Annotated in this window: 57 protein-coding genes and 2 tRNA genes (2 of these 59 running past the window's edge); 34 read left to right on the top strand and 25 right to left on the bottom strand. The window is 66.3% G+C overall.

The genetic code is table 11. From position 1 onward, the window contains the following. Together CVO77_RS05030 and CVO77_RS05025 are read right to left on the bottom strand one after the other, a co-directional pair. Positions 1-413, bottom strand: the start of a protein-coding gene (locus CVO77_RS05030) for a glycosyltransferase (protein ID WP_106000651.1). It extends 757 nt beyond the left edge of the window; only the first 413 of its 1170 coding nucleotides appear in the window; it begins with the start codon at positions 411-413; the stop codon falls past the left edge of the window. A 167-nt stretch (positions 414-580) separates the two neighbouring features. Continuing rightward, positions 581-1141, bottom strand: coding sequence for a helix-turn-helix domain-containing protein (locus CVO77_RS05025; protein WP_105998168.1), 561 nt, complete (start codon positions 1139-1141; stop codon positions 581-583). 83 nt (positions 1142-1224) lie between these two features. Between CVO77_RS05025 and CVO77_RS05020 the strand changes: the two genes are divergently transcribed. Continuing rightward, positions 1225-1707 (top strand): DUF6456 domain-containing protein, encoded by a 483-nt coding sequence (locus CVO77_RS05020; protein ID WP_192878867.1) that lies wholly within the window; start codon positions 1225-1227, stop codon positions 1705-1707. Positions 1708-1735: 28 nt separating this feature from the next. Here the strand turns inward: CVO77_RS05020 and CVO77_RS05015 are convergent, their stop codons facing one another. Together CVO77_RS05015 and CVO77_RS05010 are read right to left on the bottom strand one after the other, a co-directional pair. Then, positions 1736-2377, bottom strand: coding sequence for an energy transducer TonB (locus tag CVO77_RS05015; protein ID WP_105998167.1), 642 nt, complete (start codon positions 2375-2377; stop codon positions 1736-1738). 81 nt (positions 2378-2458) lie between these two features. Continuing rightward, on the bottom strand, positions 2459-4240 hold the full coding sequence (locus CVO77_RS05010) for an ABC-F family ATP-binding cassette domain-containing protein (RefSeq protein ID WP_106000649.1): 1782 nt from the start codon (positions 4238-4240) through the stop codon (positions 2459-2461). 108 nt (positions 4241-4348) lie between these two features. On the opposite strand from CVO77_RS05010, the gene CVO77_RS05005 reads away from it, so the two are divergent. Further along, positions 4349-5095 carry an SIMPL domain-containing protein gene (locus CVO77_RS05005; RefSeq protein ID WP_105998166.1) on the top strand — a complete coding sequence of 249 codons (747 nt, stop codon included), beginning with the start codon at positions 4349-4351 and terminating at the stop codon, positions 5093-5095. 232 nt (positions 5096-5327) lie between these two features. Here CVO77_RS05005 and CVO77_RS05000 read toward each other — a convergent pair whose 3' ends face one another. Further along, entirely contained in the window at positions 5328-6008 is a 681-nt protein-coding gene (locus tag CVO77_RS05000; RefSeq protein WP_242446102.1) for a prolyl hydroxylase family protein, read from the bottom strand. Between the two features lie 102 nt (positions 6009-6110). Here CVO77_RS05000 and CVO77_RS04995 point away from each other — a divergent pair. The 13 genes from CVO77_RS04995 (at position 6111) to CVO77_RS21215 (ending at position 16579) form a co-directional block, all read left to right on the top strand. Beyond that, positions 6111-6187 (top strand) — tRNA-His (locus CVO77_RS04995). A gap of 102 nt (positions 6188-6289) precedes the next feature. Further along, positions 6290-7339 (top strand): Glu/Leu/Phe/Val family dehydrogenase, encoded by a 1050-nt coding sequence (locus CVO77_RS04990; RefSeq protein ID WP_105998165.1) that lies wholly within the window; start codon positions 6290-6292, stop codon positions 7337-7339. Positions 7340-7479: 140 nt separating this feature from the next. Further along, on the top strand, positions 7480-7833 hold the full coding sequence (locus tag CVO77_RS04985; protein ID WP_105998164.1) for a YbaN family protein: 354 nt from the start codon (positions 7480-7482) through the stop codon (positions 7831-7833). Positions 7834-7973: 140 nt separating this feature from the next. Further along, positions 7974-8708 (top strand): heme ABC transporter permease CcmC, encoded by a 735-nt coding sequence (ccmC, locus tag CVO77_RS04980; protein ID WP_105998163.1) that lies wholly within the window; start codon positions 7974-7976, stop codon positions 8706-8708. Positions 8709-8711: 3 nt separating this feature from the next. Continuing rightward, positions 8712-8882 (top strand): heme exporter protein CcmD, encoded by a 171-nt coding sequence (locus CVO77_RS04975; protein ID WP_105998162.1) that lies wholly within the window; start codon positions 8712-8714, stop codon positions 8880-8882. Then, positions 8879-9316, top strand: a complete 438-nt coding sequence (gene ccmE / locus CVO77_RS04970) for a cytochrome c maturation protein CcmE (protein WP_105998161.1) — start codon at positions 8879-8881, stop codon at positions 9314-9316. The genes CVO77_RS04975 and ccmE overlap by 4 nt, the downstream gene beginning before the upstream one ends. A gap of 132 nt (positions 9317-9448) precedes the next feature. After that, entirely contained in the window at positions 9449-11416 is a 1968-nt protein-coding gene (locus tag CVO77_RS04965; protein WP_105998160.1) for a heme lyase CcmF/NrfE family subunit, read from the top strand. Beyond that, the gene (locus CVO77_RS04960; protein WP_105998159.1) at positions 11413-11943 is read left to right on the top strand and encodes a DsbE family thiol:disulfide interchange protein; all 531 of its coding nucleotides are present in this window, start codon (positions 11413-11415) and stop codon (positions 11941-11943) included. Before CVO77_RS04965 ends, CVO77_RS04960 begins: the two co-directional genes overlap by 4 nt. Positions 11944-12047: 104 nt before the next feature. Beyond that, positions 12048-12506, top strand: coding sequence for a cytochrome c-type biogenesis protein (locus CVO77_RS04955; RefSeq protein ID WP_105998158.1), 459 nt, complete (start codon positions 12048-12050; stop codon positions 12504-12506). Then, positions 12503-13153 (top strand): tetratricopeptide repeat protein, encoded by a 651-nt coding sequence (locus tag CVO77_RS04950; protein WP_105998157.1) that lies wholly within the window; start codon positions 12503-12505, stop codon positions 13151-13153. Before CVO77_RS04955 ends, CVO77_RS04950 begins: the two co-directional genes overlap by 4 nt. Before the next feature lie 57 nt (positions 13154-13210). After that, positions 13211-15169, top strand: a complete 1959-nt coding sequence (locus CVO77_RS04945; RefSeq protein ID WP_105998156.1) for a potassium transporter Kup — start codon at positions 13211-13213, stop codon at positions 15167-15169. A gap of 100 nt (positions 15170-15269) precedes the next feature. Continuing rightward, positions 15270-16088, top strand: a complete 819-nt coding sequence (locus CVO77_RS21220) for a hypothetical protein (protein WP_158258004.1) — start codon at positions 15270-15272, stop codon at positions 16086-16088. Next, positions 16010-16579, top strand: a complete 570-nt coding sequence (locus CVO77_RS21215; RefSeq protein ID WP_338061532.1) for an AHH domain-containing protein — start codon at positions 16010-16012, stop codon at positions 16577-16579. The genes CVO77_RS21220 and CVO77_RS21215 overlap by 79 nt, the downstream gene beginning before the upstream one ends. Before the next feature lie 140 nt (positions 16580-16719). Here CVO77_RS21215 and CVO77_RS04935 read toward each other — a convergent pair whose 3' ends face one another. The 7 genes from CVO77_RS04935 to CVO77_RS04910 form a co-directional block, all read right to left on the bottom strand. Next, positions 16720-17691, bottom strand: a complete 972-nt coding sequence (locus CVO77_RS04935; protein ID WP_105998155.1) for an NAD(P)H-dependent flavin oxidoreductase — start codon at positions 17689-17691, stop codon at positions 16720-16722. Positions 17692-17825: 134 nt separating this feature from the next. Next, entirely contained in the window at positions 17826-18023 is a 198-nt protein-coding gene (locus CVO77_RS04930) for a hypothetical protein (protein WP_105998154.1), read from the bottom strand. Positions 18024-18048: 25 nt separating this feature from the next. Continuing rightward, positions 18049-18174, bottom strand: coding sequence for a hypothetical protein (locus CVO77_RS21790; protein WP_275541965.1), 126 nt, complete (start codon positions 18172-18174; stop codon positions 18049-18051). 124 nt (positions 18175-18298) lie between these two features. Next, complete coding sequence (gene infA, locus CVO77_RS04925) at positions 18299-18556, bottom strand: translation initiation factor IF-1 (RefSeq protein ID WP_105998153.1); 258 nt, start codon at positions 18554-18556, stop codon at positions 18299-18301. A gap of 3 nt (positions 18557-18559) precedes the next feature. Further along, on the bottom strand, positions 18560-18766 hold the full coding sequence (locus CVO77_RS04920) for a cold-shock protein (RefSeq protein WP_105998152.1): 207 nt from the start codon (positions 18764-18766) through the stop codon (positions 18560-18562). 224 nt (positions 18767-18990) lie between these two features. After that, positions 18991-19653, bottom strand: a complete 663-nt coding sequence (locus tag CVO77_RS04915) for a glutathione S-transferase family protein (protein WP_105998151.1) — start codon at positions 19651-19653, stop codon at positions 18991-18993. After that, entirely contained in the window at positions 19650-20588 is a 939-nt protein-coding gene (locus tag CVO77_RS04910; RefSeq protein WP_105998150.1) for a DMT family transporter, read from the bottom strand. Before CVO77_RS04910 ends, CVO77_RS04915 begins: the two co-directional genes overlap by 4 nt. Positions 20589-20701: 113 nt before the next feature. On the opposite strand from CVO77_RS04910, the gene CVO77_RS04905 reads away from it, so the two are divergent. The 7 genes from CVO77_RS04905 to rplA all read left to right on the top strand — a co-directional run bounded on the left by CVO77_RS04905 (position 20702) and on the right by rplA (position 24809). Continuing rightward, positions 20702-20777: transfer RNA gene (locus tag CVO77_RS04905), tRNA-Trp, on the top strand. A gap of 315 nt (positions 20778-21092) precedes the next feature. Next, positions 21093-21413 carry a DMT family transporter gene (locus CVO77_RS04900; protein WP_105998149.1) on the top strand — a complete coding sequence of 107 codons (321 nt, stop codon included), beginning with the start codon at positions 21093-21095 and terminating at the stop codon, positions 21411-21413. 299 nt (positions 21414-21712) lie between these two features. Then, the gene (secE, locus tag CVO77_RS04895; RefSeq protein ID WP_105998148.1) at positions 21713-21910 is read left to right on the top strand and encodes a preprotein translocase subunit SecE; all 198 of its coding nucleotides are present in this window, start codon (positions 21713-21715) and stop codon (positions 21908-21910) included. A 34-nt stretch (positions 21911-21944) separates the two neighbouring features. After that, entirely contained in the window at positions 21945-22481 is a 537-nt protein-coding gene (gene nusG / locus CVO77_RS04890) for a transcription termination/antitermination protein NusG (RefSeq protein ID WP_105998147.1), read from the top strand. A gap of 100 nt (positions 22482-22581) precedes the next feature. After that, the gene (locus CVO77_RS04885) at positions 22582-23514 is read left to right on the top strand and encodes an acyl-CoA thioesterase (RefSeq protein WP_106000646.1); all 933 of its coding nucleotides are present in this window, start codon (positions 22582-22584) and stop codon (positions 23512-23514) included. A 160-nt stretch (positions 23515-23674) separates the two neighbouring features. Further along, positions 23675-24106: a 50S ribosomal protein L11 gene (gene rplK / locus CVO77_RS04880; protein WP_105998146.1), complete on the top strand. Its 432-nt coding sequence runs from the start codon at positions 23675-23677 to the stop codon at positions 24104-24106. Between the two features lie 4 nt (positions 24107-24110). Continuing rightward, entirely contained in the window at positions 24111-24809 is a 699-nt protein-coding gene (gene rplA / locus CVO77_RS04875) for a 50S ribosomal protein L1 (RefSeq protein WP_105998145.1), read from the top strand. Positions 24810-25203: 394 nt separating this feature from the next. On the opposite strand, the gene CVO77_RS04870 is transcribed toward rplA, so the two are convergent. The 3 genes from CVO77_RS04870 to CVO77_RS04860 all read right to left on the bottom strand — a co-directional run bounded on the left by CVO77_RS04870 (position 25204) and on the right by CVO77_RS04860 (position 27006). Then, a complete protein-coding gene (locus tag CVO77_RS04870; RefSeq protein WP_105998144.1) occupies positions 25204-25851 on the bottom strand; it encodes a heme exporter protein CcmB in 648 nt (215 codons plus the stop codon). Positions 25852-25966: 115 nt separating this feature from the next. Then, entirely contained in the window at positions 25967-26551 is a 585-nt protein-coding gene (gene ccmA, locus CVO77_RS04865; RefSeq protein WP_106000645.1) for a heme ABC exporter ATP-binding protein CcmA, read from the bottom strand. 23 nt (positions 26552-26574) lie between these two features. Continuing rightward, positions 26575-27006: a metallopeptidase family protein gene (locus CVO77_RS04860; RefSeq protein WP_105998143.1), complete on the bottom strand. Its 432-nt coding sequence runs from the start codon at positions 27004-27006 to the stop codon at positions 26575-26577. A gap of 51 nt (positions 27007-27057) precedes the next feature. Here CVO77_RS04860 and CVO77_RS04855 point away from each other — a divergent pair, with 51 nt between their 5' ends. The 3 genes from CVO77_RS04855 to CVO77_RS04845 all read left to right on the top strand — a co-directional run bounded on the left by CVO77_RS04855 (position 27058) and on the right by CVO77_RS04845 (position 31790). Next, positions 27058-27345 (top strand): 4a-hydroxytetrahydrobiopterin dehydratase, encoded by a 288-nt coding sequence (locus CVO77_RS04855; protein WP_105998142.1) that lies wholly within the window; start codon positions 27058-27060, stop codon positions 27343-27345. A gap of 156 nt (positions 27346-27501) precedes the next feature. Then, the gene (locus CVO77_RS04850) at positions 27502-28899 is read left to right on the top strand and encodes an amino acid permease (protein WP_105998141.1); all 1398 of its coding nucleotides are present in this window, start codon (positions 27502-27504) and stop codon (positions 28897-28899) included. A 92-nt stretch (positions 28900-28991) separates the two neighbouring features. Continuing rightward, on the top strand, positions 28992-31790 hold the full coding sequence (locus tag CVO77_RS04845) for a DUF3857 domain-containing protein (RefSeq protein WP_242446101.1): 2799 nt from the start codon (positions 28992-28994) through the stop codon (positions 31788-31790). Positions 31791-31988: 198 nt separating this feature from the next. On the opposite strand, the gene CVO77_RS04840 is transcribed toward CVO77_RS04845, so the two are convergent. Together CVO77_RS04840 and CVO77_RS04835 are read right to left on the bottom strand one after the other, a co-directional pair. Then, complete coding sequence (locus CVO77_RS04840) at positions 31989-32306, bottom strand: DUF2218 domain-containing protein (RefSeq protein WP_105998140.1); 318 nt, start codon at positions 32304-32306, stop codon at positions 31989-31991. After that, positions 32306-32860 carry a PadR family transcriptional regulator gene (locus CVO77_RS04835; protein WP_106000643.1) on the bottom strand — a complete coding sequence of 185 codons (555 nt, stop codon included), beginning with the start codon at positions 32858-32860 and terminating at the stop codon, positions 32306-32308. The genes CVO77_RS04840 and CVO77_RS04835 overlap by 1 nt, the downstream gene beginning before the upstream one ends. Before the next feature lie 481 nt (positions 32861-33341). Here CVO77_RS04835 and rplJ point away from each other — a divergent pair, with 481 nt between their 5' ends. Together rplJ and rplL are read left to right on the top strand one after the other, a co-directional pair. Continuing rightward, complete coding sequence (gene rplJ / locus CVO77_RS04830; RefSeq protein ID WP_105998139.1) at positions 33342-33857, top strand: 50S ribosomal protein L10; 516 nt, start codon at positions 33342-33344, stop codon at positions 33855-33857. Between the two features lie 58 nt (positions 33858-33915). After that, positions 33916-34287, top strand: a complete 372-nt coding sequence (rplL, locus tag CVO77_RS04825; RefSeq protein ID WP_106000642.1) for a 50S ribosomal protein L7/L12 — start codon at positions 33916-33918, stop codon at positions 34285-34287. 98 nt (positions 34288-34385) lie between these two features. Here the strand turns inward: rplL and CVO77_RS04820 are convergent, their stop codons facing one another. Continuing rightward, complete coding sequence (locus CVO77_RS04820) at positions 34386-35354, bottom strand: LPXTG cell wall anchor domain-containing protein (protein WP_105998138.1); 969 nt, start codon at positions 35352-35354, stop codon at positions 34386-34388. A 158-nt stretch (positions 35355-35512) separates the two neighbouring features. After that, positions 35513-36958 carry an 8'-apo-carotenoid 13,14-cleaving dioxygenase gene (locus CVO77_RS04815; RefSeq protein WP_105998137.1) on the bottom strand — a complete coding sequence of 482 codons (1446 nt, stop codon included), beginning with the start codon at positions 36956-36958 and terminating at the stop codon, positions 35513-35515. Between the two features lie 85 nt (positions 36959-37043). Between CVO77_RS04815 and CVO77_RS04810 the strand changes: the two genes are divergently transcribed. The 3 genes from CVO77_RS04810 (at position 37044) to CVO77_RS04800 (ending at position 40564) form a co-directional block, all read left to right on the top strand. After that, complete coding sequence (locus CVO77_RS04810; protein ID WP_105998136.1) at positions 37044-37655, top strand: TetR/AcrR family transcriptional regulator; 612 nt, start codon at positions 37044-37046, stop codon at positions 37653-37655. A 100-nt stretch (positions 37656-37755) separates the two neighbouring features. Further along, complete coding sequence (locus CVO77_RS04805; RefSeq protein WP_105998135.1) at positions 37756-39567, top strand: sensor domain-containing diguanylate cyclase; 1812 nt, start codon at positions 37756-37758, stop codon at positions 39565-39567. A 328-nt stretch (positions 39568-39895) separates the two neighbouring features. Then, entirely contained in the window at positions 39896-40564 is a 669-nt protein-coding gene (locus CVO77_RS04800) for a DUF4197 domain-containing protein (protein ID WP_242446100.1), read from the top strand. Positions 40565-40773: 209 nt separating this feature from the next. Here the strand turns inward: CVO77_RS04800 and CVO77_RS04795 are convergent, their stop codons facing one another. Continuing rightward, a complete protein-coding gene (locus tag CVO77_RS04795) occupies positions 40774-41397 on the bottom strand; it encodes a hypothetical protein (protein ID WP_105998134.1) in 624 nt (207 codons plus the stop codon). Positions 41398-41800: 403 nt separating this feature from the next. Here CVO77_RS04795 and rpoB point away from each other — a divergent pair, with 403 nt between their 5' ends. Together rpoB and rpoC are read left to right on the top strand one after the other, a co-directional pair. Beyond that, a complete protein-coding gene (gene rpoB, locus CVO77_RS04790; RefSeq protein ID WP_105998133.1) occupies positions 41801-45979 on the top strand; it encodes a DNA-directed RNA polymerase subunit beta in 4179 nt (1392 codons plus the stop codon). A gap of 123 nt (positions 45980-46102) precedes the next feature. Continuing rightward, positions 46103-50383 carry a DNA-directed RNA polymerase subunit beta' gene (gene rpoC, locus CVO77_RS04785; protein ID WP_105998132.1) on the top strand — a complete coding sequence of 1427 codons (4281 nt, stop codon included), beginning with the start codon at positions 46103-46105 and terminating at the stop codon, positions 50381-50383. 421 nt (positions 50384-50804) lie between these two features. On the opposite strand, the gene CVO77_RS04780 is transcribed toward rpoC, so the two are convergent. Both CVO77_RS04780 and CVO77_RS21785 read right to left on the bottom strand, forming a co-directional pair. Further along, entirely contained in the window at positions 50805-50984 is a 180-nt protein-coding gene (locus tag CVO77_RS04780) for a PspC domain-containing protein (protein WP_105998131.1), read from the bottom strand. Positions 50985-51040: 56 nt separating this feature from the next. Next, complete coding sequence (locus CVO77_RS21785) at positions 51041-51169, bottom strand: hypothetical protein (RefSeq protein ID WP_275541964.1); 129 nt, start codon at positions 51167-51169, stop codon at positions 51041-51043. Between the two features lie 384 nt (positions 51170-51553). Between CVO77_RS21785 and CVO77_RS04775 the strand changes: the two genes are divergently transcribed. Further along, complete coding sequence (locus CVO77_RS04775) at positions 51554-52540, top strand: AAA family ATPase (protein WP_420822529.1); 987 nt, start codon at positions 51554-51556, stop codon at positions 52538-52540. A 99-nt stretch (positions 52541-52639) separates the two neighbouring features. Here the strand turns inward: CVO77_RS04775 and CVO77_RS04770 are convergent, their stop codons facing one another. The 3 genes from CVO77_RS04770 to pdxH all read right to left on the bottom strand — a co-directional run bounded on the left by CVO77_RS04770 (position 52640) and on the right by pdxH (position 54319). Continuing rightward, a complete protein-coding gene (locus tag CVO77_RS04770; RefSeq protein ID WP_105998130.1) occupies positions 52640-52846 on the bottom strand; it encodes a hypothetical protein in 207 nt (68 codons plus the stop codon). 79 nt (positions 52847-52925) lie between these two features. Further along, positions 52926-53744 carry a PhzF family phenazine biosynthesis protein gene (locus tag CVO77_RS04765; protein WP_105998129.1) on the bottom strand — a complete coding sequence of 273 codons (819 nt, stop codon included), beginning with the start codon at positions 53742-53744 and terminating at the stop codon, positions 52926-52928. Beyond that, positions 53741-54319, bottom strand: coding sequence for a pyridoxamine 5'-phosphate oxidase (pdxH, locus tag CVO77_RS04760; RefSeq protein ID WP_242446099.1), 579 nt, complete (start codon positions 54317-54319; stop codon positions 53741-53743). The genes CVO77_RS04765 and pdxH overlap by 4 nt, the downstream gene beginning before the upstream one ends. Positions 54320-54499: 180 nt before the next feature. Here pdxH and CVO77_RS04755 point away from each other — a divergent pair, with 180 nt between their 5' ends. Next, positions 54500-55121 carry the 5' portion of a DnaJ C-terminal domain-containing protein gene (locus CVO77_RS04755; protein WP_105998128.1) on the top strand. Its footprint extends 308 nt past the window's final position, so 622 of the gene's 930 nt are visible here — the first part of the coding sequence; the start codon lies at positions 54500-54502; the stop codon falls past the right edge of the window.

Here is a 55121-nt window from a genome sequence, read left to right as displayed (position 1 = left end):
ACCGAAAAGGGCAGGCCGAGCGCATCGGCGACGCGCATCGCGGCGGGGCCGTCGGGGTAGAAGAATTCGGCATCGACGACATCGAATGTCTGCCCGCGCACCGCCGACAGCACGGCGCGCGCGACTTGCCCCGGATTGAAGCGCGCGCCGTAGCGCGGCACCAGCGCGAAGCGCGGGCGGTGGACGGTGAGGCCGTCCCACGACTCGGTTTCCGGCAGGGCGCGGAGCGCGCGGTAGCGAGGGTGCAGCGAGAGCGGAAAGGGCGGCACCCCGACCGGCGCGACGATGGTGAGATTGATGCCCGGCTGCGCGGCCAGCGCGCGCAGGCTCTTTTCGACGAACAGGCCAAAGGTCGGCCGCACCGCGTCGGGGAACAGGGTGGCGATGGATAGGATGCGGAGCGGCGAATTCATATTGGCCCCTTGGAACATCGAGTCATGAATCCGTATCGCCTCCCCGAGCGAAGACGATGGGTTCGTTCGAGCGCAGCGGAAGCCGCGTCGTGACGGCCTCGACTTCGCTCGGCAGAGCCCCTCGTCTTCGCTCGGGGAGGCGGGGATTTGGATTGCACGCGATTTGTCTAGAGCGTTCGGATCAGCCGCACCGCGACCGCTGCCCAGGGCGGATTGCTCACGACCTGCTGGCGCTGGCCGGTGCCGAGCGGGAGCAAGTGGAGCTTTTCGCCATCGACGTTGAGCAGCCGCGCGAAGAAGAAGCGGCCGGCGGGGCGCGGGACGAGCAGGTCGCGGTTGAGCGCGCTGGCCCAATCGCCGGCGATGCGGCGGCACCAGATTTCGTCGCCCGCGCGATAATCGCCGATCGACGAGGTGACGCGCACTGCGGCCATATCCTCGCCCGGACGCGCGGTGAGCGCCTGTTCGACGCGGGTCGGTGCTTGCGCGCCTTCGGCGCCGAGCAGCGCGGTGATCGTGAGTTGCGTATCCTGCGGAAGCTGGACCAGTTCGGCGGCCTCGACCCCGAGCGCCTTGGCGATGCGGTTCATCCAGCCGAGCGACAGCGTCCGCGTGCCGGTTTCGAGGCGGCCGATCGTCTGCGCGGTGGTCGGCGGGTCGCAGCGCTGCCCCACCTCTTCGAGCGTCAGGCCCTTGGCGCGGCGGACGGCGCGGATGCTGTTGATCATGGCGGACCTCCGATAACCAAATCGGTTTCTTCTTTCCTACAATATCATCCAATGTCAAGCGGTCGTGCCTGAAGGAGATTCGCATGACCGCACGCCGCTTCGAAACTCGCCTCCACCCCGACGACCGGCTCGATCCCGGCAAGGCGGGGCCGCAGGTCATGCGGCATGTCACGGTCAATGTCGCCGAAAGTCCGATCGCGTGGCTCGCGGCGCGCGGGATGCTGACCGCGGCGCAGCTTGCGGCGGGCGAGCGGCTGCGCGCCGATTATGAACGCGCGGGCCTGTCGGCGCGCCTGACGATGCGCTGGGACGCCGCACCCCCGGCCAAGAGCCGCGGCGGCGCGCGCGCGGCCGACGCCTGGCTGGCGCGCATCGACGCGCACCGGCGCTTTCATGCCGCGATCGATCACGCCGGGCCGGGGCTCGCCGACATCTGCTGGCGCGTGATCTGCGCGGGCGAGGGGATCGGCGGCGCCGAGAAGGCGCTGGGCTGGCCCGCGCGATCGGGCAAGCTGGTGCTGGGGCTGGCGCTCGACCGGCTGGCGCGTTTTTACGGGACGGGGTGAGGCGCGTTTGCGATCCGGCCGGCCCCACCTATCGGCTCGCTTTATCGGCCCCATCCACCGTGAGGACAGCCGTGATGGTTCGGACGGCGACCGGCTCGACCCCGTCTGATCCACTCTTGGGTGGATCGACGATCAACTGCTGATCTAAATAGTCGCAGGCGGCGCGGTCCGCGGCGCCGCTGCCGCTTGTCGTCTTGACGTTGCAGGCTGTGACGTGGCCGGTCGCGCCGAAAAGAAGTTCTAGTTCAACAGGCTGCTTATAGCTGGCTGGCAGTTGAGATACTTGCAATGGAAAAGTTGCGCGGGCGTGCGGTTGATCGTCACCAACTCCCCATGTTGCAACCGTTCGATAGGAGCCTGCTATGGGCGCACCGGCAGCGTCCGTGGCCGGAGTGAAGCGTGCTCGGGCCTTGTGCGCGCGGCATGTCGCAGCGTCGAGCAGGGGAAAGCCGCTACTCTCGGTGACATCGCACGAGGAGACTCGCCCTTCGGGAGAGACGTGCAAAAGAATAGATACGATTCCCGTCTGGCTTTTTTGCAGCGCCGGGCCGGGATAGTCAGTGTTGGACAGAACGGTTTTGGGGTTGAGTAGTTGCGGCGCGTGTGGCGATGTGACGGCAGTGGATCCCGCTTCGGCCTGCAGCGCTGCGAGGAATAAGAATGCGATCATTCAAGAACTCCATCGACTGCCGAGGGCGCACGATGGCGCGGAGGTTCGACAATGGCAACTGGCGGTGCACCGCACCACGGATCATCCCAGCGCTTCCACCTCTTCGGCCAATGCCAGCCAGCGATCCTCAGCCGCCGCCTTTTCCGCGCGCAGCGTGTCGAGCTTGGCCGTCAGCGCATTGAACCGCGCATTGTCGCGCGTGAACAGGCCGCCGTCGGACAGTTCGGTTTCGATCCCCGCCATCTCGGTCTCGATCGCCTCGATCCGCGCGGGGAGAAGGTCGTAGTCGCGCTGGTCCTTGTAGCTGAGTTTCTTGCGCGCCTGCGGCGGCGGGGGTGAGGCGGTTCCGGTCGGCGTGGCCTTTGTCTTTGCGGTCGCCGGCCTGACCCGCTTCGCTTCCCAGTCGGCATAGCCGCCGGCGACGATGTCGACCTTGCCCGACCCGTCGAGGCCCAGCGTCACCGTCACCGTGCGGTCGAGGAAGTCGCGGTCGTGGCTGACGAGCAGCACCGTGCCTTCATAATCGGCGATGACTTCCTGGAGCAGGTCGAGCGTTTCGAGGTCGAGGTCGTTGGTCGGCTCGTCGAGGACGAGCAGGTTCGATTCGCGGGCGAACTCGCGCGCGAGCAGCAGGCGCGAACGCTCGCCGCCCGACAGCGCGCCGACGCTGGCCTCGACGACGCCGGGATCGAAAAGGAATTCCTTCAAATAGCCCTGGATATGTTTTTTGACGCCGCGCACCTCGACCCAGTCGCCGCCGTCGGCGAGGATGTCGCGCACGGTTTTTTCGGGCGAGAGGAGGCTGCGCTGCTGGTCGATGACGATGCCGTCGAGCGTCGGGGCGAGGGTGATCTTGCCTTCGTCGGGCTGGATTTCGCCGGTGAGCAGCTTGAGCAGAGTCGACTTGCCCGCGCCATTGGCGCCGACGATGCCGATGCGGTCGCCGCGCTGGACGCGGAAGGTGAAATCCTTGATGATCGGGCGGCCGCCAAAGCTCTTGGAGATATTTTCGGCGACGATCACCGATTTCGAGCGGACGTCGTCGTTGGCGAGGCCAAGCTTGGCGACGCCGGGGCCGCCGATCATCGCGGCGCGGGTGGCGCGCATTTCCTTCAATTTTTCGAGCCGGCCCTGGTTGCGCTTGCGCCGCGCGGTGACCCCGCGTTCGAGCCAATGGGCCTCGAGCCGGAGCTTGGAATCGAGCCGCTGCGCGGCGCGCGCCTCCTCGGCGAACACCGCCTCGGTCCATTCGTCGAAGCCGCCGAAGCCGATTTCCTTGCGGCGGATGCTGCCGCGGTCGAGCCATAAGGTCTGCCGCGTCAGGCGGGTCAGAAAGGTGCGGTCGTGGCTGATGACGACAAAGGCGCCGGTATAGCGCGCCAGCCAGTTTTCGAGCCAGTCGATCGCCGCGAGATCGAGGTGGTTGGTCGGCTCGTCGAGCAGCAGCACGTCGGGGTTCTGCGCTAGCGCGCGGGCGATCGCGGCGCGGCGGCGCTCGCCGCCCGAGGCGCTGGCGGCGGTCCGCGCCATGTCGATGCCGAGCTGGTCGGCGATCGCGGCGACGTCATGCTCGGCCGGGGCGTCGGCGCCCGCCGTGGCAAAGTCCATCAGCGTGTCGAACGCCGACAGGTCGGGTTCCTGTTCGAGCATGACGACATGGGTGCCGGGGACGATGGTGCGCTTGCCCTTGTCGGCGTCGATGCGGTTCGCGAGCAGTTTCAGCAGCGTCGTCTTGCCCGCGCCGTTGCGGCCGATCAGCGCCAGCCGGTCGCGCGCGCCGACATAGATGTCGAGATCGGCGAACAGCCAGCCGCTGCCCTGAACCAGGCCGAGGCCTTCATAAGATAAGATCGGTGCTGCCATGATGAACGCCCCGCTACCGATGCGTTCAGCCTGATGCAAGCGGCCTCCATGCAAAGGCCGGAACGGGTTCGCTCCGTCAGCGTTACGGAGCGACGATAGGAGAATGACATGACGAAGCCAATGTTCACCGCCATGGCGGCCGGTATCGCGCTGATGGCCGCGATGCCCGCCATCGCCCAGCAAGGAGGATCGACGGTGACGACAGCGACGACAGCGGGGCCGATCCTGAGCTTTTCGGTCAGCCAGGAAGTGCGCTCGCGCCCCGACCAGGCGACCGTGGGCGCCGGAGTGACGACGACCGCGCCGACCGCGGTCGAGGCGATGCGCGCCAACGCCGCCGCGATGGACAAGCTGATCGCCGCGGCAAAGGCACGCGGGATCAAGGCCGAGGATATTCAGACGAGCGGCATCAACCTGTCGCCGCAATATGATTACAGCAATCGCAGCGACGGCCAGCCGCCGCGCTTTCTGGGCTATCAGGTGTCGAACAGCGTGCGCGCGACGACTCCGAAGATCGACGATATCGGGCCGCTGCTCGACGCGCTGGTCGCGGCGGGCGGCACCAATGTCGACGGGCCGTGGTTCGGGATGAAGGATCCCGACGCGCAGCTTGTCGGCGCGCGCGGCGCGGCGATCAAGGAAGCCGAAGCAAAGGCCGCCGACTATGCGCGCCTCGCGGGCTTTCGCGGCGCCGAACTGGTGGCGATCGGCGAAGGCAGCTTCGGCGGACCGCAGCCGCCGATGCCGATGGTCCGCATGCAGGCAATGGATGCCGCGGCCAAGGCGACTCCGGTCGAACCGGGGCAGGTCGCGAACACGCTGACCTTGAGCTTTCAGTATCGACTGGTGCGCTAAGTCGAGCGCGATCATCGCAGAATGAAGCCTTCAAACAAGGCTGTGTATCCCCGCGCAGGAGCATCGGGTCGGATCGTCCCCCGGACGATCCTTGACCATGCGGGGCATGGTCAACCCGATACTGATCCGTCTCCGGCCGGTTCAAAATAGCACCGACCGGAGATGGGCCCCCGCCTGCGCGGGGGCACACGGCGTTTTCAACATAGGATGATCGCCGTCGCCGGGGGAATGGCTAACCCAGCTCTCCCTCCGCCCACGGCCACGGCCGTTCGCGGAACCATTTGGTGATGATATATTTGCGCCCCTTGCGCACCTTCATCCCGTGGTGGAGCGTTTCGGGATTGGGGGTGCCGTCGGGACGGACATTGTTCCACGCGAGCAGCTTGCCGGTTTCGGGCTGGTGCAGCTTCCCCGTCGAGAGGAAGCGCGTTGCGCCGCCCGCGCCGGGCTGGTTGAGATAGATCATCAGCGTCCAGCTCCGCTGGCCGGGGATCGCGCAATAGGTGTCCCAGTCCGCACCGTCGGGGTCGAAATAATCGGTGTGCGCCTTGAACTCCTCGCCGACGTCGTAACGCTGGCCTTGCAGCGGTTCGCCATATTCGCGCGGGATGCCGGTGAGCGCGTGGAGCCGGTCGTTCACCGCGACGACCACCGGGTGACGATGGTCGAGGTCGCAGGTTGAACTGGTGCGAAAGGCGTCGTCGCCATTGGGGTCGGCGATCGTCGACGGGCGCGCGTTGGCGTCGATCATCGCCACCAGCGCGGCGCAGGTGTCGGGGTCGAGGAAGCGTGCGAGCATATATTGCTCGAGCTTCGGGGTCGGCGCACGCCTGATGCCGGGCGCCGCCGCGAGCCGCGCGGCGGTGCGGTCGGCGCCCGAGGTCTTCATATCGACATGATCATTGCCAGCCATGCCGCGCTTTTAGGGGGGCCGACCCGCGCGAACAATGCTTGACGAAGGGGTAGGGCGCGCCTATCGCCGCGCGCTGTCGCTGGCGGTTTCGCCGGGCATGTGGCGACCATAGCTCAGTTGGTTAGAGCGCCGGTTTGTGGTACCGGAGGTCGCGGGTTCGAGCCCCGTTGGTCGCCCCATTTCTTTACCCGATCAGGCGAGAACGCAGGAAACGGCGTGACTCGCGACCCCTGTTCCTTTATTACGTTCATACGTAATTTTTGAACGCGAGGATCGAGTCCATGTCCGCTGTCTGGGATTTCGCCGATTTCGACGATCATGAGCATGTCCACATGTTCCGCGATCGCGCCAGCGGGCTGACGGCGGTCATCGCGGTCCACTCGACCCACCTTGGTCCCGGCGCGGGCGGCGTGCGATACTGGCATTATCCGCAGCGCGCCGCGGCGATCACCGACGCGCTGCGCCTGTCGCGCGGGATGAGCTACAAGAATGCGATGGCGGGCCTGCCGATGGGCGGCGGCAAGGGCGTGATCCTGGCCGACGAACAGGGCGCCAAGACCCCCGAACTGCTCGCGGCGTTCGGCCGTGCGGTCGAGTCGCTCGGCGGCGCCTATGTGACCGCCGAGGATGTCGGCATGTCGGTGGCCGACATGGTCGAGATCGCCCGCACGACGCGCCATGTCAGCGGCCTGCCGGCGGCGGGCGACGCGGTGGGCGGCAATCCCAGCCCGCTGACCGCGCTCGGCGTCTATCTGGGGATCAAGGCCGCGATCCGCGAGAAACTGAACACCGACAGCGCGCAGGGAGTGCGCGTCGCGGTGCAGGGCGTCGGCAGCGTCGGCGAAGCCGTCGCGCGGCGACTGGCGGCCGAGGGCGCGAAGCTGACCCTTGCCGATGTCGACCTGGCGCGGGCGAAGGCGCTTGCCGAGGAATTGGGAGCGGACCTCGCCGATTCGGCGGCGATCATGGAGGTCGAGGCCGATGTGCTCAGCCCCAATGCGCTCGGTGCGACCCTGACCGAGGCGAGCATCGAGCGCCTGAAGGTGTCGATCGTCGCGGGCGCCGCGAACAACCAGCTCGCCACCGACGCCGACGGGCAGCGCATCCACGATCGCGGCATCGTCTATGCCCCCGATTATGTGATCAATGCGGGCGGCATCATCAACGTCGCGCTCGAATATCTGGGCCAGGGCAGCCGCGAGGAAGTCGAAAGCCGCATCCAGCTGATCCCCGGCCGCCTCGCCGAAATCTGGGCCGAGAGCAGGGCGAGCGGCACCCCCGCGTCGGTGGTGGCCGACCGGATGGCGCAGACGCTGATCGGGCGGGGATAGGCCGCCATCCCAATCGTCATCCCGGCGAAGGCCGGGATCTCACCGCAGCTTTACAACGCGAGGTCGAGATCCCAGCCTTCGCCGGGATGACGATATTGGTGGATGGTGCGGACGTTGATTTCCGCTAAGCCTCGCCATCGATGAAACGGCATTTCTATCTGGTCGCAGGCTGGGCGTCGCTGGGCCTTGGCGCGATTGGCGCCTTCCTGCCGCTGCTGCCGACGGTGCCGTTCGTCATTCTCGCCGCCTTCTGCTTCGCGCGCTCGTCGCCGCGGCTCGAGGCATGGCTGCTGACGCATCCGCATTTCGGCCATCATATCGCCGCGTGGCGCGAGAAGGGCGCGATCAGCCGCAAGGGCAAGATGGCCGCGACCGCCGCCTTCGCTTTCAGCATCCTGTTGGCGGCGATCTTCTCGCCCTGGCCGTGGGTGATGGCGCCGGTGATCGCGGCGGCAGTGACCGGAAGCTGGATATGGACGCGGCCGGAGGAATGAGGGGTTTTTGCGGATGGACTCCGCAGGACGGCGCACAGGCTTGACGCGCCCCGCCCGACGGGCAAGAGAAGCCTCGCCGGGTCGCGCCGGGCAATTCACTGGACCGGCAAACCGGCCTCACCTAAAGACGACGCGAACCGATGCACGCTTACGCCAACCCCACCCGCTTTCTTGCGATCGCCAAGCCGCTGACGCCGTGGCTGCTCGGCGTCGGGCTGCTGCTTTTGCTCGGCGGGGCTTTCGCCGGGCTGGCGATGGTGCCGGGCGAAGCGAAGCAGGGCGAAACCGCGCGAATCCTTTATGTTCATGTCCCTTCGGCTTGGCTCGGCATGGGCGGCTGGACCTCGCTCGCGATCGCGGGACTGGTCCAGCTCGTCTGGCGCCACCCCTTGTCGGGGATCGCGGCGCGCGCGATCGCGGTGCCGGGGATGCTGTTCACCGCGCTGTGCCTTGCCACCGGGTCGATCTGGGGCAAGCCGACCTGGGGCACCTGGTGGGAATGGGACGGCCGGATGACCTCGATGCTTATCCTCCTCTTTCTCTATGCCGGCTTCATCGCGCTGACGACGGGCGACGAAGGCCAGCGGCAGGGCGGGTCGCTGTCGCGCGGGGCGGCGATCTATGCGCTGGTCGGCGCGATCAACATTCCGATCATCAACCGCAGCGTCGTGTGGTGGAACAGCCTGCATCAGGGGCCGAGCATCACGCTGGGCGGATCGAGCATCGACGGTTCGCTGCTGTGGCCGCTGGGCCTGACCGTGCTGGGCTTTTCGCTGCTGTTCGGCGCGATCGTGTTGATGCGGATGCGGCGGATCATCGCCGACAATCGCGTCGCGGCGCGGCTGCGGCGGCTCGCCGACGATGAGGGAAGTTGACGTATGACGGGGGTGATCAGCGGGAACGGGCAATGGGCCTATGTGGTCGCGGCCTATGCGCTGACGGCGCTGCTCACCGGCGGCGTATTGTGGCATAGCTGGCGCGCGATGGCGAAGGCAGAGAAGCGCAGCGACGCGCTGCGCGCCAAGCAAGGGCGCGGGGACCGCAAATGAAGGCGAAGCATCAACGATTGATATTGGCGCTGGTCGCGCTGGGCGGCGTTGCGGGCGCGGGCGTGCTGGCGGCGAGCGCGCTGCGCGACGAGGCCGCCTATTTCCGCACCCCCGCCGAGGTAAAGGCCGGCAAGGCCGAAGTCGGCGAGGCGATGCGGCTGGGCGCCATGGTCGCCGCGGGCAGCATCAAGCGGCAGAGCGACGGGTTGACGATCGATTTCGTCGCGACCGACGGCAAGGCGTCGATCCCGGTCCAGTTCACCGGCATCGTCCCCGACCTGTTCGCCGAGAATTCGGGCATGGTCGCCGACGGCCGGATGCGCGCCGACGGGGTTTTCGTCGCCGACCGCATCCTCGCCAAGCATGACGAGCGCTATATGCCGCCGCAAATGGGCGAAATGCCGAAGAATATGAAACTGGTGCCGGGGGAATGAACGCCATCGAATTTCCGTCGTTGCGAGCGAAGCGAAGCCATCTCCAGCTTGCGGCCTGTGGTGACGATGGCTGGGGATTGCTTCGTCGCTACGCCCCCCGCAATGACAAAAACCTGTTTTACGGTGTAACACATGATCGCTGAACTCGGCCTTGCGCTGCTCTGGATCGCGGCGGCGCTGGCCTGCCTGTCGCTCGTCGCGGGCGTCCTTTATATCCGCACCGGCAAGGACGATCTCGCGGCGCTGGTCCGCCCGGCGAGCGTCGCGCAGGGGGTGCTGACCGCAGCGGCCTTTCTGCTGCTCATCACTCTGTTCGTGCGGTCGGACATGTCGGTCGAACTGGTCGTGCGCAACAGCCACAGCCTGAAACCGATGCTGTTCAAGGTCGCGGGGGCGTGGGGCAATCACGAAGGGTCGATGCTGCTCTGGCTGACGATCCTCGGCCTGTCGGGCGCGCTTGTCGCGATCTTCGAAAAACGGCTGCGCAACGATACGCTGATCGCGACGCTCGCGGCGCAGGCGGCGCTCAGCCTTGGTTTCTTCGCCTTCCTGATCTTTTCGTCGAACCCGTTCAAGCGGCTGCCGATCGCACCGCCCGACGGGCAGGGATTGAACCCGCTGCTCCAGGACCCGGGCCTCGCCTTTCATCCGCCGACGCTTTACATCGGCTATGTCGGCATCTCGGTCGCCTTCAGCTTCGCGGTCGGCGCGCTGGTGACGCGCGAGATCGGGCCCGCCTTCGCCCGCGCGATGCGGCCGTGGGTGCTGGGCAGCTGGATCTTCCTGACCCTTGGCATCACCGCGGGCAGTTACTGGGCCTATTATGAACTCGGCTGGGGCGGCTGGTGGTTCTGGGATCCGGTCGAGAACGTCTCGCTGATCCCGTGGCTCGCGGGCGCGGCCTTGCTCCATTCGGTCAGCGTCACCGCGACGCGCAACGCGCTGCGCGCCTGGACGGTGATGCTGGCGGTCATCGCTTTCTCGATGTCGATGGTCGGCACCTTCATCGTCCGGTCGGGCCTGCTGACCAGCGTCCACAGCTTTGCGGTCGATCCCGAGCGCGGCACCTTCCTGCTGGCGCTGATGTTCATCTATATCGGCGGCGCACTGACCCTGTTCGCCTTTCGCGCGGGAGCGGTGGCCGAGGGCAAGAAATTCGCGCTGCTCAGCCGCGAGGGTTCGCTGGTCATCAACAATCTGCTGCTGACGACGATCCTCGCGCTCGTGCTGCTCGGCACCCTCTATCCGATCGTCGCCGAGGCGATGGGCGAAAAGATTTCGGTCGGGCCGCCCTATTACAACAAGGTCGCCGGGCCGCTGGCGCTGATCCTCTGTCTCGTCATGGTCACGGGGCCGCTGCTGAGCTGGCGCAAGGACGACGGCAAGAAGCTCTGGTCGCGGCTGCCGGTCGCGGTGTTCGCCGCCGCGCTGGTGCTGTTCGGGCTGATCCTGTTCGGCGGCAAGGTCGGCGTGCTGCCGCTGCTCGGCATGACGGTCGCGGGACTGGTCGGGGTGGCGAGCCTGGCGCCCTTGTGGGGCCGCAATCTTCGCCGCACGCCGCTGCCGACCTGGGGCATGGTGATGGCGCATTTCGGAGTCGCGGTCGCGCTCGCCGGGATGGGCGCCGAAAGCGCCTTCATCAAGGAACGCCTCGTCGCCGCGGCGCCGGGCGAGACGGTGACGGTCGCCGATTTCTCGGTGAAGTTCGCGGGCGTGAAGCCGATCGCCGGGCCGAATTATACCGCGATCGAAGGCACGCTGGTCGCGACCACACCCTCGGGCGCATCCTTCACCTTGCACCCCGCGGCGCGAACCTTTCCGGGGCTGATGGGCGGGCCGCCGACAGAAACCAATGAGGCGGCGCTGCTGACGCGGCCGGGCGGGCAGCTTTATGTGGTGCTGGGGCAGGCGGTGACCGCACCCGACGGCAGCATCGACCGCTATCAGCTTCGCCTGTGGTGGAAGCCGCTGGTGTGGTGGATCTGGCTCGGCGGCGCATTGATCGCGATCGGGGCGACGCTGTCGCTGCTCGGCCGCGCGCAGTTGCTCGAAATCTGGCGCGCGCGGCGGGCGCGGAAATCACGGGAGCGTTTCGCATGAGGAGCCGCTGGGTTCTGTTCGTGCCGCTGGCGATCATGGGATTGCTGTTCGGCGCCTTCATCTATCGCCTGACGGTGCCGAACGACACGTTGATCCAGTCGCAATGGATCAACAAGCCGATGCCGTTGTTCGACCTGCCGCCCGCGACCACGGGGGTCGAGGGGCTGAAGAGCAGCCAGCTTGCCGACGGGCGGCCGCGGCTGGTCAATGTCTTCGCAAGCTGGTGCATCCCGTGCCGCGCCGAGGCGCCGCAACTCGAAGCGTTGAAAGCGGCGGGCGTCCCGATCGACGGCATCGCGATCCGCGACCGGCCCGAGGATGTCGCGCAGTTCCTGGCCGAGAACGGCAATCCCTTCGAGCGCATCGGGTCGGACCAGCAGAGCAGCGTCCAGATCGCGCTCGGTTCGTCGGGGGTGCCCGAAACCTTCCTGATCGACGGCAAGGGGATTATTCGCGAACAGATCCAGGGCGTGATCCTGGCTGACCAGGTGCCCGAGATCGTCGCCAAGCTGGAGGCGATGAAGTGAGCGCGCGCGCGTTTCAAACCCATCGTACCCCTGCGCAGGCAGGGGCCCATCTCCGAGAGGCGCGTCAACGAACTGCCGACCGCATCGGAACGCGGCGGCAGGAGATGGGCTCCTGCCTGCACAGGGGCACGTGGGCGTTTTTACTCGCGGTTTTGTCTCTCGGTCTGACGTCGCCCGCCACCGCGCAGGATCGCCTGCCGCCGGCGCCCTATGCCTATCAGCAGCTTCGCGATCCGGCGCAGGAAGCGAAGGCCAAGGCGCTGATGGAGACGCTGCGCTGCCTCGTCTGTCAGGGGCAGTCGATCGCCGACAGCGACGCGCCGCTCGCGGGCGACATGCGGCACGAGGTGCGCACCAAGATCGCGGCGGGCGAAAGCCCCGGCGCGATCCGCCAATGGCTCGTCGCGCGCTATGGCAATTGGGTGAGCTATGACCCGCCGTTCGACGCGGCGACCGCGCTGCTGTGGCTTGGGCCGCTCTTGTTCCTCGCCTTGGGCGGCTGGCTGGCCTTCGGGCGTTTTCGCCGCGGCGGCCGTGACGATGAAGCGGAGAGCGAGGCATGATCTGGTTGCTCATCCTGATCGCGGCGGCGCTGACCGTCGGCGGTATTTTCTGGCTCGGCCGGCTGCCCGCCGCGTCGCGGCCGCTCGCCGGCGCGGCGGTCATGCTGGGGCTGGCGGGCTATGCCTTGCAGGGCAGCCCCGCGCTGCCCGGCCATCCGGTCGCGAAGGCAGCGGAGCCCGAGGGTTTCGGCGAAGCGATCACCGACCGCCAGCAGGGGATGGCCGATCGCTTTGGCCCGACGGCGAAATGGATCGGCATGGCGGACGGTTTCATGCGCACCGGCAAGACCGAGCTTGCGGCGCAGACGCTCGAAAAGGGACTCGATCGCTATCCCGACAGCGTCGATTTGTGGGTCGGGCTGGGCAATGCGCTCGTCGCGCATGGCGGCGGGGTGATGTCGCCCGCGGCGGCGCTTGCGTTCGACGAGGCGGCGAAGCGCGATCCCAGCCATCCCGCGCCGCCCTTCTTCGCGGGGCTGGCGATGGCGCAGAGCGGTGACCTGAAGGGCGCCGAGGCGGTGTGGACCCAGCTTTTGACGCGATCACCCGCCGATGCGCCGTGGCGGCCGGACCTGGAGATGCGGCTGGCGCAGCTTCGCGAGGCGATGGGGCCGCAGTTGCCGCCCGAGTCGCCCGCGGGTCCCTGAAGCGCGTCCCGATTTGGAACCTATTATCCTTGCGCTGGCTCGTCTAAAGCGCGCGCCATGACTGCTGAGTCGCAACGGGCGGACGGCGGCGCGGGAAGCGCGGCGACGACTGCCGAAACGGCCCATTACGGCCACGGGCACCATAAGGATGGGAAGCTGAAGCTTGCCGTCGGCGCGGTCGGCGTGGTGTTCGGCGACATCGGGACGAGCCCGCTCTACGCTTTTCGCGAAACCTTTGCCGGCCATCATTCGATCGAGGCCGACCGGCTGCACATCTATGGCGTGCTGAGCCTCGTCTTCTGGTCGATGATGCTCGTCGTGACCTTCAAATATGTGCTGACGATCATGAAGGCCGATAACAAGGGCGAAGGCGGCAGTCTCGCGTTGCTCGCGCTGATCAGCCGCTCGTCGGAGGGCAAGCGCTGGACGTGGCCGATCGTGCTGCTCGGCGTCTTTGCGACCGCGCTCTTCTACGGCGACTCGATGATCACCCCCGCGATGTCGGTGCTGTCGGCGACCGAAGGCCTGCAATATGTGAGCCGCGGGTTCGAACCCTATATCGTGCCGATCGCGCTGACGATCCTGATCGGCCTGTTCGCGATCCAGGCGCGCGGGACGGCGAAGGTCGGCATGCTCTTTGGCCCGATCATGCTCTGTTATTTTCTGATGCTCGCGGTCCTGGGGGTGACGCACATCGTCGATCATCCGTCGATCGTGATGCACACGCTCAATCCGATCAACGCGCTGCGCTTCTTCTGGCTCGACGGCTTCACCGCCTTCGTCGCCCTGGGCGCGGTGGTGCTCGCGGTGACGGGGGCCGAAGCGCTCTATGCCGACATGGGGCATTTCGGGCGCGCGCCGATCGGGCTGAGCTGGCTCTGCTTCGTGCTGCCCGCGCTGATGCTCAATTATATGGGACAGGGCGCGATGGTCCTTGCGGCGGAGGTCGCGCCGACGGCGCAACTGGTCCAGGACCCCTTCTTCCTGATGATGCCCGAGGCGTGGAAGGTGCCGGTGGTGCTGCTTGCGATGCTCGCGACGATCATCGCCAGCCAGGCGGTCATCTCGGGCGCTTTCTCGCTGACCCAGCAGGCGATTCAGCTCGGCTTCATGCCGCGCCTGCGCGTCGATCACACGAGCGCATCGGCGCAGGGACAAATCTATATCCCGGTGGTCAACTGGGGCCTGATGGTGATGGTCATCCTCCTCGTCCTCTTCTTCGGATCGTCGAGCAACCTCGCCGCCGCCTATGGCATCGCGGTGACCGGCGCGATGTTCATCGACACCTGTCTGATGAGCGTTGTGCTGTTCATGCTCTGGCGCTGGCCGGCGTGGAAGGCGATCCCGGTCCTCGCCGTCTTCTTCATCGTCGATATCGCCTATCTCGGCGCCAATCTGATCAAGGTTCCCGACGGCGGCTGGGTGCCGCTGGCGATCGGCCTGACCATCTTCACCATGCTGACGACCTGGTCGCGCGGACGCAAGCTGATGCAGCAGGAAATGGCCGAGGGCGCGATGCCGATCCCGGTGTTCGTCAAGTCCGCCGCCAACAGCGCGACGCGGGTTCCCGGCACCGCGGTGTTCATGACGTCGTCGTCGGACGGCGTGCCGCACGCGCTGCTCCACAATCTCAAGCACAACAAGGTGCTGCACGAACGTATCATCCTGCTGACGATCAAGATCGCCGACGTGCCGTTCGTGCAGGAAGAGCGATTGTGCCAGCTCGACGATCTGGGGCAGGGGTTCCACCGGCTGATCCTGAATTATGGTTTCATGCAGCCGGTCGACGTCCCCGAGGCGCTGAAGCGCGTCACCGGCTGCGGCGGCGAGTTCAAGATGCTCGAGACCAGCTTTTTCCTGTCGCGCCAGACGCTGATCGCCGCGAGCAAGCCCGGCATGCCGATCTGGCGCGAGAAATTGTTCGCGTGGATGCTGCGCAATTCGGAAAGCGCGATGGAATATTTCCGCCTGCCGACGAATCGCGTGGTCGAGCTGGGGAGCCAGGTCGCGATTTGATTGTCGCGGGTTAACTTACCGCAATGTCCGAATAAGCGTTTGAACATTGCGGCAAGTCTTGCGATGCAGGATCGATCCCTCGGGCAGGGCGACCAGCGACATGCGGACGGAAAGCAGCAACAGGCCGATCATGCCGGTGGCGCCGGAACCCCTTGCGTTGATCGTCGGGAGGGCGGACGACGGCGGCGAAGCCGGACTCGCGGCGGCGCTGCGCCGCATGGGCCTTCGCCCCGAACCCCTGGACCCGAACGATCCGCGCGCCGAAGCGCCGATGTTCCGCCTGCGGTTCGGATCGGCCTCGGCGCTGATCGGCCGCGCGTCGGCCGCTACGCTCGACCTCGCCGATCCGCGGCATCCCGCGACCAGCCAGCTTGCGGCGCGGCTGTGCGAAACATGGCGCGGCGCAGGGCGGGTGTGGGTGTTGATTCCCGAAGCGGGGGGAGGCCGCGATACGCCGGGAAATCTGGCGATGCGGCTGCGCGAATTCTTCAAGACGATGGTGTTGCTGGTCGACCTGTTCGACGCGAGCCATATTTTCTGGGGCCCGGCACGGCTGTGGACCGACGCGCCCCAATTCCGCGAGGCCATTGCCGAGATGCTGGCGAGCGGCATGCCGCCGGTGCTGCATCTGATCGCCTTTCGCCGCAGCGAAGCAGCGGGCGGCGCGGTCGTCCGGACCCGGGGACTCGCGCTGTTCGGCGAGCAGGAGATCGAGGGCCGGATTCCCGCGAGCTGGACGGTCGCCGAAATGGTCCGGCGGCTGGCGCGGCTGGCGCTCGATATCATCTTGAACGGCCCGGTCACCGACGCCCGGCGCTTGCGGGGCCTCGACCCCGGCGAATGGGTGTCGATGGTCCCGACCGTTGGCGAGGCGGGCGGGCGGACGATCGTTCGCGTGGAATTCGGCAGCGACCTTTGACGGCGATGCGGCGGTGGCAAGGAGCGCCCCCGCCGCAGCCCGGTTTCCAGCGCCACCATCTGATTCCGGTCGCGCTGCTGCGGCGACCGCAAATGGCAGCGATGTTCCGCCAACTGGAAATCGACGGCTTCGCGCTTCACCGGTTCGACCGCAACGGCCTGATCCTGCCGGGATGTGAAAGCGCGGCCCTGTCGTCGGGCCACGCGCTCCACCGCGGGCCGCCCCGCGACTATAATGACGTCCTCGCGGCGCGCGTCGAGCAGGTGCGGGTCCACTTCGCGCTGCACGCTCCCGCCGATCTGCGGAGCGCCCGGCGCACCGCGACGATGCGGCTGCGCCTGTTGCAGGATGTGATGCGGCGGGCGCTGACTGACCGGCACGGCGGCGCCTTCTGGCTCAATCGGCGCGATCCGATGCGGCTGTTCGCCGATCGCCCCTATCTCGACGATGCGATCGGGCGGCTGTTCGGAGGTTATACCAAGGTGCGGTGACGCTGACCCATGAGGATTGCCAGTCCCGTTTGCTGGCGAAGAGGAGCGGAAGCGGCGATGGGTTCATCGCCACGTCGCAGCCTCCTTGCCGAGAACCGCCAGAAGCCGTCCTCATGGGTCAGGATCGCCGCACCTTGGTATTAGAGCCGCACCTTTGCTTCGAGTTCGCGGCGCGCGGCCAAATATTGCGCTTCGAGTTCGGCGACGAATTCGGCGACCGGGCGGACCGCGGTGACGGGGCCGATGCCCTGGCCCGATCCCCAGATGTCCTTCCACGCCTTGACCTTGGTATTGCCGCCCGAACCGAAGTTCATCGTCTTGAGGTCGCCTTCGGGCAGGCTGTCGGGGTCCATCCCCGCCGCGACGATCGATTGGCGGAGGTAGTTGCCGTGGACCCCGGTGAAGAGGTTGGAATAGACGATGTCGTCGGCGCGGCCCTCGACGATGCCATTCTTGTAGCCGTCCTCGGCATTGGCTTCGGCGGTCGCGATGAAGGCGCTGCCGATATAGGCGAGGTCGGCGCCGCAGGCCTGCGCGGCGAGGATCGAGCGGCCGTGGCCGATCGCTCCCGACAGCGCGACGGGGCCGTCGAACCATTCGCGGATTTCCTGCACCAGCGCAAAGGGCGACTGGCGCCCGGCATGGCCGCCCGCACCCGCCGCGACCGGGATCAGGCCGTCGGCGCCCTTTTCGACCGCCTTGCGGGCAAAGCGATCGTCGATGACGTCGTGCAGGGTTATGCCGCCCCAGCCATGCACCGCCTGGTTGAGTTCGGCGCGGGCGCCGAGCGAGGTGATGGTGATCGGCACCTTCCACTTCTCGCAGGTCGCGATGTCGGCTTCGAGGCGGTCGTTCGATTTGTGGACGATCTGGTTGACCGCGAAGGGCGCCGACAGGCGATCGGGATGGGCGCGGTCCCACGCCGCCAGCTCCTCGGTGATCTGGTGCAGCCATTCGTCGAGCAGCGGCTGCGGCCGCGCGTTGAGCGCTGGAAAGCTGCCGACCACCCCGGCCTTGCACTGGGCGATGACGAGTTCGGGGCCCGAAACGATGAACAAAGGCGATCCGATGACGGGCAGGCGCAGACGGTCGAAGATCGGAGGAAGGGCCATGAATCACTCACTCTCGGTTGCAGTTTGAGGCTTACCTTAACGTAAAGGGAAGGCCGCGCAAGAGAGGATGCGTTCGTGACGGGAAGAGGCCCGAAGGGCGGTATGGCCAGCGCCGAAGGACGGCGCCGAAGCGATCAGCCTTTCGCCGCGGCGGCGGCGAGCTGCTCCTTTTCGGCGCGCAGTCTTTCGGAGTGGAGCAGCTTGTCGGCCATCGCCTGCCACGCCGCGGCGGCGCGCAAATTGCGATCGCGAACCTGGTTCAGCGGCGAGGTCTCGGCCTCCGCCGTGCATTTTTCGGCCTGGGTGAGATAGAAATCGATGGTGGCCGACACGGTGGTGGCTCCTTCAGGGTTCGGGTCAATCGACCATGTCGGCGATCAGTCGCCGGAGTTCGCGGCGCGACAGCGTCGGGCGGCGGCGCGGCGTTATGGCCGTCTGTGCCTTGCCGGCCAGCGACAGCGCGGGCAGAGCGGGGTAGATCATAGGGTTAGGAAATATTGTCATCATCTTTATCTTTGATTCTATGTAATAATATTGGAGACCGGCGCGAAGGGCGCCGATCTCATCGGTAAAGGTCAGCGCGTGCCGCGCCGACGTCCTTGGTGGGTCAGCGCCGTTTGCGCTGGCCGGCAACGGCCGGCCCGCCCCCGCGTTCGCGGTAGACGAGGCGACCCTTGGTCAGGTCATAGGGCGTCATTTCGACGCGGACGGCATCGCCGACGACCGACCGGATGCGGAAACGCCGCATCCGGCCAGCCGTATAGACGATGACCCGGTGACCATTTTCGAGCACGACGCCGAAGCGTCCGTCGGGCAGGATCTCATCGATCTGCCCCTCGAAGGTCATCAGTTCCTCTTTGGCCAATTATCAGGCCGACTGGAGGTTGATCGCCGAGGTCTTGCCGTTCCGGCCGGTTTCGAGTTCGTAGGAAACGCGCTGATCCTTGTTCAGCGTCGTCATCCCGGCGCTCTGGACGGCGGTGATGTGGACGAAATTGTCGCCCGAGCCGTCTTCGTTCTCGATGAAGCCATAACCCTTGTCCTGGCTGAAAAATTTGACGATACCGGTAGCCATGAGTGTTTTTCCTTTCACGGAAATAGAAAATCCCCCGGCAAAATGCACCGGCGGAGCTGGTAGCGTGTGAAGGGAAGATAGTGCCGGAAAGGCCGTAAATTTCCGTCGCAGGCGACGTTAGCCCGGACTATATGGGCGATTATTCCCCAAAAGTCAAGGTCGCGTGCCAGGAGCCGCGAAACCGCGGCGGCGAGGCCTTGTGACTTCGCCGTGATCCGGCGCGATCAACCGATCGTCTGCCGCCGCCGGGCTGCCTTGAACCCATCGCGCGCCATGCAGCGCGCCAGCCAATGCCGCGTTGCCTCGCCCAGCCCATCGTCCGCCCCCAGCGTCGTCGCCAGGAACGCCGCATAGCCGATGACGATGTCGACGACGGTGAAGCGTCCCGCCACCAGCCAGTCGCGGCCGTCCGCCAGCGCCGCCTCGATGCTTTTGGCGCGGCCGCCGAAGAAGGCCTTATAGTCCGCGACCGCCTGCGCGAGGCGGCGGTGCTCGGGCTCGACGCGGGTGTAGCGGATCATGATCGCGAGCGGGAAGGTCAGCGTCGCGTCGCTGCGGTGGAGCCAGTTGCGCGCGTCCCAATAATCGGCTTCGTCGCGGCGCACCTCGAGCGGCGTCCCTTCGGCGATGCGCTCGCAGATCGCGGCCGATTCGGTCATCAGCCGTCCCCTTCGACTGCCTTGCAGGCGCTCAGGGCAGGCTTCGACCCAGCCGGGAACGGTCATCAGCGGGTTTACCGCGCGATAGTCGGGCTCGAAAGCGCGCGGCGGGAATTTGAGGACGCGCAGGTCGACGTCGATCCCGGCTTCCTCGACCGCCCACAGGCAGCGGAGCGAGCGGGCGTCGGGGCAATGATAGAGGATGGGCCGGGCGTTCGGCGTCGTCATGCGGCGACCTCCTTGGGGCGTTCGATATGGCGGCGCTGTTCGCGCCAGGCGATGAACAGGCCGCTCGCGACGATCAGCGGCGCACCGGCCCAGGTGGTATCGGCGGGAAGCGTGCCGAAGAACCACCAGCCGCAGGCGATCGACCACAGCAGGCTCGAATAATCCATCGGGGTCACCACCGACACCGGCGCGAGGCGCAGCGCGCCGGTCAGCGAAAGCTGCGCCACCCCGCCGAGCAGGCCGAGGCCGATCAGCAGGCCCCATTCCGCCGCGCCGTGCGGCGTGATGACGAAGGGCAGGGCGAGACCGAGCGGGACCAGCGAGATCAGGCTGAACCAGAAGACGATCGTCAGCGCGCTTTCGGTGCGGCCGAGGTCGCGGACCTGGATGGTGATCAGCGCGGTCATCCCCGCGCCGCCGAGCGCGATCAGCGTGCCGAGGCCGTGGTCGCCCGCGAACCCCTGGGTCAGCAGCGTCGTCGGGTTGAGGACGATCAGCACGCCGACGAAGCCGACGAACACCGCGCTCCAGCGCGCGGGGCCGACGCGCTCGCCGAGCAGGGCGGCGGCGAGAAAAACGCAGATGATCGGCACCGACAGGTTGATCGTCGTCGCCTCGGCCATCGGCAGATAGATCATGCCGCCGAAATTGAGCGCCATCCCGGTCAGTCCCATCGCGGCGCGGCGGGCGTGGGTGCCGATCCGCCGGGTGCGGAAGATGCCGAGGCCGCCGTGGGTCAGCGCCCACAGGACGAGCATCGGCAACACCATTGCTTGCCGCCAGAACAGGCTTTCGACGATGTGGATGCCGTCCGCGGCGATATATTTGACCAGCACGAACATGAACGACAGGCTCGCCATCGCGAGCAGCCGCAGCGCGATGCCGCCGAGATAATGTTGCGGTGCGGCGGAGGAGGGGAACGCGGCGTCGGTCATGAGCCTTCGCGCATATCAGGCGAGTTGCCATATGCAACCCGTCATCCCGTTCCCGGGCCGACCGATCCCCCTTGCCCGCGCGCCGCAATCGGGCTAGGGGCGCACTCCGGCCTAGGGGTATAGCTCAGCTGGTAGAGCATCGGTCTCCAAAACCGAGGGTCGCGGGTTCGAATCCTGCTGCCCCTGCCATCGTTTCGATGGCTCGCCGGACTCCCGCGCGATCGAGCGCCCGTCGCTCTCGTGAGGCGGGGTAAAACCCCGCCGCGCTTGCGGCGCGACGGGGCTACCCACATCCCTGGGTCGCATGGAGAGATGCAAGGCAGGGCCGATCTACCGAACGCCGCTTGCGCTGTCCTGAAGGCGATCTAAAGGATTTATGAAGGTTCGCGGATCGCCGCCGGATCGGAAAACAATGGGGCCACGTCCCCACCTGCCGCGTCGGTTTCGCCGGTTTCGGGGCAGGTATCAGGTCCGGGACGGCCCGGCAGCCAAGAGGAGGCTGTCATGCCGTGGATCTATCTTGCCGTCGCCGGTCTGTTCGAGATCGTCTGGGCCTTTTCGATGAAGCAGTCGGAGGGTTTCACGCGGCCGGGGCCGACCGTCGTCACCATCGCCGCGATGATCGCGAGCTTTGCCTTGTTGTCGCTGGCGATGAAATCGCTGCCGCTCGGCACCGCCTACACGATCTGGACCGGCATCGGCGCGGTCGGGGCGTTTCTGGTCGGCATCGCGATCTTGGGCGAGGCTGCGAGCGCGATGCGGATCGTCGCCGCGCTGCTGATCGTGGCGGGGCTGGTGCTGATGAAGCTGTCGGCGCCCGCCTGAATCGCAATCGCTTGCCAAGGCCGCGGCGCGCAAGTAAAGGCCGCTCCATTCGGACAGTTGCGCCGTTTCCCTCCGCCTTTCGCCGGCCTCGCCGGGGAGGGTGGGCGGACACTTGCCCAAAGCGCGCTTGACGCGGGAGGGGCGGCAACCCATCTGCCCGGAACCCCAAAGCGTTTTCCGGCCGGGTGGACTCACCCGGTGAATCGGAAAGCGCGGAAAAACAAAGGCCTGAAAGTGCCGGTTTTGATGTCGTCAAAGCCGGGCGCGCTTCGGGACGCTTGAAGGACAGGACGATCGATATGGCGAGGCCCAAGTTTGGCGAATTCGTCAACCAGGTGAAAACCGAAGCCACCAAGATCGTGTGGCCGTCGAACCGCGAGACGGTGCAGACGACGATCATGGTGCTGATCATGACGACGCTCCTCGCGCTCTTCTTCTTCGGCGTCGATTCGGTTTTCAAATTCATCGTCAGCTGGCTGACGTCGCTCGCGCGCTAAGCGCGGCAGCAGGGTTTAATAAGGGACACGCATCATGGCGCGCTGGTACATCATTCACGCCTATTCGGGCTTCGAGAACAAGGTTCGCGATTCGGTGCTCGCCGAGGCCGAGCGCATGGGGCTGTCGCAGCTCGTCGAAGCGGTCGAGGTGCCGGTCGAGACCGTCACCGAAGTGAAGCGCGGCAAGAAGGTGCAGGCCGAACGGAAATTCTTTCCCGGCTACGTGCTCGCCAAGCTGACGATGACCGACGACGTCTATCACCTCGTCAAGAACACGCCGAAGGTCACCGGCTTCCTGGGATCGATGGGCAAGCCGCAGGCGATCAGCGAGGCCGAGGCCGCGCGCATCCTGAACAGCAAGGAAGAGGCCGCGGCGCGCCCCAAGACCGAGATTCGCGTCGATTACGAGATCGGCGACCAGGTCAAGGTGCTCGAAGGCCCGTTCGCGAGCTTCAACGGCATCGTCGAGGAACTCGATTTCGACAAGGCGCGGGTCAAGGTCAGCGTGTCGATCTTTGGCCGCGCGACCCCCGTCGAGCTCGATTTCGAGCAGGTCGAACGGATGAAATAAGCGTCACCCCCGCGAAGGCGGGGGCCGCGGTTCGGTGCAGCGCAAGCTTGCCAGCGGCCCCCGCCTTCGCGGGGGCGACGAAAATGGGGCGGGCTTCGTTGTGACGACATTTTCTTCAGAGCAGATACAGGCGCGCATCGACCGCGCGCGCGCGGTCAACGCCAGCGTGTCCGCCGCCATGGTCGTCGCCGATGTCGCGCGGCTGTTCGATCTCGATCCGGTCCCCGGTGTCGAGGATGAATTCACCTTTCCCGCGCTGGCGACCACGGCGCGCGACCGCATCTTCGGCGGACAGGTGATCGCACAGGCGATGATCGCCGCGGCGCGCACCGTCGATCCCGGCAAGCAGGTCCATTCGCTCCACGCCTATTTCCTGCGCGGCGGCGACGAGACCAAGCCGCTGCATTTCCGCATCCACCGCGATTTCGACGGGCGCAGCTTCTCGAACCGCCGCGTCGTCGTGCGCCAGGACGGCAAGGTGATCTTCAACCTCACCGCCTCGTTCCAGGTGCCCGCGGCGGGTCTGGCGCACCAGGTGCCGATGCCCGAATTGCGACCCCCCGAAGACTGCTGGGACTTTGCCGATTTCGTCGCCGCCGACCCTCATATTTCCGACGAGCATCTGGCCCACATGGCGCGGCGCCGGCCGTTCGAGGTGCGCAGCTATCGCCCCCCCGCATCGGCGGGCGCGACGCAGCATTATCAATGGTTCCGCGCCGCGGCGCCGGTCGGCGACGATCCGCTGATCCACCGCGGCTTTCTGGCCTTTGCCTCCGACATGGGGCTGCTTTCCTCCGCAATGCTGCCGCACGGGGTGAATTTCTGGTCGCCGGGACTGGTTTCGACCAGCCTCGACCATGCGATGTGGTTCCACGGCGATATCCGCGTCGACGACTGGTTCGTTTTCGTGATGGACAGCCCGTGGACCGGCGGTGATCGCGGGCTGTGTCGCGGCTCCATCTATCGCCAGGACGGCACGCTGATCGCCACCGTCGTCCAGGAAGGGCTCGTGCGGTATCGGCCGCCGGCTTAGCTTCGTCATTGCATTTCCGGCCCGTTCCGTCTAACGGCGCCGCTTCGCATCAGACACGGTTGCGATTCCGCGCGGGAGGAAGGGGTGATGCCCTTCTGCTTGACCGCTTATTTTGAGCCCCGGACCAGGTCCGGGGCGACAGAAAGACAGGAGGCCATTCATGGCTAAGAAGATCAGCGGCTATATCAAGCTGCAAGTTCCGGCGGGGACCGCAAACCCCTCGCCGCCGCTCGGGCCGGCGCTGGGTCAGCGCGGCGTCAACATCATGGAATTCTGCAAGGCGTTCAACGCCGCGACCGGCGACATGGAAAAGGGTCAGCCGACCCCGACCATCATCACCGTTTTCGCCGACAAGAGCTTCACCTTCATCACCAAATCGCCCCCGGCGACCTATTTGATCAAGAAGGCCGCGAACCTGAAGACGGGTTCGAAGGAGCCGGGCAAGATCAGCGCGGGCACGATCGCGCGTTCGAAGCTCAGCGAAATCGCCGAGATCAAGATGAAGGATCTCAACGCCAACGACATCGAACAGGCGACGAAGATCATCGAAGGCAGCGCCCGCTCGATGGGCCTCGAAGTGACGGAGGGCTGAAGCGATGACCAAGCTGACCAAGAAGCAGAAAGCCCTTGAGGGCAAGGTCGACGCGCTGAAGCTGCACGGCGTCGATGAAGCGATCAAGACCATTCGCGACCTCGCCTCGGCGAAGTTCGACGAAACGCTCGAAATCGCGATGAACCTCGGCGTCGATCCGCGCCACGCCGACCAGATGGTCCGCGGCGTCGTGACGCTCCCCGCCGGGACCGGCAAGGACGTCAAGGTCGCGGTCTTCGCGCGCGGCGACAATGCCGACAAGGCGCTGGCCGCCGGCGCCGACAAGGTGGGCGCCGAAGACCTGATGGAAGACATGCTCGCGGGCAACCTCGACTATGGCCGCGTCATCGCGACGCCGGACATGATGGGCATCGTCGGCCGCCTCGGCAAGACGCTGGGTCCGAAGGGCCTGATGCCGAACCCGAAGTTGGGCACCGTCACCCCGAACGTCGCCGAAGCGGTCAAGGCCGCCAAGGGCGGCCAGATCGAATTCCGCGTCGAAAAGGTCGGCATCATCCACGCCGGCATCGGCAAGCTGTCGTTCGGCGAGGAAAAGCTGCGCCAGAATTTCGACGCTTTCGTCGACGCGATCGTCAAGGCCCGGCCCGCCGGCGCCAAGGGCAAATATGTCCGCAAGATCGCGCTGTCGTCGTCGATGGGCCCGGGCGTGAAGGTCGATACGGCCGACATCACCGGCGCCTGATTTCAGGCACGATGAATTAGGGAAGGGCCGGGGGAAACTCCGGCCCTTTTCTTATGGGCTGTTTGGGGTGGGGAGCGGACGTTGAAGGATGGCGCTGATGTCCCCTCCCGCAAGCGGGAGGGGCAGCGAGACTTGCGAACTTGTTCGCTAGCCGCAGCGGGGTGGGCCATTGCGACGCCGCTGCCCACCCCCATCCCCTCCCGCCCGCGGGAGGGGAGAGCAGCCGTCCGCAATCAGTCGATTGCAGGCTTTAAACCTCGTCATGCTGAACTCGTTTCAGCATCCATGGCCTGAGTTCTCGTCCAGCGCCGCGCTGAAGGAGACGTCCGGCCATGGACCCTGAAACAAGTTCAGGGTGACGATGAAAGAGATGTCGCCTTCCGGTCGAAAGCCGCTATTCCCGCAGCCCCCTGAGCGCTGCCCCCGCCGCAAACGGACCGATCACCGTCAGCAACAGACTCGCCGCCGACAGCAGTTTCACCGCCCCGCGCCCCGACGGGTCGAGCATCCCGGCGCCGAAGATCAGCAGCGGCACCGCGAGCGGCAGGACGAGCAGCCCGCCGATCGCGCTGCCGCCTTTCAAATTCGCGGTCAGCGCCGCGCTCAGCACCGCGAGCGAGGCCAGCGCCGGGATCGCGATCAGCAGCCCGGTCGCCAGCGTTTCGACGCGCGCGGCATCCTGCGCGAGGAGAGCGGCGGCGGGGAGCAGCGCGATCAGCAGCGGCAGGCCGAAGCCGATCGCGTGGGCGGCGATCTTGATCGCGGCAATCACTTCGTCGGCGAAGCCGCGCACCGCGAGCTGGTCGAGCACCCCCGCCTCGCGGTCGGGGCGGACGAGGCGGTCGATCGGCAGCAACGCCGCGAGCAGCGCCGCGACCCAGATCATCCCGCCGCCCGTCCGTGCGAGCAAGGGTGCGTCGGGGCCGACCGCAAAGGGAAAGGCAGTCGCGACGAGCAGGAAGAACAGCACCGGTAGCCACAGCGCCCCGCTGCCCCACGCGCGCCGAAGGTCGCGCCAGAAGAGCGCGATCAGCGCGGTCATTGCACGCCTCCGTCATTGCGAGGAGCGTAGCGACGAAGCAATCTCCAGCCATCGACCATGCGCAAGGCCGATGGCTGGAGATTGCTTCGCTCCGCTCGCAATGACGGGAACCGGATCACGCCAGCGCCCCCATATCCAACTCGGCCAGATCATCGATCCCCAGCGCAAAATGTGACGCCAGCAGCACCGCGCCGCCATTGGCGCGGTGGCGCGCGATCGCCGCCACCAGCCGCGCCTGCGCAGCGTCGTCCATGCCGTTCGCGGGCTCGTCGAGCAGCCAGATCGGCGCGCCGCTGGCGATCACCCGCGCCATCGCGGCGCGCTTGCGCTGGCCGGTCGACAGCATCGCCACCGGCACTTCGGCGAGCGGCGCCAGCGCCATGTCGGCCATCGCGCGGGTCACCGCCTGGCCGTCGACGGTATCGATCCGCGCCCAGACATCGAGCGCGCGGCGCAAGGGGAGTTCGGCGTCGAGCGCCGCCGCTTCGTCGATCAGCGCCACGCGCTCGCGGTGCTCGACCGTTCCCGCGGCGGGGCGGAGCAGCCCGGCGACGAGGCGGATCAGGCTCGACTTGCCCGCGCCGTTCGGCCCGCGCAGCCAGAGCGCATCGCCGCGCGCCAGCGCCAGCGACAGCCCCTCGAACAGCAGCCGGTCGCCGCGGATGCACGCCACCCGGTCGAGCCGCAGAAGCTCGCTCACGCCCCCCGCGCGCGGAGGCGCGCTCACGCCATAGCCTCGAGCGCGTGCATATCGTCGTCGGAAAAGCCGAAATGATGGCCGATCTCGTGGACCAGCACATGGCGCACCAGCCCATCGAGCCGCTCGCCCTCCTCGATCCATTCGACGAGGATGGGGATGCGATAGAGCGTCACCCGGTCGGGCATGCCGCCGCTGTGGTCGATGCTGCGCTCGGTCAGCGGGCGCCCTTCGTAGAGGCCGGTGAGGTCGTAGGGATGGTCGATGCCGAGCGAAGCGAGCATTTCGTTGTCGGCGAATTCCTCGACGGCGAGGACGACGCCCTCGATATGCGGCTTGAACACCGCGGGCAGCGTTTCGAGCGCCGCCTCGGCCATCGCGAAGATCGCGTCGGCGTCGGGAGCGCTGCCGGTCCAGGCGCCGGACAGATCGGGGGGAAAGGCACTCTTGTCGCTCATCGCGCCCTTCCTTATGGCGGCGGGCAGGGATTGACCAGCGGGAGAAAAGAGATGGTCCGGAAACTCGACGATGCCGAGCGCGCGGCGCTGTTCGCCCGCTTTCCCGAATGGGCGCACGAGCCCGCGCGCGATGCGATGACCCGGCGGTTCCAGTTCGACGATTTCGCGCAGGCGTTCGGCTTCATGACCAGCGTCGCGATCCTTGCCGAAAAGATGGACCATCATCCCGAATGGTCGAACGTCTATAACCGCGTCGACATCCTGCTGACGACGCACGACGCGGACGGATTGTCGGCGCGCGACGCGAAGCTGGCGGAGGCGATCGAGGGACTGCTCTGACGGCAGACGGCAGGAAGCGACCGCCGATAAACCCCTCCTCTTCAGAGGAGGGGATGAAGAAACCGGCGCTTCCCGTTCCCAGACAACCCTTGTTGTTATCTTGCGCTGACGCATCACTCCCTTACAAGCAGCGCAAAGACCAGGGGGAGCCACCGCATGTCCGACAGCCTGCTGCGCCGCAAGATCATCGTTCGGGACCAGCCGCACGGCCACGGGCTCGCGCGGACGCTGAGCTGGCCGCATCTGGTCGCGCTGGGGGTCGGGGCGATCGTCGGCACCGGCATTTTGACGCTGATCGGCGTCGGCGCCGACAAGGCGGGGCCGGCGGTGATCCTGTCCTTTGTCGTCGCGGGGCTGATCTGCGCCTGCGCGGCGCTCGCCTATGCCGAGATGGCGACGATGATCCCCGCGTCGGGCAGCGCCTATACCTATAGCTATGTGGTGATCGGCGAGCTGATCGCCTGGGTCGTGGGGTGGAGCCTGATCCTCGAATATTCGCTGGTGGTGAGCGCGGTCGCGGTCGGCTGGTCGGGCTATGCCGCGCCCTTGCTGCACGCCTGGGCCGACGTGCCGATGACGCTGATGCAGGGGCCGGAGCTTGGCGGCATCGTCAACCTGCCGGCGGTCGCGATCATCGCGGTCGTCGCCGGGATGCTGCTCTTCGGCACCCGCGAAAGCGCGACGGTGAACGCGATCCTGGTGCTGGTGAAGATCGCCGCGCTGGTCGTGTTCGTCGCGGTGGCGCTGCCCGCCTTCAACGCCGCCAATCTGGAGCCGTTCAGCCCCTATGGCTTTGCCAAGCATATGGGGGCCGACGGGGTCGAGCGCGGGGTGATGGCGGCGGCGGCGATCATCTTCTTCGCTTTCTATGGCTTCGACGCGATCGCGACCGCGGCCGAGGAAACGAAAAATCCCGACCGCGACCTCAAGATCGGGATCGTCGGATCGATGATCGCCTGCGTCATCATCTATATCGCGGTCGCGGTCGCGGCGGTCGGCGCCGTTTCCTACAGCCGCTTCGCCAACAGCCCCGAACCGCTGGCGCTGATCCTGCGCGAACTGGGGCAGGCGCGCGCCGCGCAATATCTGGGCATTTCGGCGGTCGTCGCGCTGCCGACCGTCATCCTCGCCTTTTTCTTCGGGCAAAGCCGCATCTTCTTCACCATGGCGCGCGACGGCCTGCTCCCGGCCAGCCTCGCCAAGCTGTCGGCGCGCGGGACGCCGGTGCGGATCACCATCTTTACCGCGATCGTCGTCGCGATCCTCGCCGGCTTCATCCCGCTCGACGAACTGGCGGCGCTCGCCAATGCGGGGACGCTCGCCGCCTTCACCGCGGTGTCGGTGTGCATGTTGATCATGCGTGTCCGTGCTCCGCAAGCGCCGCGCACCTTTCGCGCGCCGATGCCGTGGGTCATCGGCACCATCGCGGTGCTCGGCTGCTTCTACCTCTTCCTCAGCCTGCCGGTAAAGACGCAGACCTGGTTCGGCATCTGGAACGTCGCCGGGCTTGCCGTCTATTTCCTCTATGCCCGGCGCAACGCCGTCGCGACCTGACCAACGGGCGCATTGCGGCACCAAAAGCGGTTGCATTGAACACCTTGCCCATGCAGGCAAGGCGAAGGGCAGAGGGACAGGGGGATGAAGCGATGACCCGATGGGGGCGGTTGGCGCTGGCGGCGACGATGCTGGTCGCGCCGGCGAGCGTGGCGATGGCGGGCGAGCAGCCGCTCTATGAACCGGCGCCGGCGTGGATCACCCCGGCCAAGCTGGCCGATCCGCAAAATGTGACCGGCGGGATCGCAGTGCTCGATTTCCAGCAGCGCATCGACGGCGCCACGGTGTGGAATTATGCCGACACCGCGATCAAGCTCAGCACCCCCGAAGAACTGTCGCAATATAGCAATATCACCGTCGCCTGGGCGCCCGACAAGGGCGACCTGATCATCCACCAACTGGCGATCCTGCGCGACGGGGTGGAAATCGACGCGCTGGCGGGCGGGCAGAAATTCACCGTGCTGCGCCGCGAGCAATCGCTCGAACAGCGCGAGCTGACCGGCATCCTGTCGGCGACGCTGCCGGTCGAGGGGCTGCGCGCCGGGGACATATTGCGGCTGCGCATGTCGACGACGATCAAGGACGGCGCGCTCGGCGGGCGGGCGCAGGCGACGATGCCGCTGATCGCCGAACCGGTGCGGATCGCGCAGGCGGGATACAAGCTCTCGTGGCGCGCCGACGAAGCGACGCGGTGGAAGATATTGGCGAACGGCGCCGAGCCCAAGGCGCGGCGAAACGGCGATTTCATGGAGCTGCCGGTCGCGCTGCCGCTGCCCAAGCCGACCGAACTGCCGAACGACGCGCCGGTCCGCTATCAGCGGCTGCCGATCATCGAGGCGTCGACCTTTACGAGCTGGACCGATGTGTCGAAGGTGATGGCGCCGCTCTATGCGACCGAGGGCACGATCGCGGCGGGCAGTCCGCTGGCGGGCGAGGTCGCCACGATCATGGCGGCGACCGACGACCCGGTGCAGCGCGCGGCGATGGCGCTGCAACTGGTGCAGGACAAGATCCGCTATCTCGCGGTCGGGATGGACGGCGGCAATTATGTGCCGCAGCCGCCCGCCAGGACGTGGGACGTGCGCTATGGCGACTGCAAGGCCAAGACGCTGCTGTTGCTGGCGCTGCTGCGTGCGATGAAGATCGACGCCGAGCCGGTGATGGCGCACGCTTCGCTTGGCGACATGGTGCCGTCGCGCGTGCCGAGCGCGCTCGCCTTCAACCATGTGCTGGTGCATGCGACGATCGGCGGCGACAGCCTGTGGCTCGACGGGACGATGCTCGGCACCCGGCTGGGCGACATTCGCGATACCCCCGCGCTCGGCTATGTGCTGCCGGTCCGCGCCGAGGGCGCCGAGCCGGTGAAGATCGCGCTGCACGCCCCGGCGCGGCCCGCCATCGACCTTCAGATCGTGGCCGACGAAAGCACCAGCATCGACCTGCCGTCGGTGATCGATCTCGACATGGTCGTGCGCGGCCAGCTCGCCAATTTGCTGACGCTGGCGGGGTCGCAGCTCGGGCCGAAGGAAGCGCGCCAGCTGTATGAACAATTCCTCGGCCATTATGTCGGCGAGGCGCAATATGGCACGCTGACCGCGACCCCCGATACCGCCGACGGCAGCGTGACGGTCAAGGCGCGCGGCGTGTTCGGATCGGGGTGGGAACGCCAGGATCTGCGCACCGAGCGCTGGATTTCGCGCGTGCCCGACCTGATTTCGTTCGAACCCGACCGCGCCCGCGCCGCGTGGGCCGATATCCCGGTCGCGACCCCGGCGCCCGACCGCGCGCGCTATCGGCTGCGCATCAAGCTGCCCGATGGCGGGCGCGGCTATACGATCGACGGTGTGGCGCCGCTGGACGATCGCCTTGCCGGTTATGACGTCGATCGGTCGGTGACGCTGGCCGACGGCATGGTCACCGTCGACGAGATGCTGACCTCCTCGGGCGTCGAGATTCCGGCGGCCGGGGTGGCGGCCGAGCGCGACAGGGTGGCGACGCTCCTTGCCCGCACCCCGCGCCTCGTCGCGCCCGACACCGCGACGCGGCGCTGGAACCTGGCGCAGGCGGCCTCGCGCTCGCAGCTCGACGCGATCGAGACCATCTACAAGAAACAAGCCGCCGAGGCCGACGAGGAAAATATCACCGCGCTGACCAGCAGCGCGTCGTTCCAGCGGGGAATCGGCGATTACAAGGGCGCGGCGGCGATGCTGACGCGGCAGATCGCGCTGTTGCCGTCGGCCGATGCCTATCTGGCGCGCGCTTCGGCGCGGCGCGAGATGGGCGACAGCGCCGGCGCGCTGGCCGATGCCGAGGAGGCGCGCAAGCTCGACCCGTCGTCGATCGCCGCGATATCGACCGTCGCCAACCTGACCGCCGAGCGCGGCGACGTCGCCGCGGCGACGAAGATGTTCGACGAGCGGATCGCGCTGGGCGGCAAGACGCGCGACGATTATCGCGTGATGAAGGCGGCGCTGGTCGGCGAATATGGCGACGCGCAGGCCGCGATCGCCGAACTCGACGCGGTGATCGCGGCCAAGCCGGGCAATCCGGCGATGCTGAACCAGCGCTGCTGGATCAAGGCGACGCGCAACGTCGCGCTCGATACCGCGCTCAAGGATTGCACGTCGGCGATGGAACTCAGCGACAGCAGCGCCGCGATCCTCGACAGCCGCGCGCTCGTCTGGATGCGCATGGGGCGCGACGAGGATGCGCTGCGCGATCTCGACGCCGCGCTGCTCCAGGTGCCGGCTATGGGGTCAAGCCGTTTCCTTCGCGCGATCGTCTACAAGCGGGCCGGGCGCGCGTCGGACGCCGCCGCCGACCTCGCGATCGCACGCCGGATGTCGCCGTCGATCGAGCGCGATTATGCACGGTTCGGGCTGAAGCCTTAGGGCATCATCCAACCCCGTTCGTGTCGAGCGAAGTCGAGACACCCATCGTCGTGGAGCAAGGCCGATGGGTGTCTCGACTTCGGCCGAGGCCGAAGTTTATCCTGAGCGCCTGCCAAAGCAGTCGAAGGGCTCGACACGAACGGATAAAGGGCGGTGCAGATTAAACGCACGCCGCTCTAAAGGCTCGTTGCTCGAGCCTCAGCTCCGCTGCCAGTCGAACGCCAGCGGCGCCTCCCGAAACGCGAAGCGGTCGAGGTGGCGCGCGACGACGCCCTTCATCGCTTCCAGATGCTCGTCGCTGCTGGCGTCGATGCGGACCGACAGCGCGCCCGGTCCGGCATCGAAGGTCACCAGCGCGTCGGTCGCCCATTCGGCGCCGCGCGCATCCCTGGGGAAGGTCACGGTGCCATGCTCGGGGGTAAAGACGACCGCGAGATTATGCTGCCAATGCTTGCAGAGCTGCTGGAGATATTTGCTCGCATGGTCGGTGGGCGCCTGGGCGGCTGCGCTGCGCATCACAGCCGCTCGATCTTTTGCGCGGCCTCGTCGATCAGCGCGACGATGTCGTGCAGCGTCGCCTCCTCAAGGTCGCGGTCGCCGAGGCGGTTCATCAGCACGGCCTTGAGATTGCCCATCGCGCGGCGGACCGACGCGCTGTCGGTGCGCTGGCGCTCGTCGCCGACCTCGGTCAGGCGGGCGATCAGCGCTTCGATGGCGCCCTGGTTGGCTTCGAGTTCGACCCGGCCGGCCGCGGTGATCGCGAATAATTTCTTCGCGCCGTCGCTGTCGGCCGCCTCGATCAGCCCCATATCGTCCAGCAGGGTGAGGGTGGGGTAGATGACCCCCGGACTCGGCGCATAGGCGCCGCCGGTCAGCTCCTCGATCCGGCGGATCAGGTCATAGCCGTGGCGCGGTTCGTCGGCGATCAGCTTGAGCAGCACGAGCCGCAATTCGCCCCCGTCGAACATCCGCCGACGGCGTCCGCGCCCATCGTCGTCATGCCCGTGACGCCCTCCAAAGCCGCGGCCGAAGCCGCCGCCATGACCAAAGCCGCGTCCGCCGCGGTGCATCGCCTCGCGCATCGCGCGGTGCAGGGCATGACGCTTGTCGCACCCATGTCGATTCATTGTCTGTCGCATCTTAAACTCCTTCATGCGATTCGATGCGTCTAAGATATATCTTGAAACAGACTTTGCAAGAGGCTTGATATGCGCTGCGCGGCACTTTCGCCAACTTCCGCCGATATTCTTGACTTCCAGCCCATTCCGGCTATGAGCGCCTCCGTGTTGCCGCGGGTTCGCCTGCGACAATTCCGTCCGAGACAGTTGGTGAAGGGGATTTGCCCTTCTTAATGTCCAGCCGAGACGGGGAACAGTCTTTTATCGGTCGCCCGCCTGGTCCGCCAGGTGACGCGGCTTGACCGACCCCATCGGACATCGTTGCGCGAAGGACAGGCGGGATTCGTCCCGCATGGCTTTTGCGTGTGTTAGTCGCCCGGCGGCGCGCGTGCTTCGGCGCGCGGGCATCCGGGCAGATGAGTGGAGTATAGGCATGGATCGTACGGAAAAGGCCGAAGCCGTATCCTCGCTGAACGCTACGCTGTCGTCAGCTGCCTCGGTTGTGGTCGTCCGCAACCTTGGCATGACCGTCGCCCAGTCGACGGTGCTGCGCCAGCAAATGCGCGATGCAGGGGCCGACTTTCGCGTCACGAAGAACCGTCTTGCCAAAATCGCGCTCGATGGCACGTCCTACACCGGCATCGGCGATCTGCTGACCGGTCCCACGGCACTCGCAACCTCGACCGATCCGGTCTCGGCTGCAAAGATCGCCGTGGAATTTGCCAAGACCAACGACAAACTTGAAATCGTTGGCGGCGGCATGGGCGACGTGGTCCTCGACGTGAATGGCGTCAAAGCGCTTGCTTCGCTTCCCTCGCTCGACGAGCTGCGTGCCAAGATCATCGGTCTGGTGCAGGCTCCGGCCACCAAGGTTGCGCAGATTGCCGCAGCCCCGGCGGGCCAGTTGGCGCGGGTTTTTGGCGCATATGCCGCCAAAGAAGCAGCGTGATTTCGAACTGAACTGAAAAATGTTGCCGGGATATCCCGGCTTGAGATGGAGAATGAACATGGCTGATCTTGCAAAGATCGTTGAAGAACTGTCGGCTCTGACCGTCCTCGAAGCGGCTGACCTGTCGAAGCTGCTCGAAGAAAAGTGGGGCGTTTCGGCCGCCGCTGCCGTTGCTGCCGCTCCGGCCGCTGCCGCTGCTGGCCCGGCTGCTGAAGAGCAGACCGAATTCGACGTCATCCTGACGGGTGACGGCGGCAACAAGATCAACGTCATCAAGGAAGTCCGCGCGATCACCGGCCTGGGTCTTGGCGAAGCCAAGGCGCTCGTCGAAGGCGCGCCGAAGGCCGTCAAGGAAGGCGTGAACAAGGCGGAAGCCGAAGAGCTGAAGAAGAAGATCGAAGCTGCCGGCGGCACCGTCGAACTGAAGTAATCAGCTTCGCCTCGGGAGGGTTCGCTCTTCCGCGCTTGCGAAAAAGAGAAAGGGCGGCGCCGCGAGGCACCGCCCTTTTTCGTATTTGGGGTCAGGATCTAATTGCGCGTCCAGCCGGGTTTCAACTCCTTGCGGGCGCGGCCGGGATCGAGGCGGCGGACTTCCTGCTCGGCCGGAGCCGCGGGAGCCGCGCGCTGCGAGATTTCCCAGGCACTGACCGGCGTGCGGCGCATGTCCTTCTGCCCGGCAAGCGTCGCTTCATATTCGGCGCGCTCCTGCCGGTCGAGGAAGCGCGCGCGGGCGAGCCGCTTGCCCAGCGTCGCAAAGGGATTGTCGGTCGTCGGGCCTGCCATCGCCATCGCTTCGTGGCGTCCCATGCTGCCGCTCGGCGCGGCGGCGAAGCTGGGGGTGGTCGGCGGCGCCACTGGGTCGGGCGCGGGGTCGCTCGCCATCGCGGCGGTGCCCGGAACCCATTCGGCATCGGCGGCCACGTTGTCGAACTCCCAGACCTCGCGCGCCGCGCGGCGACGGCGGACGACAGCGAGCCCGATGCCGCCGACCAGCAGCAGCGCGGCGGCGCCGCCCGCGATCTCCCACGGCAGGCTGTCGTCGCCGGTGGCCGTGGCCATCGGTTCGGGCAGCGCGGGCGCTGCTTCAGCGACCGGCTCGGCCGGAATCGGAACCGGGGTGGCGAGGGGTGCGACCTCCGCGATGGCTGGAGCCGCTGCGGGGGTGACGGGGGTCGCCCTGGCGCGCGGCGCAGCGGGGGCAGGTTCGGCAGCGCGGGGCTTCGCAGCGACGCGCTTAGCCGCCGCCGGGGCCTTCGGCTCGGCGGCCTTTGGCGCGGGTTCGGCGGGCGCGATGTCGAGCGGGACGCGGATGACGGGCTGCGGTGCGGGCATTTCGGCCACCGGCGGTGCGGCGGGCGCGGGGATCGTCGTTGGCGCGACGGGCGGGGTCATCGTCACCGTCGGCGCTTCCTGCGCGAAGGCCGCAGGGGTGGACAGGGCCAGGAACGCGGCAATCGCGCTCGTGGCGGGGCGGGAGAGGGCGATGGTTTTTATCATAGTGAAGGACGAACGAACGGCGCGCGAAAAGCGCTGCTGTCAGGGCCGATTTCCACGACGAATCGTGTCCGCCGGACGGCATGGCGAGCATCGCGCGCCGATTCACTCTCGATCGGGGGCGTTTTCCGCCTGTTGCAATCGGGCCTCCCGAATGCGGGTCAATCCGCGACCCAGTTGCCGTGGAAGCCCGGGGGAACGCGATGCGGCAGGTGGACGACGGCCTGCGGCGACCCGGTAAAATCGTCGGCGTTGAGGATGACGAGATCGGTCGTCTGCTGGTTCATGTCGACGACGAGCCCGATCAGCCAGCCGTCGTCCTCGGCGCCCTGCTCGCCGCGCGGCACGAAGACGAACTCGCCGGGGTGCCGTCCGGGACCGAAGTCGTGGATCGCGGTGGCGCCGCTTTCGAGGTCGTGGCGGAACAGCCGCGTGTCGGCGAGCTGCCATTCGGCATCCTCGCCTTCGGGGATCGCGACGCTGTAGATATAGCGATAGGGGCGCGTCGTCCGCCGTTCGTCGTAGCGCGGAAATTCCTGCGCCTGATCGTGAAGGACGGTGCGGGTGGTCGTGCCGGCGACAGGGTCGATCGTCCAGCGTTCCAGGCGCGATTTCTCACTGTCGGGGCCGCGCTTCGATTGCGCGAACATCGTTTCGTGCGCGACGACATCGACGATCACCTTGCCGTCGTCGGTCTCGTGCGCGTTGGCGGGATGGAAGACATAGCAGGGCTCGACCGGCACCCAGATGATCTCGTCGCCGCGGCCATTCCTGGGGAGAAGGCCGACGCGCGCCGGATGCGCGTCGTTCCACGCATAGGGGAAGCTGTAACCCGCGAGCAGCGACTTCATCGAGAAGGTGACGGGAAGGTCGAAGACGAGCACGTAATTTTCGGTGATCGCGCAGTCGTGGATCGACGGGCCGTCGGCAACCGCGACAGCTTCCTCGCGGATGACATGGGCGTGGGCGTCGAGGACGACGTGCCAGACGCTGTTCGGCGCGTCGCCCTTGTAGGTGATCGCGTGGAACTCGCCGGTGAAGGGGTCTTGGTGCGGGTGCGCGGTGTAGCTGCCGGCCAGCGTGCCGTCGAACGGGTTGTGCGCGATGGTGTTCAGCTCATAGCCGAGTTGGACCGGCTTGCCGCCCGCCTCGACGATCGCGAAGGTGCGGCCCGCGATGCCGACGACATTGGTGTTGGGGGCGTCGAAGCCGCCATCCTCGCGCGGGCCGGCGGGAATCGCCTCGCCCAGCGCCGCGCACGCCTCGGTGCCGCGCACCCAGCGGTTGCGATACCAGTCGGCCCTGCCGCCCTCGATGCGGATGCCATGAACCATGCCGGCGCCCGAGAACCAGTGATAGCTTGCGGGGTCGGGCGGGGTCGCCGGGTTCGGGCCGTTGCGAAGATAGCGGCCTTTGAGAGCGGCCGGGATGTCGCCATCGACGCGCAGTTGGTCGAGCGTGAACTCTTCCTCCATCGGCGCGTGGATGCCGGTCAGGAAAGGATGGGCGTCGGCCGGGCGGGGAAGGCGCTTGCGGTTGAAATCGGCGACCTTGCCGATCCCTTTCTTGACCGCACCGCGGATCAGGGTTTCCACATTGCTCGCCATGTCGATGCTCCTTAAGCGGAAGTTGGAGAAAGTGCCGCGCAGCGTATGGGTTGCGTCGGCGACTCGAAATGTTTACGGTGGCAACATGATCGAAGAAGATAACAGTGTCAACATAAAAAGCGCCGGAGCGAAGGCGGCGGGCGCCTATCATCATGGCGACCTGCGCGCGGCGGTGATCGCGGCGGGGCTGAAGCGGCTCGAGCAAGGCGACGGCGCCGAACTGGGGCTGCGCGCGCTGGCGCGCGACGTCGGGGTCAGCGCGACCGCGCTCTATCGGCATTTTCCCGACAAGGAGGCGCTGCTCGACGCGCTCGCCGACGAAGGGCTGCGGCGCCTCGGCGCCTTGCAGGCGCAGGCCTGGCTCAAGGCGGGCGGCGGACGCGGCGGTTTTCTGGCGATCGGCGTCGCTTATGTCCGCTTCGCGCACGACGAACCCGCGGTCTTTCGCCTGAGCTTCACGCGCCAGATGCCCGACCGCCAGCAGCAGGAGGGCACCGACGGCGGCGAGGTCGCCTATAACCTGCTCCGCGCCGGTGTCGCGCAGGCGATGCCGCACCTTGAAAATGCGGAAGGTGCCGCGCTGCACGCCTGGTCGCTCGTCCACGGGCTCGCGATGCTGGTGCTCGACCGGCGTATCGCGTGGGACGAAGCGCTGGTCGAGCAGGTGGTGGGGATGACCTTCGGCGGCGTCGACTGACGTCGCCGCGCCGCGAAAGCGCATGATCTTGCGACGAAATGCGGCAAGGCCGCGGTCGATATTAGCGGTTTATTTTCCCGTTTTCGGTTAGGCGGGAATCATGAAGCGGTCGCTCTCCCCCGGAGTCGAGACGGCGTTCTGGTCGCTGCTGACGCTGGCCGGCTATGCCCTGCTTGCCAGCCTGTCGCTTCACGCGACCCGGGGCGCCGACAATATCGCCGCGATCTGGCCGCCGAGCGGCTATTTCCTGGCGCTGCTGTTGCTGATGCCCGCGCGTGCCCGCGCCGCGTCCTTCATCGCGATGGCCGTCGCCAGCATCGCTGCGAACATGCTGAGCGGGACGAGCGCGCTCGTCGCGGCGGCCTTCACGGTCGCGAATGTTGCCGAAGCCGGGGCGGCGCTGTGGCTGATCCGCCGCCGCGTGCCGGGCGATCTGTCGTTCATGGAGCCGCGCGCGGTCGCCAATTTCTGTATCGCGGTGCTGGCGGCGGGGGCGCTCAGCGCCTCGATCGCCGCCGCGCTGCTCGGGATGCTCGACGCCGCGAGCCTTGCCGGTCGCGGCCTCGATTTCTTCCTGTCGTGGCTGACCACCGTGACGCTTGGCCTGCTGATCGTCGCGCCGCCGATCGTGATGCTCGCGCGGCTGATCGATTCGCGCGCGCTCGGCAATGTCCCGCGCGCGACGATCGCCGAGGCGGTCGCACTCCTGATCTTTGCGGCGGCGCTGACCGTGGCCTGTTTTTCGCAAGCGCATTTTCCCGCGACCTTCCTGCCGACCGTCGCGGTGATCGCCGCTTCCTATCGGCTCGGCCCCTTTGGTGCCGCCGCGGGGATGCTGATCGTCGCGATCATCGCGTCGTGGATGACGGGGCAGGGGTTCGGTCCGGTCGCGGCGATCGAGGGCAGTCAAAAGGGCAAGATACTGTTCCTGCAATTCTATTTTATCACCCTGCTGTTCACCGCGCTGCCGCTTGCGGCGCTGCTGGTGGTGCAGCGCCGGCTCGCCAAGCGGCTCGAGCAGAGCAATCGCTGGCTGCTCCAGGCCGAAGCGGCGGCGCTCGTCGGCCATTGGCGCGTCGACCTTGTCCGCTGGACGATCCAATGGTCCGATCAGGCCTATCGCGTCCACGGGCTCGAGCCCGGCGAGATGGTCGGCGTCGACTATAGCGTCGAGCAATATCTGTCCGAGGACCGCGCGGCGGTGCGGGCGATATTGAGACAGGCGGTGCAGACCGGCGAGCCGTTCGAATATCAGGGCCGGATCGTGCGCGCCGACGGCGCGATCCGCCATGTGAAATCGCACGGTTCGATCGAAAGGGGACGCGGCGGGCGGGCGGTGGGCATCTTCGGCACCGTCCAGGATGTGACCGAGACGGTCGAGAATGCCCGTATCCTCGAGGCGGCGCGCAGCGCGGCCGAGCGCGTCGCCAATACCGACATGCTGACCGGCCTGCCGAACCGCCGCCACACGCTTGCCTTTCTGGACGCCGCGCTGGTCGGCGCGCGCGATCAGGGCGTGCCGCTGGCGGTGGCGATCTTTGACATCGATCATTTCAAGCGGATCAACGACGATCATGGGCACGCCGCCGGCGACGAAGTGATCCGCCGCGTCGCGCGCCGGGCCCGGGCGTCGCTGCGCGATGAGGATCTGGTCGGCCGTTTCGGCGGCGAGGAATTCGTCTGCATCCTTCAGCGATCGAGCGCGCAGGCGGCCGAAATCGTCGCCGAACGCCTCCGCTCGGCGATCGAGGCCGAAGGGCGCGCGGACGAGGAGCTGCCGCCGGCGACGGTCAGCGTCGGGCTGGCGGTCTATGACGGCGAAGGCGACATCGAGGCGCTGCTCCACCGCGCCGACCAGGCGCTCTACCTCGCCAAGCGCGAGGGGCGGAACCGGCTGCGCATGGCGGCGTAGCGGCGGCGAACGGGCGTTGTGGCTTCGCTGGATGGAACGGACGTGGAGGAAGGGCCGGAGGCGACTGATTGCGGACGGCTGCTCTCCCCTCCCGCAGGCGGGAGGGGTTGGGGGTGGGCAGCGGCGTCGCAATGGCCCACCCCGCTGCGGCTAGCGAACAAGTTCGCAAGTCTCGCTGCCCCTCCCGCTTGCGGGAGGGGACATCAGCGCCATCCTTCAACGTCCGCTCCCCACCCCTAAACCGCCCTTTCCAGTCGCGGCTGGCGAAGTGGCTTTGGCGGGACCGGTTTTGCTGATAAACCCGCCTCTTACGGAGTGGGAGAAGGTCATGGACCAGGATCGAGAATGGATGGCGCGGCGGATGCTGCTCGCGGGTGCGGCCGGACTGGCGGTGGCGGGCCTGATCCCCGCCGCGCTGGCGAAAACGTCGAAGCCCGGCGTCAAGGGGTTGATCGCCAATGCGTCGGACACCGCGCTCGACCGGCTGGCGCAGCCGGGTGCCTTCTATGCCGACACCGCGGTGCGCATCCTGCTTCCCGGCACGAGCGGCAAGCTCGCGTCGAAATTGCTCGGCGCGGGCGACAGGCTGGGGCTGACGACCGGGCTGACCAAGAGCCTGAACGACGCGGGCGGCAAGGCGGCGGGCGAAGCGAAACCGCTGTTCCGCGCCGCGATCGACAATCTGGGCTGGAACGACATGCCGTCGCTGGTGTCGAAAAACGATGGCGCGACCCGCTATCTGCAATCGAGCGCGGGCGGCCTGCTCGGTGACAAGGTGCGGCCGCTGATCGCGGGAGCGCTGGACGAGGTTGGCGCCTATCGTCAGCTCGACCAGCTATCGGGCAGCAGCCAATTGCTCTCGATCGCGGGACTCAGCCATGATGGGTTGACCAATTCGGTCACCGACCAGGCGCTGAAAGGCATCTTCCTCTATATGGGCAATGAGGAAGCGGCGTTGCGGAGGAATCCGGGCAAGCTGCTCAAGGGGATATTCTAGGCGGCCTGAACAATGCCGCGCTTGCAGGAACCGCGGCATTGGGGTGGGGAGTTGCCTTTCAATTTCGTCACCCTGAACTTGTTTCAGCATGACGATGGGGAGGAGTCGATTCCCATCGACCCCATGTTCGCGAAGCGGCCGCGGCGCCAAGGAAAAAGGCGCGAGAGCTTTGCCCTCGCGCCTTTTTGGCATCCGCCGGATCGGGTGGATCAGTTGGTGGATTCCGGGGCCGGTTCGGCGTCGGCCGCTGCGCCGGTGTCCGTGGCCGTGTCGCCCGGAGCCGCCGCGTCGGGGGCCTTGGCTTCGGCGACTGCCGCAGCGAACTGTTCGGCGGAGAAGCTGGTCGACAGACCCGCCGCCGCGACGAAGAAGGCCTTGCGCGGCAGGCGGACGTCGCCCTGCGCGGTGGTGACGACGACGCCGTCGGCGTCGGCAGTCTTGACCTTGCCGATGACCGAACTGCCGTTCACGCCCTTGATATCAGCGCCCGGCTGGAGCGCGGCGGTGAGCTGCGCGTCGGCGGCGGCGGCCTGCTGGTCGAGCGCGGCGGTAAGCTGCGCGAGCGTCAGCGTGATTGCGGTGCCCTTGTCGGTCTGCATGAAAGCGCTCGCGGGAAGCGCGGCGGGCTTGTCGCCGACGGTGACGACGACGGTCGCGCCGTCGGAGCTGGCGATCGGGCCGATTTCCTGGCCTTCGCTGTCGTGGACGATCGTGCCGGGGGTAAGGGTCACGCCCGGAGCGGCGGCGGGCGCCGCCTGTGCGAACGCGGGCGCACCGCCGGCGATCGCCATTCCGAGGGCAAGGGGCGCTAGAAATCCTGCATGTTTACGCATCGTCGTGCTTTCTCCTGACGTTTTGAACGGTCGAGACGCTTGAACGCGCGAAAGCCGCATAGGCCATGCCAAAATGGTCGAGCCGTGGCGGGAGCGGGATGAATCGTGTTCTGTCCTGAGGTGGAACAGGATTTTAGGGGGGCTGATCGACGACAATCCCAAGGTCCGCTCCTATCTCGACACCTCCCTGCTTCCATTGACACTCGGCCTCCCCAATCCTATATCGCGTCCACACCCGATCGTCCGGGAAGCGGCCTGACTTTGCGCAACGGGCCACAGGAATAGGGCGGTAGGGATTTCAGGATGCGTTGGAAAGCTGCGGTAAACCGGCAACGGTTGGTCGCGGCCTTTTTGCGTCTCTGCTGCGCTCGCGAGCTATTTTACGAAGGCGAGACAATCACTTATGGCGACCAAGGCGAAGTCGGTGGGCAAGACCCTCGAAGCAACCGCAAGCAAGCGAATCCGCAAGCTGTTCGGCAATATCCACGAAGCGGTGGAAATGCCCAACCTCATCGAGGTGCAGCGCGAATCCTATGAGCAGTTCCTGCGCTCGGATCCGTCGGTCGGCTATGTTTCGGGTCTCGAAAAGACGCTGCGCAGCGTTTTCCCGATCCGCGATTTCGCCGGCACCGCCGAGCTCGACTTCGTCCATTACGAACTCGAAGCGCCGAAGTACGACGTCGATGAGTGCCGCCAGCGCGGCATCACCTACGCGGCGCCGATGAAGGTCACGCTGCGCCTGATCGTCTTTGAAGTCGACAGCGAAACCGACACGCGCTCGGTGCTCGATATCAAGGAGCAGGACGTCTATATGGGCGACATGCCGCTCATGACGCAGAACGGCACCTTCTTCGTCAACGGCACCGAGCGCGTCATCGTGTCGCAGATGCACCGTTCGCCGGGTGTGCTCTTCGACCATGATCGCGGCAAGACCCACTCGTCGGGCAAGTTCCTGTTCGCCGCGCGCGTGATTCCGTATCGCGGCTCGTGGCTCGACTTCGAGTTCGATGCCAAGGACATCGTCAACGTCCGTATCGACCGCAAGCGCAAGCTGCCGGTCACCAGCCTGCTCTATGCGCTGGGCATGTCGGGCGAGGAAATCCTCAACACCTTTTATGACCGCCTGGTCTTCGAGCGCGCCGAAAACGGCTGGCGCGTGCCGTTCATGGTCGAAAACTGGCGCGGCGCGAAGCCCGCGTTCGACGTCGTCGACGCCAAGACCGGCGAAGTCGTCTTTGCCGCCGGCCACAAGATCAGCCCGCGCCTCGCCAACAAGGCGGCGAAGGACGGTCTCGACACGCTGCTGATCCCGACCGAGGAAATCTTCGGCCGCTACAGCGCCTATGACCTGGTCAACGACGCCACCGGCGAAATCTATATCGAGGCCGGCGACGAAGTGACCGCCGAAAATCTGGAAAAGATCGACGGCGCGGGCATCGAAAAGCTCGAACTGCTCGACATCGACCACAACAACACCGGCCCGTGGATCCGCAACACGCTGAAGGCCGACAAGGCCGAGGACCGTGACCAGGCGCTGTCGGACATCTACCGCGTCATGCGCCCCGGCGAACCGCCGACGCGCGAGACGGCCGAAGCCTTGTTCGGCGGTCTGTTCTTCGATTCCGAGCGCTATGACCTGTCGGCGGTTGGCCGCGTCAAGCTCAACATGCGTCTTGGCCTCGACGCCGAGGATACGGTGACGACGCTGCGCAGCGAGGACATCCTCGCCGTGGTCAAGGAGCTGGTGAACCTGAAGGACGGCAAGGGCGAGATCGACGATATCGACAATCTCGGCAACCGCCGCGTGCGTTCGGTCGGTGAGCTGCTCGAAAACCAGTATCGCGTCGGCCTGCTCCGCATGGAACGCGCGGTGAAGGAACGCATGTCGTCGGTCGACGTGTCGACGGTGATGCCGAACGATCTGATCAACGCCAAGCCTGCGGTCGCCGCCGTGCGCGAATTCTTTGGTTCGTCGCAGCTCAGCCAGTTCATGGATCAGACCAACCCGCTGTCCGAAGTGACCCACAAGCGCCGCGTGTCGGCGCTCGGGCCGGGCGGGCTTACCCGCGAGCGCGCGGGTTTCGAGGTCCGCGACGTTCACCCGACCCACTATGGCCGTATCTGTCCGATCGAAACGCCCGAAGGCCCGAACATCGGTTTGATCAACAGCCTCGCCACCTTTGCGCGGGTCAATAAATATGGCTTCATCGAAACGCCGTATCGCAAGATCATCGACGGCAAGGTGACCAACGAGGTCGTCTATCTGTCGGCGATGGAGGAATCGAAGCACACGGTCGCGCAGGCGAACGCCGACCTCAACCCCGACGGCAGCTTCATCGACGAGCTGATCTCGGCGCGCGAGGCGGGCGAGTTCCTGATGGCGCCGCGCGACCAGATCACGCTGATGGACGTGTCGCCGAAGCAGCTTGTTTCGGTCGCGGCCTCGCTGATCCCCTTCCTCGAAAACGATGACGCCAACCGCGCGCTGATGGGTTCGAACATGCAGCGCCAGGCGGTGCCGCTGCTTCGCGCCGAGGCGCCGGTCGTCGGCACCGGCATGGAAGGCACGGTCGCCTGCGATTCGGGCGCGGCGATCGCGGCGCGCCGCGGCGGCGTGATCGACCAGGTCGATGCGACCCGCATCGTCATTCGCGCCACCGACATGGTCGAACCCGGCAAGTCGGGCGTCGACATCTATCGCCTTCAGAAGTTCCAGCGTTCGAACCAGAACACCTGCATCAACCAGCGTCCGCTGGTGAAGGTGGGCGAGATCGTCCGCACCGGCGACATCATCGCCGACGGTCCGTCGACCGAGCTGGGCGAGTTGGCGCTGGGCAAGAATGTGCTCGTCGCGTTCATGCCGTGGAACGGCTATAATTATGAGGATAGTATCCTCATCAGCGAACGCATCGTGAAGGACGACGTCTTCACCTCGATCCACATCGAGGAATTCGAAGTCACCGCGCGCGACACGCGGCTTGGGCCGGAAGACATCACCCGCGACATTCCGAACGTCGGCGAGGAAGCGCTGCGCAACCTCGACGAGGCGGGCATCGTCTATATCGGCGCCGAAGTCGGCCCGGGCGATATCCTGGCGGGCAAGATCACCCCGAAGGGCGAAAGCCCGATGACGCCGGAAGAAAAGCTTCTCCGCGCCATCTTCGGTGAAAAGGCGAGCGACGTGCGCGACACCTCGCTGCGCCTGCCGCCGGGCGTGTCGGGCACGGTCGTCGAGGTTCGCGTCTTCAACCGTCACGGTATCGACAAGGACGAACGTGCGATCGCGATCGAACGCGAGGAAATCGAGCGGCTGAAGCAGGATTCGGACGACGAGCGCGCGATCCTCAACCGCGCGACCTTCTCCAGCCTCAAGGACCTGCTGATCGGTCAGACGACCAGCGCGGTGCCGAAGGGCCTGAAGAAGGGCGACGAGGTGACCGAGCAGATGCTGATCGATCTCGACCGCGCCGACTGGTGGAAGCTCGCCGTCGTCGAAGACAGGGCGCAGACCGCCCTCGAAGCGATCAAGGCGCAGTATGACGACGCGATCAAGCGGATCAACGCGAAGTATGAGGATCGCGTCGAAAAGCTCCAGCGCGGCGACGAACTCGCCCCCGGCGTGCTCAAGATGGTCAAGGTCTTCGTCGCGGTGAAGCGCAAGCTGCAACCGGGTGACAAGATGGCCGGCCGTCATGGCAACAAGGGCGTCATCAGCCGCATCCTGCCGAACGAGGACATGCCGTTCCTCGAAGACGGGACGCCGGTCGATATCGTGCTGAACCCGCTGGGCGTGCCGTCGCGCATGAACGTCGGGCAGATTCTGGAAACGCATCTTGGCTGGGCTTCGCGCGGCCTCGGGCAGCAGGTCACGCAGGCGCTGGAGGATTGGCGCGACGCCAACCCCGACGCGACCGGCGGCGAGATGCCCGAAGCGGTGCGTGACCAGTTGGAGCATGTCTATGGCGCCGAATATGCCGATGACATCAAGTCGCGCAGCGCCGAAAGCATCGTCGAGCTGGCGTCGAACCTGAAGGTCGGCGTGCCGTTCGCGACGCCGGTGTTCGACGGCGCGAAGGAAGCCGACGTCACGAACATGCTGACCCTCGCGGGGCTGCATGAATCGGGTCAGTCGGACCTGTATGACGGCCGCACCGGCGACAAGTTCGACCGCAAGGTGACCGTGGGCTACATCTATATGCTGAAGCTCCATCACCTGGTCGACGACAAGATCCACGCGCGTTCGATCGGGCCGTACAGCCTCGTCACCCAGCAGCCGCTGGGCGGTAAGGCGCAGTTCGGCGGCCAGCGCTTCGGTGAAATGGAAGTGTGGGCGCTCCAGGCCTATGGCGCGGCCTATACGCTCCAGGAAATGCTGACGGTGAAGTCCGATGACGTGATCGGCCGCACCAAGGTTTACGAAGCGATCGTCAAGGGCGACGACACGTTCGAGGCCGGCATTCCCGAAAGCTTCAACGTGCTCGTCAAGGAAATGCGCTCGCTGGGCCTCAACGTCGAACTTTCTTCCTATGCGGAAGAGGATCCCGACAACGCCCCGGATGCCCTTCCCGAAGCCGCCGAATAAGCCATCTCACCCTTCCCCTTCGGGGGAGGGGCCGGGGGTGGGGTCTCGCGAGGCAGAGCCAAGCCGAGACACTCCACTCCAACCCCTCCCCTGAAAGGGAGGGGCTAAGCGAGGAACCTGATTATGAACCAGCTTACCAACTTCATGAACCCGGTGGCGAAGGCCGAAACCTTCGACATGATCAAGATCGGCATCGCGAGCCCCGAGCGCATCCGCTCGTGGTCGTTCGGCGAGATCAAGAAGCCCGAAACCATCAACTACCGCACGTTCAAGCCCGAACGCGACGGCCTGTTCTGCGCGCGCATCTTTGGCCCGATCAAGGATTATGAATGCCTGTGCGGCAAGTATAAGCGCATGAAATACAAGGGCATCGTCTGCGAAAAATGCGGTGTCGAAGTCACGGTGACCAAGGTCCGCCGCGAGCGCATGGGCCATATCGAACTCGCCGCGCCGGTCGCGCACATCTGGTTCCTGAAGTCGCTGCCGTCGCGCATCGGCCTGCTGCTCGACATGCAGCTCAAGCAGCTCGAGCGCGTCCTCTATTTCGAAGCCTATATCGTCCTTGAGCCCGGCCTGACGCCGCTCGAGAAATTCCAGCTTCTGACCGAAGACGAACTGCTCGACGCGCAGGACGAATATGGCGAAGACGCCTTCAGCGCCGGCATCGGCGCCGAGGCGATCCGCGTCCTGCTCGAAAATCTCGATCTCGAACAGGAACGTGTCGACCTGATGGAAGATCTGGCGACGACCAAGTCGGAGCTGAAGCCCAAGAAGATCATCAAGCGGCTGAAGGTCGTCGAAAGCTTCATCGATTCGGGCAACCGCCCCGAATGGATGATCCTCGAAGTCGTTCCCGTGATCCCGCCCGAACTGCGCCCGCTGGTGCCGCTCGACGGCGGCCGCTTCGCGACGTCGGATTTGAACGATCTTTATCGCCGCGTGATCAACCGCAACAACCGTTTGAAGCGCCTGATGGAACTGCGCGCGCCGGACATCATCGTCCGCAACGAAAAGCGCATGTTGCAGGAAGCCGTCGACGCGCTGTTCGACAACGGCCGCCGCGGCCGCACGATCACCGGCGCCAACAAGCGTCCGCTGAAATCGCTGTCCGACATGCTCAAGGGCAAGCAGGGCCGTTTCCGCCAGAATCTGCTCGGTAAGCGCGTCGATTATTCGGGCCGTTCGGTCATCGTGACCGGTCCCGAACTCAAGCTGCACCAGTGCGGCCTGCCGAAGAAGATGGCGCTCGAACTGTTCAAGCCGTTCATCTATGCGCGCCTCGACGCCAAGGGTCTGTCGATGACCCTGAAACAGGCGAAGAAGTGGGTCGAAAAGGAACGCAAGGAAGTCTGGGACATCCTCGACGAAGTCATTCGCGAGCATCCGGTCCTGCTGAACCGCGCCCCGACGCTTCACCGCCTCGGCATCCAGGCGTTCGAGCCCGTGCTGATCGAGGGCAAGGCGATCCAGCTTCACCCGCTGGTCTGCGCCGCGTTCAACGCCGACTTCGACGGTGACCAGATGGCGGTCCATGTGCCGCTGTCGCTGGAAGCCCAGCTCGAAGCCCGCGTGCTGATGATGTCGACCAACAACATCCTGTCCCCCGCGAACGGCAAGCCGATCATCGTGCCGTCGCAGGACATGGTGCTGGGTCTCTATTATCTGTCGATGGAGCGCCCCGGCGAACCGGGCGAGGGCATGTTGCTGGCCGACATGGCCGAAGTGCATCAAGCGCTGTTCGTCGGTGCGGTCACGCTGCACACCAAGGTAACGAGCCGCATCCCGCAGACCGACGAGAAGGGCAATGAATATTTTCAGCGCTTCGAAACGACCCCGGGACGCATGCTGATCGCCGAATGCCTGCCGAAATCGCACACCGTGCCCTTCGACGTCGTCAACCGCCTTCTCACCAAGAAGGAAATCGGCGACGTGATCGATCAGGTCTATCGTCACACCGGCCAGAAAGAGACGGTGCTGTTCGCCGACGCCATCATGGCGCTGGGCTTCCGCAATGCGTTCAAGGCCGGTATTTCCTTCGGCAAGGATGACATGATCATCCCGGCGTCGAAGGTGAAGACTGTCGACGACACCCGCGCTTTGGTGAAGGATTTCGAGCAGCAATATCAGGACGGCCTGATCACGCAGCAGGAAAAATATAACAAGGCGATTGATGCCTGGTCGCAGTGCGGCGACAAGGTCGCGAACGCGATGATGGACGAAATCCGCGCCGAGCCGAAAGACCCGAAGACGGGCCGTCTGGCCCCGATCAACTCCATCTACATGATGGCGCATTCGGGTGCCCGTGGTTCGCAGGCGCAGATGAAGCAGCTTGCCGGTATGCGCGGCCTGATGGCCAAGCCGTCGGGCGAGATCATCGAAACGCCGATCATCTCGAACTTCAAGGAAGGCCTGACCGTCCTTGAATATTTCAACTCGACCCACGGCGCGCGCAAGGGCCTGGCCGACACCGCGCTCAAGACGGCGAACTCGGGTTACCTGACCCGCCGCCTCGTCGATGTGTCGCAGGACTGCGTCGTGATCGAGGATGATTGCGGCACGACGCGCGGCATGGAAATGCGGGCGATCATCCAGGGCGGTTCGACGATCGCCTCGCTGGGCGAGCGTATCCTTGGCCGCACGACGCTCGAAGATGTCGTCGACAAGGACGGCAACATCATCGCGCCCGTCGGCACGCTGCTCGACGAACCGACGACGCAGCGGATCGAGGACGCCGAAGTCCAGTCGGTCAAGATCCGTTCGCCGCTGGTCTGCGAAGCGACGCTGGGTGTTTGCGGCAAATGCTATGGCCGCGACCTGGCGCGCGGGACGCCGGTGAACATCGGCGAAGCGGTCGGCGTCATCGCGGCGCAGTCGATCGGCGAACCCGGCACGCAGCTGACCATGCGCACTTTCCACATCGGCGGTGCGGCGCAGGTCAACGAGCAGTCGAACGCCGAAGCGATCTCGGACGGCACGATCGAATATCGCGACATGGCGACGATCGTCGACCAGCGCGGCCGCCGTCTGGCGCTGTCGCGTTCGGGCGAAATCGCGATCATCGACAGCGAAGGCCGCGAGCGCGCGTCGCACAAGCTGCCCTATGGTGCGCAGATCATGCACAAGGACGGCGAGAAGGTGAAGAAGGGCGACCGGATTGCCGAATGGGATCCGTTCACCATGCCGCTGATCACCGAAAAGCAGGGCATCGTGAAGTATCAGGATCTTCAGGACACCAAGACGCTGATCGAACAGGTCGACGAAGCGACGGGCATCGCCCAGCGCGTCGTGATCGAATATCGTTCGGCGGGTCGTTCCAAGAAGGAAGACCTGCAACCGCGCCTGACCTTGCTCGACGACCAATCGGGCGAAGCCGCGCGCTATCTGCTCGCGGTCGGCACGATGCTGTCGGTCGAGGATGGTCAGGAAGTGCAGGCGGGCGACGTTCTGGCTCGCGTGACCCGTGAAGCGTCGAAGACGCGCGACATCACCGGCGGTCTGCCGCGGGTGGCCGAGCTGTTCGAGGCGCGCATTCCGAAGGATAATTCGGTGATCGCCAAGATCAGCGGTCGCATCGAATTCGTCAAGGATTACAAGGCGAAGCGCAAGATCGCGATCGTTCCGGAAGAAGGCGATCCGATCGAATATCTGATCCCGAAGTCGAAGGTTCTCGAAGTGCAGGAAGGCGACCAGGTCAAGCGCGGCGACGCGCTGATTTCGGGCTCGCCGAACCCGCACGACATCCTCGACGTGATGGGCGTGGAAGCGCTGGCCGAATATCTGGTCGCGGAAATCCAGGAAGTCTATCGACTCCAGGGCGTGAAGATCAACGACAAGCACATCGAGGTGATCGTTCGCCAGATGCTGCAGAAGGTCGAGATCACCGACGGCGGCGACACCACGCTGCTGCCGGGCGAACAGCTCGATTATCTGGAGATGATGGAATATAACGCCAAGCTGCCGAAGAACGGCAAGCCCGCCGAGGGGCGCCCGGTCCTGCTGGGCATCACCAAGGCGAGCCTCCAGACGCGCAGCTTCGTGTCGGCCGCGTCCTTCCAGGAAACGACCCGCGTCCTCACCGAAGCATCGGTGCAGGGCAAGATCGACTCGCTGCAGGGCCTCAAGGAGAATGTCATCGTCGGCCGCCTCATCCCGGCGGGCACCGGCGCTGCCATGAACCGCGTCCGCGTCACCGCCTCGTCGAAGGATGCGGCTCTACGTGCCGCGATGCGCACGAACCAGGAGCATCTGATCGCGCCGCAGACCGCCGCCGAGGAACATGCCGCCGAACTGGCGCAAGGCCCCGAAGCGGCGATCGGCAACGATCCGCTGGGTGCCGTCGAAGGCGAGACCCACGGCAGCGATGCCGATGCCGGCGACTATCTGCTCAAGAGCGACGAGGAATAAACCCCTCGATCCTTTCGGGCCTGACAGACAGAGCCCCGCCGGAGCGATCCGGCGGGGCTTTTTCGTTTGGCGGCTTTGGGGTGGGAAGCGGCCGTCTCCGATCCTCCCCGGCACGGGGAGGGGGAGGATCGCTTTTGGCCGCGATCGGTCGATTGCAGTCTTTAAACCTCGTCATGCTGAACTTGTTTCAGCATCCATGGCCTGCGTTCTCGTCCAGCGCCGCGCTGAATGAGACGTCCGGCCATGGACCCTGAAACAAGTTCAGGGTGACGATGAAAGAAATGTCGGCTTCCAGTCGGTAGCCGTCGTTCGCGACCGCAAAATAGAAAAGGGCCCACCGGTCCGGCCGGTGAGCCCTTGGTGCTTGGGAATGGGCGGGCCGGTGCGACGCGCTGGTGACAGCGACCGGCCCTTCGCTGTCCTAGGGCGCGAGGATCGCGACGGCGAGGTACAGCAGCAGCGGCAGGCCGAAGCCCAGAAGCGTCAAGGCGACGAAGCCGACGCGCGTCCACAAGACGTCGATGCCGAACTGGTCCGCCATCCCGGCGCACACGCCGAAGATCATCCCGTTCCGACGATTCTTGCGAAAACCCTGGTTCATGTCTTTCCTTTCCATCCCGGCCTTGGGGCCGGCGTTGTTGGGGCAAAGGCGGCTGGTCAGGCGACCAGCCCACCGAATTGCGCAGCGTTCGGGCCGACAGCGGCGAGGAACATCAGCGAGCAATAGAGCGCGGCAACCGCGGCGATGGCGTAGCTCTTGAGCGAGTCGACATTGAAATGGGTCATGATCTTGTCCTTCCTAAATGGGTCCGCCGGGTCGTCCGGTGGATGCCCAGTGTATTGCAGGAGGCGTGCCAATTTCATTCATTGGCGGTTAACTGCGGGATTCTGGCTTCCGACATTTTATTTCAACGGAAATTTTGCGGTAAGATGGTGAAAATTCCAGATCATGGGGAATTTTCTTAATCGTTACCTCGCGCAGGCGGGGGCCGCGGGCTCCTTGCGCGACATCGTTGCATAAACCCATTGCCCCCGCGTGGGGGCGACGGTTTGGGGGAAGGGGCCCCACCCCGCTGCGACTAGCGCGCAAGTCTCGCTGCCCCTCCCGCCTGCGGGAGGGGGTAAAGGATGTTTCCTTCCGTGTGAGAAATATCCTACGCGCAACGGACAATGACGCTGACCCGCCTTTCGCTGACCGATTTTCGCAATCATGCCGGCGCGGACATGGCGGCGGCGGCTGGGCTCGTCGCGCTTCACGGCGATAATGGCGCGGGCAAGACGAATATATTGGAAGCGATCTCGCTGCTCGCGCCCGGCCGGGGGCTGCGCCGGGCGCCGCTGTCCGACATGGTGCGCGACGGTGCCGGCGGCGGCTTTGCCATTTTCGCCGAAGTGCTGGCCGGGGCCGATCTGCCGCCGGTCGCGCTGGGGACGGGGATCGAGTCCGCGCATCCGGGGCGGCGGATCGTGCGGATCAACGGCGCGTCGGCGGCGGCCGCTTCGCTCGGCGAATGGCTCGCGATCCTGTGGCTGACCCCGGCGATGGACCGGCTGTTCGTCGAGAGCGCGGGGAACCGGCGGCGCTTTCTCGATCGCCTCGTCCTTGCGCTCGACCCGCGCCACGCCCAGCACAGCAACCGTTACGAAGCGGCGCTGCGCGCGCGCGGCAAGCTGCTCGCCGATCCCGGACAGGCCGACCCGCAATGGCTCGCCAGCCTCGAGGCGCAGCTCGCCGAGCATGGCGCCGCGATAGATGGCGCGCGGCTCGCCGCGCTGGCGGCGCTGTCGGCCGATCTGGCGCAGCAGCCGGGCGCACCCTTCGCGCGGCCGCTGCTGACGCTCATCGACAGCGACGGCGCGGCGCGCGACGCGCCGCATGATGTCGATACGCTGACGGCGCTGTTCGCGGCGCGGCGCCGTATCGATGCCGCCGCGGGCCGCGCCACGCCGCGACCGGCCGCGCGGCGGCGCGCTGCTCGACCGGCGAGCAGAAGGCGATGCTGCTCTCGCTTGTTCTCGCGCACAGCGACTGCGTGGCGCGCGCGCGCGGTGCGCGGCCGGTGCTGCTGCTCGACGAGGTTACCGCGCACCTCGACCCCTCGCGCCGCGCCGCGCTTTATGAGCGGCTCGCGGGGCAGGGCGGGCAGGCGTGGCTGACCGGGACCGAAGCGGCACTGTTCGCCGACATGCCGGGTCCGGTGACGCGCTTTCGCATCATCGGCGGACGGATCGCGGCGGGCTGACCTCGCACGGCGCTCAGCCCTTGGGCTTGACCGTCACCCAGATGCTGATCGGCGCGGTGAATTTGCCCGGCGCGGGCTTGCCGACGTCGATCCGTTCGGCGGTGACAAGCTCGCCGGTCGCCAGATTGAAGCTCGCCCACGGTTTCGGCATGCGGCCAAAGCTCATGGTCTGGATTGGCTGGCCGGTGGCGGTGTTCATGATCGTTGCGGTGATACCCATGCGGCGCGGATAGCCGTGCGGCGGCGATAGTGTCCAGCGCGAAGCGAGCGGGGCGGCGAGACAGATAAAGGATGCTGCCCTAAAGCAGAAATTCCCCCACCAGCGTTGTCACGCAGCGCCCGGTCAGTTCGGCCCGGTCGCCGATCGCCCGGCAACCGACATGGCCGCCGCGCGCGCTCGCCTGATAGGCGGTGAAGGCGTCGCGGCCGAGGCGCGTGGTCCAATAGGGCGTCAGCACGCTGTGCGCCGACCCGGTCACCGGGTCTTCGGCTATGCCCGCGCCCGGAGCGAAAGCGCGGCTGACGACGTCGGCGCCCGACGGATCGCCCGCGCCGGGCGCGGTCGCGATATGGAGGATGTCGCTTTCGCCGAGCGCGGTAAAATCGGGCGCCAGCGCGCGGACCTCTGCGGCGCTGCGATAGACGACCAGCGCATAGCCGCCGTCGTGCCACAGCGTCTCGACCACCTCGCCGCCCAGCGCGCGGGCGATGTCGGGCAGCGGTTTCGCGGTCGCGCGATAGGCGGGCAGGTCCATGCGATACCCCTCGTCCTCGCCGTTGCGCGCGACCTGCAAGATGCCGGCCTTGCGGGTGCGAAAGCGCATCTCGCCGCGCCATTGGGCCGCCGACAGCAGCACATGCCCGCTCGCCAGCGTCGCGTGGCCGCAAAGCGCGACTTCGATCGTCGGGGTGAACCAGCGCAGCTCATAATCGGCCTCGCCGCTCTCGTCGGGGACGAGGAAAGCGGTTTCGGCGAGATTATTTTCCGCCGCCATCGCCTGGAGCAGGGCGTCGCTCAACCATTCCTCGAGCGGCATCACCGCCGCGGGATTGCCGGTGAACGGCCGGTCGGCAAAGGCATCGACGCGGGTGACGGGAAAGGAGCGGAGCGCGGTCATGGATAGAGCAGCCCTTTCGTCCAGCGTCCGCCGTCGCGGACATAAAGATTGCGTTCGTGCAGGCGATGCGCGCGGTCCTGCCAGAACTCGATCCGTTCGGGGGTGACGCGCCAGCCCGACCAGCGTGGCGGGCGCGGAACGTCCTGCCCGGCAAAGCGCGCCTCCATCTCGGCGAAGCGCGCCTCGAAGGTTTCGCGCGCGTCGAGCGGGCGCGACTGGTCGCTCGCCCAGGCGCCAAGCTGGCTGTCGCGGCCGCGCGTCGCGAAATAGGCGTCGGCGACGCTGTCCGCGACCGGGGCGACCGGCCCTTCGATCCGAATCTGGCGGCGCAGCGATTTCCAGTGGAACAGCAGCGCGACCTGGGGGTTCGCGGCCAACTCGCCGCCCTTGCGGCTGTCGAGATTGGTATAGAAGACGAAGCCGTCGGGGCCATGCCCCTTCAGCAGCACCATGCGCAGCGACGGGCGGCCGTCGGGGGTCGCGGTCGCCAGCGCCATCGCATTCGAATCATTGGGCTCGCTCGCTCGCGCTTCGGCAAGCCAAGCGTCGACCAGGGGAAAGGGATCGATCGTCATGCGCGCGGTCATAATGTGTGACAGGCACATGGTCGAGCGAAAGGCGCACGCCCCTTCATCGTCGCCCTGGATCAAGTCGGGGCGACGGGGGCGTTGGACTTGACCATCCCCGGCAACAATCCCACATCGCGCGCTCATCGGGCCTTCACGGCCAGTCACTTATCGGGCTACAGAAGACAGATGGCAGATCCTTATTCCACCCTTGGCGTCGCGAAAGCTGCAAGCGAAGCGGAGATCAAGACCGCCTATCGCAAGCTTGCCAAGGAACTGCATCCCGACCGGAACAAGGACAAGCCGAACGCGGCGGAGAAATTCTCCGACGTCACCAAGGCCTATGACCTGTTGTCCGACAAGACGAAACGCGCGCAATTCGACCGCGGCGAGATCGACGCCGACGGCAATCCCGCGATGCCCTTTGGCTTTGGCGGCGGGGGTGGCGGTTTTCGCGGCGATCCGCGCGGGCAGCCGCAGGGCGGCTTCGGCGGCGACGGCGCCGATTTCGGCGATATTTTCGAGGGGCTGTTCGGCGGGCGCGGCGGTGGCGGCGGGCCGTTCGGGTTCGGGGGCAACCGCCACGCGCCGCCGCCCGCGAAGGGCGCGAATGTCGGCTATCGCCTGTCGGTCTCCTTCGTCGATGCCGCGACGCAGGCGATGCAGCGGATCACGCTCGCCGACGGCAAGACGATCGACCTCAAGCTTCCCGCCGGGGTCGAAACCGGCACCCAGATGCGCCTTGCGGGCAAGGGGCATCCCGGCGCCGCGGGCCATGGCGACGGCATCGTCACCATCGCCGTCGGTGATC

It is taken from the genome of Sphingopyxis lindanitolerans, assembly GCF_002993885.1.
Lineage (GTDB): Bacteria > Pseudomonadota > Alphaproteobacteria > Sphingomonadales > Sphingomonadaceae > Sphingopyxis > Sphingopyxis lindanitolerans.
The sequence above is the reverse complement of the archived record's forward strand: the minus strand, read 5'-3'. Positions and strand labels throughout refer to the sequence as shown.

Bases quoted from the DNA above. Each gene is read 5' to 3' on its own strand.
- CVO77_RS05025 (WP_105998168.1), bottom strand. From the start codon at position 1,141: ATGATCAACAGCATCCGCGCCGTCCGCCGCGCCAAGGGCCTGACGCTC.
- CVO77_RS05020 (WP_192878867.1), top strand. From the start codon at position 1,225: ATGACCGCACGCCGCTTCGAAACTCGCCTCCACCCCGACGACCGGCTC.
- CVO77_RS05015 (WP_105998167.1), bottom strand. From the start codon at position 2,377: ATGATCGCATTCTTATTCCTCGCAGCGCTGCAGGCCGAAGCGGGATCC.
- CVO77_RS05010 (WP_106000649.1), bottom strand. From the start codon at position 4,240: ATGGCAGCACCGATCTTATCTTATGAAGGCCTCGGCCTGGTTCAGGGC.
- CVO77_RS05005 (WP_105998166.1), top strand. From the start codon at position 4,349: ATGACGAAGCCAATGTTCACCGCCATGGCGGCCGGTATCGCGCTGATG.
- CVO77_RS05000 (WP_242446102.1), bottom strand. From the start codon at position 6,008: ATGGCTGGCAATGATCATGTCGATATGAAGACCTCGGGCGCCGACCGC.
- CVO77_RS04990 (WP_105998165.1), top strand. From the start codon at position 6,290: ATGTCCGCTGTCTGGGATTTCGCCGATTTCGACGATCATGAGCATGTC.
- CVO77_RS04985 (WP_105998164.1), top strand. From the start codon at position 7,480: ATGAAACGGCATTTCTATCTGGTCGCAGGCTGGGCGTCGCTGGGCCTT.
- ccmC (WP_105998163.1), top strand. From the start codon at position 7,974: ATGCACGCTTACGCCAACCCCACCCGCTTTCTTGCGATCGCCAAGCCG.
- CVO77_RS04975 (WP_105998162.1), top strand. From the start codon at position 8,712: ATGACGGGGGTGATCAGCGGGAACGGGCAATGGGCCTATGTGGTCGCG.
- ccmE (WP_105998161.1), top strand. From the start codon at position 8,879: ATGAAGGCGAAGCATCAACGATTGATATTGGCGCTGGTCGCGCTGGGC.
- CVO77_RS04965 (WP_105998160.1), top strand. From the start codon at position 9,449: ATGATCGCTGAACTCGGCCTTGCGCTGCTCTGGATCGCGGCGGCGCTG.
- CVO77_RS04960 (WP_105998159.1), top strand. From the start codon at position 11,413: ATGAGGAGCCGCTGGGTTCTGTTCGTGCCGCTGGCGATCATGGGATTG.
- CVO77_RS04955 (WP_105998158.1), top strand. From the start codon at position 12,048: ATGGGCTCCTGCCTGCACAGGGGCACGTGGGCGTTTTTACTCGCGGTT.
- CVO77_RS04950 (WP_105998157.1), top strand. From the start codon at position 12,503: ATGATCTGGTTGCTCATCCTGATCGCGGCGGCGCTGACCGTCGGCGGT.
- CVO77_RS04945 (WP_105998156.1), top strand. From the start codon at position 13,211: ATGACTGCTGAGTCGCAACGGGCGGACGGCGGCGCGGGAAGCGCGGCG.
- CVO77_RS21220 (WP_158258004.1), top strand. From the start codon at position 15,270: ATGCGGACGGAAAGCAGCAACAGGCCGATCATGCCGGTGGCGCCGGAA.
- CVO77_RS21215 (WP_338061532.1), top strand. From the start codon at position 16,010: ATGGGTGTCGATGGTCCCGACCGTTGGCGAGGCGGGCGGGCGGACGAT.
- CVO77_RS04935 (WP_105998155.1), bottom strand. From the start codon at position 17,691: ATGGCCCTTCCTCCGATCTTCGACCGTCTGCGCCTGCCCGTCATCGGA.
- CVO77_RS21790 (WP_275541965.1), bottom strand. From the start codon at position 18,174: ATGATCTACCCCGCTCTGCCCGCGCTGTCGCTGGCCGGCAAGGCACAG.
- CVO77_RS04920 (WP_105998152.1), bottom strand. From the start codon at position 18,766: ATGGCTACCGGTATCGTCAAATTTTTCAGCCAGGACAAGGGTTATGGC.
- CVO77_RS04915 (WP_105998151.1), bottom strand. From the start codon at position 19,653: ATGACGACGCCGAACGCCCGGCCCATCCTCTATCATTGCCCCGACGCC.
- CVO77_RS04910 (WP_105998150.1), bottom strand. From the start codon at position 20,588: ATGACCGACGCCGCGTTCCCCTCCTCCGCCGCACCGCAACATTATCTC.
- CVO77_RS04900 (WP_105998149.1), top strand. From the start codon at position 21,093: ATGCCGTGGATCTATCTTGCCGTCGCCGGTCTGTTCGAGATCGTCTGG.
- secE (WP_105998148.1), top strand. From the start codon at position 21,713: ATGGCGAGGCCCAAGTTTGGCGAATTCGTCAACCAGGTGAAAACCGAA.
- nusG (WP_105998147.1), top strand. From the start codon at position 21,945: ATGGCGCGCTGGTACATCATTCACGCCTATTCGGGCTTCGAGAACAAG.
- rplK (WP_105998146.1), top strand. From the start codon at position 23,675: ATGGCTAAGAAGATCAGCGGCTATATCAAGCTGCAAGTTCCGGCGGGG.
- rplA (WP_105998145.1), top strand. From the start codon at position 24,111: ATGACCAAGCTGACCAAGAAGCAGAAAGCCCTTGAGGGCAAGGTCGAC.
- CVO77_RS04870 (WP_105998144.1), bottom strand. From the start codon at position 25,851: ATGACCGCGCTGATCGCGCTCTTCTGGCGCGACCTTCGGCGCGCGTGG.
- CVO77_RS04860 (WP_105998143.1), bottom strand. From the start codon at position 27,006: ATGAGCGACAAGAGTGCCTTTCCCCCCGATCTGTCCGGCGCCTGGACC.
- CVO77_RS04855 (WP_105998142.1), top strand. From the start codon at position 27,058: ATGGTCCGGAAACTCGACGATGCCGAGCGCGCGGCGCTGTTCGCCCGC.
- CVO77_RS04850 (WP_105998141.1), top strand. From the start codon at position 27,502: ATGTCCGACAGCCTGCTGCGCCGCAAGATCATCGTTCGGGACCAGCCG.
- CVO77_RS04845 (WP_242446101.1), top strand. From the start codon at position 28,992: ATGACCCGATGGGGGCGGTTGGCGCTGGCGGCGACGATGCTGGTCGCG.
- CVO77_RS04840 (WP_105998140.1), bottom strand. From the start codon at position 32,306: ATGCGCAGCGCAGCCGCCCAGGCGCCCACCGACCATGCGAGCAAATAT.
- CVO77_RS04835 (WP_106000643.1), bottom strand. From the start codon at position 32,860: ATGCACCGCGGCGGACGCGGCTTTGGTCATGGCGGCGGCTTCGGCCGC.
- rplJ (WP_105998139.1), top strand. From the start codon at position 33,342: ATGGATCGTACGGAAAAGGCCGAAGCCGTATCCTCGCTGAACGCTACG.
- rplL (WP_106000642.1), top strand. From the start codon at position 33,916: ATGGCTGATCTTGCAAAGATCGTTGAAGAACTGTCGGCTCTGACCGTC.
- CVO77_RS04820 (WP_105998138.1), bottom strand. From the start codon at position 35,354: ATGATAAAAACCATCGCCCTCTCCCGCCCCGCCACGAGCGCGATTGCC.
- CVO77_RS04815 (WP_105998137.1), bottom strand. From the start codon at position 36,958: ATGGCGAGCAATGTGGAAACCCTGATCCGCGGTGCGGTCAAGAAAGGG.
- CVO77_RS04810 (WP_105998136.1), top strand. From the start codon at position 37,044: ATGATCGAAGAAGATAACAGTGTCAACATAAAAAGCGCCGGAGCGAAG.
- CVO77_RS04805 (WP_105998135.1), top strand. From the start codon at position 37,756: ATGAAGCGGTCGCTCTCCCCCGGAGTCGAGACGGCGTTCTGGTCGCTG.
- CVO77_RS04800 (WP_242446100.1), top strand. From the start codon at position 39,896: ATGGACCAGGATCGAGAATGGATGGCGCGGCGGATGCTGCTCGCGGGT.
- CVO77_RS04795 (WP_105998134.1), bottom strand. From the start codon at position 41,397: ATGCGTAAACATGCAGGATTTCTAGCGCCCCTTGCCCTCGGAATGGCG.
- rpoB (WP_105998133.1), top strand. From the start codon at position 41,801: ATGGCGACCAAGGCGAAGTCGGTGGGCAAGACCCTCGAAGCAACCGCA.
- rpoC (WP_105998132.1), top strand. From the start codon at position 46,103: ATGAACCAGCTTACCAACTTCATGAACCCGGTGGCGAAGGCCGAAACC.
- CVO77_RS04780 (WP_105998131.1), bottom strand. From the start codon at position 50,984: ATGAACCAGGGTTTTCGCAAGAATCGTCGGAACGGGATGATCTTCGGC.
- CVO77_RS21785 (WP_275541964.1), bottom strand. From the start codon at position 51,169: ATGACCCATTTCAATGTCGACTCGCTCAAGAGCTACGCCATCGCCGCG.
- CVO77_RS04775 (WP_420822529.1), top strand. From the start codon at position 51,554: ATGACGCTGACCCGCCTTTCGCTGACCGATTTTCGCAATCATGCCGGC.
- CVO77_RS04770 (WP_105998130.1), bottom strand. From the start codon at position 52,846: ATGGGTATCACCGCAACGATCATGAACACCGCCACCGGCCAGCCAATC.
- CVO77_RS04765 (WP_105998129.1), bottom strand. From the start codon at position 53,744: ATGACCGCGCTCCGCTCCTTTCCCGTCACCCGCGTCGATGCCTTTGCC.
- pdxH (WP_242446099.1), bottom strand. From the start codon at position 54,319: ATGACGATCGATCCCTTTCCCCTGGTCGACGCTTGGCTTGCCGAAGCG.